This window comes from Acetobacter pasteurianus subsp. pasteurianus LMG 1262 = NBRC 106471 (assembly GCF_000285275.1).
In the GTDB taxonomy this organism is placed as follows: domain Bacteria; phylum Pseudomonadota; class Alphaproteobacteria; order Acetobacterales; family Acetobacteraceae; genus Acetobacter; species Acetobacter pasteurianus.
In genome coordinates this window covers 1-57,671 of sequence record NZ_CADO01000026.1, presented here as the reverse complement: position 1 = coordinate 57,671, position 57,671 = coordinate 1, and the positions used below count along the sequence as shown (strand labels likewise).

Below are 57,671 nucleotides of genomic sequence, written 5' to 3'. Positions count from 1 at the left end.
GTGCCGGGGGCTATCATTTCGGCAATCAGCCGCTGGTCAAGACGCATCAGGCAAGCCCCGCATGTTCGGCCACACCACACAAAAAGCCACGCACCGTGCGGTCAAAATCCGGTTCTTCCAGCAAGAAAGCATCGTGCCCTTTGTCTGTCTCGATTTCTACAAACGAGACATTGGCCGCAGCCCGGTTGAGCGCACGCACCAATGTGCGGGCCGCCGATGTGGGGAACAACCAGTCGGACGAGAACGACACCACACAAAACCGCACTGGCGTACCGGCAAAAGCGTGTGTGAGTTCCCCATCATGATCTGCGGCAATATCAAACCAATCCATCGCGCGGGTGATGGTGAGGTAGGAGTTGGCATCAAACCGGCGTACAAAGGTGGAGCCCTGATAACGCAGGTAAGATTCCACCTCGAAAATATCGCTGAACATGGAAACAGGGCCTTCTGGCCCCTGCCCGCCAACAGGCCCGCGCCGCATACGGCGACCGAATTTGCGCGTTAAGGCTTCTTCCGAAAGGTAGGTGATATGGCCCATCATACGGGCCACAGCCAAACCACGGGCAGGCACAACATCATCCGCCCAATAGCGGCCACCGCGCCAGTCCGGGTCTGCAATAATGGCCTGCCGCCCGACCTCGTTAAACGCAATGTTCTGGGCGGAATGGAAAGGTGCCGTGGCAATGGGCATGGCAGCCAGCATCATCTGCGGGTAGGTAACTGTCCATTCCAGCACCTGCATGCCACCCATGGAACCACCGATAACGGCAAACAGCTTTTCTATACCCAGTGCCTGCACAAGCTTGTGCTGCGCGCGCACCATATCCCGAATGGTAATGGGCGGAAACGCCGTGCCCCAAAGCTCTACGCCATCACCTTCCCCATCCGTGCGGGTGGAGCGTGGGCCGGTGCTGCCCATACACCCCCCCAAAACATTGGAGCAGATAACAAAAAACCTGTTGGTATCAATGGGCTTTCCCGGCCCTACCATGCGGCTCCACCAGCCGGGCTTGCCCGTAAGCGGGTGTTCCTCTGCCACGTACTGGTCCCCCGTAAAGGCGTGGCAGATCAGTATGGCGTTATCCCGCTTTTCTGAAAGCGTGCCATAGGTGCGGTAGGCAATATCAACAGGGGCAAGCGTAACGCCGCAATCCAGCCCCAGCCCTTCGGCAAACCGGACATGCTGCTGTTCACCAATGGCCAAGGGTGTTGTGCTGTTCATAAAAACGCCGAATGCTCCAAACAATCCTCTCCGGCATACGGACGTTTACAGGACAAGGCAAGTCCGGTTTCCAACGGCCCTGCCCTGTTACGCCCGATGTGCTGGAAAGTTCCGCCCGGTCCTGTTTCAGTGTTCCATTTTAAGCGCGGCCAGGAAGGCGCTTTGCGGAATTTCCACCTTACCAAACTGCCGCATGCGCTTTTTACCTTCCTTCTGTTTTTCCAGAAGTTTGCGCTTACGGGAGATATCACCACCATAACACTTGGCCGTTACATCCTTGGAGAGTGCGCCAATGGTTTCACGCGCAATCACCTTGCTGCCAATGGCGGCCTGAATGGCGATCTTGAACAACTGGCGGGGGATAAGATCCTTCAAGCGCGCGCAAATGGAACGCCCGCGAGATTCCGCCGCCGTGCGGTGCGCAATGAAGGACAGCGCATCCACTGGTTCCTGATTGACCAGAATGGAAATACGCACGAGGTCACTCTCCTCATACCCATCCATCTGATAATCGAAGCTGGCATACCCGCGGGTGAGAGATTTCAGGCGGTCATAGAAATCAAACACCACTTCGTTCAGCGGCAGGCGGTACACAGCCATGGCACGGCTGCCCACATAGGTCAGATCCACCTGCACGCCGCGCCGCTCTGTGCACAGTGTCAGCACCGCGCCCAGATATTCATCCGGCACCATGATGGTGGCTTTAATCCACGGTTCCTCAATGGTTTCAATCAGGGAGGAATCGGGCATGTCCGCCGGGTTGTGCAGTTCCTCACGCTCACCATTGGTGCGAGTGATTTTGTACACAACGGAAGGTGCGGTTGCGATCAGATCCAGATCGAACTCGCGCGAGAGACGTTCCTGAATAATTTCCAGATGCAGCAGACCGAGGAAGCCACAACGGAAACCAAAGCCAAGGGCTGCGGAGGTTTCGGCCTCATAGTGGAAGGAGGCATCGTTCAGGCGCAGCTTGGCAAGGCTGTCACGCAGTTTTTCAAAGTCATCGGCCACAACGGGGTACAGGCCACACCACACCACGGGGATGGAGGGTTTGAACCCGGGCAGCGGCTTTTCTGCCGGGCGGCGATCATCCGTAATGGTGTCACCCACATTACAGTCCGCCACGGTTTTGATAGCCGCGTTAATAAAGCCCATTTCACCCGGGCCAAGGCTTTCAACGCTGGTCATGCGTGGGGCAAACACACCCACCTGATCCACCTGATGCACCGCGCCGGAGGACATCATGCGCACCTTCATGCCGCGCTTGAGCCGCCCTTCCTTAATACGCACCAGCACGATCACACCCAAATACGGGTCGTACCAGCTATCAATCAGCATGGCCTGCAGGGGCTTTTCCGCATCACCCGTTGGGGGTGGCAGGCGGGTCACCACAGCTTCCAGCACACCTTCAATATTCAGGCCGGTTTTGGCGGAAATTTCCACCGCATCATCGGCCGGAATGCCAATAACTTCTTCAATCTGAGCCTTTACGCGCTTGGGTTCTGCGGCTGGCAGATCCACCTTGTTGAGCACGGGCACAATTTCATGGTTGGCATCAATGGCCTGATACACGTTGGCCAGTGTTTGCGCTTCCACCCCCTGAGAGGCATCCACCACCAGCAGAGAACCCTCACACGCCGCCAGAGACCGGCTGACTTCGTAAGCGAAGTCCACGTGTCCGGGGGTGTCCATCAGGTTCAGCACATAGGTGTTGCCATCCTTGGCCGGATAGGTCAGCCGGACGGTTTGCGCCTTAATGGTAATGCCACGCTCACGCTCCAGATCCATGTTGTCCAGAACCTGATTGGTCATTTCACGCGCGGTCAGGGCACCGCACGCCTGAATCAGGCGGTCAGCCAGAGTGGATTTTCCATGATCGATATGTGCGATGATGGAAAAATTGCGGATGAGCGAAAGGGGTGTATCGGTCATGCTGCTCCTTTAAGCGAAACGGAAAGAAAAGTCAGCCGCTTCCGCACGGGCTTGGGCCATTATCAGGTAAATTTTTTCCCTATTGCGCACACTGCCGCATTTGGCACCAGTCCGCAGCCTGTTTTTTAGCCCGATATCAGCACAATACGGTGCAGCCATACGCCTGCCGCCGCCTGCGGCACAGGTTGCAGGGCGCTGCGCCCAAAGGGCTGAATGGCCAGCACGGGTTTTTCCTGCAAAATACCTACCACGGGGGCTTGGCCCGGGCGTATCAGCACCACGCGGTCTGCCCCACGCGGGTGCAATGCGGGGTGCACCACCAAGGAACACCCTAGCCGCAAGATGGGTTCCATACCTTCCGTATCCACCCGCAACATATAGGCCGAAGATGACGGCAGGCTGAAAAATGTTTCTTCCTGCTCCCACAGCCCTCCGGCGGGCAGACCTGCCCAGTCCAGCACCCCTTCCTGATTCAGCCAGGAAAGCGGCAGGCTGCGCATAAAACATGGTACCGGAGCTTCCGCCTCGTCTGGTTGTTCATACCCCCAGATATGGCCCTCAAACTGCGCAAGGGAAACACGCAGCACATCCAACGCACGCAGCAGGCTTGGCAGCGCAGGCCAGCGCCACACACCCTGACCGGTATGGCGGCGCGAGGGATTAAAAGTAGTGGCATCCAGCCCCGCTGCCCGCGCCAAGCCAGAAGGCGTAAGCCCCCGCTCCTGCGCCAGTGTGTCCAGCGCGTGCCATATACGCTCTGCCGGTATCATGATTTTTTGGTGTGGAGTTCTTCCTGCTTCAGCACTTCGCTGGCGTGGCGGGCCGTGCCTTCATCCGTAATAAAAAAACGCCCCTGCCCGTTCTGCCGCGCAAGGCCCTTACCTGCCAGACGTGTCAGGCAGGGGTCATCCTTCATGCCCGTTGGGCGGCCAACCTCACCGGCAAGGCAAAGCCTGTGCAGGGCGGCGCGGCAACATGTTTCTAGGTAGGGTTCGTTCCACATCAATGCAGGATCACGCATCCCGCACGCGGCGGCAAGAGGATGTTTTCACACACGGCACTTCTCCCAAACGCAAAGCGGGCACACGCATGATACGTGTGCCCGCCAAAGCCTGCCCAAACTAGGGTGGCGTTAGTGTTTTGCCTGCGCATCTGGCAGCGCATAGGCCACCACGTAATCCCCCAGTTTGGTGCCGAAGGAGCCATGCCCGCCATCTACCGAGAGCACATATTGGTGGCCGTTCTGCTCATACGTCATGGGGGTGGATTGCCCCCCTGCGGGCAGACGGTCCTGCCAGAGCTGCTGGCCTGTCGTGACATCATAGGCGCGGATATACAGGTCCAGCGTAGATGTCAGGAACGCCACACCACCAGCAGTAATAATAGGCCCACCCAAAGAAGGCACCCCAACACGGAAGGCCAGCGGCACGGGGGAACTATCCCGCGTGGTGCCGTTGCGGTGCTTCCACAAAATTGTGTTGGTACGTAAATCCAGCCCTGCCACATAGCCCCAGCCCGGCTGCTTGCACGGAATACCAATGGGGGACAGGAACGGGTGCAAATCTACCCCAAACGGTGTGCCGTATTGTGGCTGCAAACCAGCCTCTCCGCCAGAAGGACCAGCATTGTGTGGCGGCTGCGCCGGGTTGTTCGGCCCACGCGGTACTAGGCGAGAAACAAACGGCACGGCAATGGGGTTGGTAAATGCCACCTCACGCACCGGGTCCACCGCCAGACCGCCCCATTCAAACATGCCCAGATTACCGGGGAACACCAGCGTGCCCTGCGTAGAAGGCGGCGTAAACGGCCCTTCATACCGCAGGCGTTTGAACATGATGCGGCAGGCCAGTTGGTCCAACATGGTCGCGCCCCACATATCCGCATCCGTCAGGTTGTTTTTGGGACGGAATGTGAGGGCCGAGAATGGCTGAGTGAGAGAAAGGTGATCCCCCGGTGCAGCCCCCTGTGGCACAGGCATTTCTGGCGCAGGCACCAGCAAATGGCCGTTGCGCCGGTCCAACACAAAGATGTTGCCTGTTTTGGCTGGCGCATACAGCGCTGGCACTACGGACCCATCACCCTGCTTGATATCCACAAGGCTGGGTTGGGACGGCACATCCATGTCCCACAGATCATGGTGCACTGTCTGGTAAAACCACACCTTGCGCCCGGTATCGGCATCCAGCGCCAGAATACCAGAAGCATAGCGTTCCTGATCCGGCGTGCGGTGGCCGCCCCAGATATCCGGCGTGGCCACACCTGTTGGAATGTAAATCTGATTCAGCCGTGCATCATAAGCCGAGGTGATCCATGAATTGGGAGAATTGGCCACATAATGATGCGTGGCGGAGGGCAGTTCGTTCGGGTTTGGGTTGCCCGGATCAAACGCCCATACCAGCTTGCCGCTATACAGATCATACCCGCGTGTCACTCCTGAAGGTTCGTGCGTGGAATAGTTATCCGTCACCGCGCCAGAAATAATGGCCACCTTGGAGGTAATGACTGGCGGAGATGTGGGCTCATAAAACCCCGGCGTGCGCATGGGCATGCCATCTGTCAGATCCACTGCACCATCACGCCCAAAACCACGGCACAAAGCACCGGTATCAGCATTCAGGGCAAACAGGCGGCCATCATTGGTGGGCAAGAAGATACGGTGTGCGCACTCATCCGCCACGGCAACATCGTGGGCCTGTTCTTCCGCCACCGGGGTTTCAGCGTAGGACACGCCGCGGCATGTCATGTGCTGATAGGAGGCGTTGTAGGTAATTTTGGGGTCAAAATGCCAGCGCTCATGCCCGGTGGCGGCGTCTATCGCAAACAGGATCTGATGCGGTGAGCACAGATACAGCGTATCGCGCACCTTTATGGGCGTGGCTTCATCTGTAATTTCGTCCGGATCATCCGCGCGCTTCAGGTCATGCGTACGGAACACCCATGCCACTTTCAGATCATGCACATTGCTGGCATTGATCTGTGCAAGTGGGGAGTATCTGTCCCCCGCCTGCGTGCGGCCATATGCGGGCCAGTCTGCCGCAGGCACCTCTGCATTATCCCCCGGCAATGGGGCGGATGAAGCCTGCACATTCGCGCGGGGCAACACACCGGCAATATCCTGCGGATCCTGCGTAAGGGCGTAACCATATACACCAGCCCCCACCACAACACCGACCAGCAACGGCGCACTGTTCCAGCGCGAAGACGGCAACAGGCGAGAAGACACAAAAGGCAACACAAGCCACAGGCCCAGCGGCAGCAGCACATCACCACGCGGGGCCAGGGCCCAGAAATCAAACCCGGCTTCCCCCACAGACCACACGAGTGTGGCCGCAACCAGTACCGCGTAAAGCCACAGGGCCTCGCGCCGCCGCTGCCACAGCAACACTGCCGTGGCCAGCAGCACAACACCGCACACCACGTAAAAGCAGGAGCCGCCCAACAGGGCCAGCCAGAGGCCTCCGCCCGCAAGAAAAACGCCCAATATTGCAAAAACTGCTGCGGTAATCCGCAATACAATATCTGGCCGGTGACTATTCGTTTGTATCATGTTGCCTGTTTTCTGCCCTGCACACGTTCACATCCCAATTTTTCTGCACAAGAAAAACCGTTTCAGAATAATCAATACAACAGCGGGGCATTGCAGCCCAAGAAAATACTGTAAAAGACACAAAAAACCGCCTGCATTTTCATAAAACACAGGCGGTTACAGAAGTTTTCACTTCAATACCTTGGAGCTTGATACTTGGCCGTATCAGTCCAGCTTGAAGCGTACGGTAAACACATGGCCTTTAACACCATCTGCAACATTGTTACCCGAAAGGGCAAAACGCACCTGCTGCAAATATGTTAGCGCACTTTTTGTAAAATTTGCGCCGCCCATGGTTTTAAGCACCACACAGTTGGTAGGAGCACCTGCCGCAGTAATATCGCACCGCGCCAGCACACGGCCTTCCAGATTTTTGTTTTCTTCCGCTGCCGGGTAAACGGGGGCTGCATTGTTGATACGGTTAAGCCGCACGGTTTTATCTACGGCAGACATGGCGTTGATAACGGCGTATTCGTCCTTATCTTCCGTTGTGTGGCGCCAGTTATACAGGGTTTCCAGACTTTTGGATAAACCCTCTGTGCCGTAATGCAGCGTATAAGGTGCCTGACCCGGCACGTTGACTTTCACGCTCAGCTGGGGCGCTTTTGCAAGCTCCTGCAATGTGGCAATTGGCAAAAAGATGCCGAACAATTTTTGCGGCGTATCTTTGGCAAACACCAAGGGGAAATTATAGTGGTGCCTGTCTGGCGTATCTGCCTGTAACTGTGCAGAAACCCCCTCGGTTGAGCGGGTTTTGGGCCACTGTAAGCCTATTAAAAACTGGCTGTATGTTAGGGAATTCAAGGACAAAGCAGTGGTATCTGCCAAATCCGCCCCTGTAAGAACATACATGCTCATCACCATAAGGCCATTGCTTTGCCCATCAGCCGTAAACAGCGGCTGTGTGGATGCCTGGGCTGGGCGAGAGTAAATAAAGCACGCCTGTAACGGCTTGGCGTTTTTCAGGCTTTTGGCAATATAATCCTTATCATCCTGCTGAAGCGGCAGTTGCACAGCCAGCTTGCTAATATCCTGCGCACAGTAAACCTCCCCCCATGAAGGGGACAGGGAGGTGACATTCAGCAAGGAAGGCTTATCGGCCGAAAGCACAGGATTTCCCGCGCCAGAAGCCGTTGCAGATGCCGGGGGCTGCGGCTGCGCAATAGCGTGCGGCGCAGTGGCAACATGCCCACCGGGCACAGAGCCAGAGGTTGCACACCCTGCCAGACACAACAGCCCAAACGCAGAAAAAATACGTGTTTTCAATACCATTCAGCAATCCAATACAAAAAAGCGCGGCCCCCGAAGGAACCGCGCCTTTTATTTCCGATATCTTCCCTAAAGGAAAAGAAAATCAGACGGAGTAGTACATTTCGAATTCAACCGGGTGCGGTGTGTGTTCGAAACGGTACACATCATCCCATTTCAGGGTGATGTAGCTTTCGATCTGGTCTTTGGTGAACACGCCACCAGCCAGCAGGAACTCATGATCCGCAGCCAGAGCTTCCAGAGCTTCACGCAGGGAGCCGGCAACTGTCGGGATCTGCTTCAGTTCTTCTGGCGGCAGGTCATACAGATCCTTGTCCATGGCATCGCCCGGGTGGATCTTGTTCTTGATGCCGTCCATACCAGCCATCAGCATGGCAGCGAATGCCAGATACGGGTTGGCTGTGGGGTCCGGGAAGCGTACTTCAACGCGCTTGGCTTTCGGGCTTGTTGCGTACGGAATACGGCAGGAAGCAGAACGGTTGCGAGCAGAATATGCCAGCAGCACAGGTGCTTCAAAGCCCGGAATCAGGCGCTTGTAGGAGTTGGTGGACGGGTTGGTGAAGGCGTTCAGTGCCTTGGCGTGCTTGATAATGCCGCCAATGTAATACAGGGCCGTGTCGGACAGGTCTGCATAACCATTGCCAGCAAATGTGGGCTTGCCGTCTTTCCAGATGGACTGGTGAACGTGCATGCCGGAGCCGTTATCACCATAGATGGGCTTTGGCATGAATGTTGCGGTCTTGCCGTAGGAATTGGCAACATTGTGCACACAGTACTTATAGATCTGCATGAAGTCTGCTGCGCGTACCAGCGTTTCAAACTTGGTGCCAAGTTCGTGCTGAGACTGCGCCACTTCATGGTGGTGCTTTTCAATAGCCAGACCCATTTCGCCCATGGCTGCCAGCATTTCTGCGCGCAGATCGCTTTCGCTATCCACTGGCGGCACGGGGAAGTAACCACCCTTCACACCCGGACGGTGGCCCATGTTGCCTTCAGGATATTCCTTCAGGGATGCATCGGGGCCTTCAATGCTGTCGAGCTGGTACTTGCCGTAGTTCGGGCCAGTGCCAAACAGCACGTTGTCGAAAATGAAGAATTCAGCTTCCGGACCAAAGAACGCCGTATCACCCAGACCGGAGGACTTGAGGTACTGCTCAGCCAGCTTGGCGGTGGAGCGCGGGTCGCGGTTGTAAGGCTGCCCGGTGGAAGGTTCGATAATATCGCAGAACAGGATCAGCTGCGGACGAGCAGAGAAAGGGTCCATCACTGCGGATGTCGGATCCGGCAGCAGAACCATGTCGCTTTCGTTAATGGCTTTCCACCCGCCGATGGAGGACCCATCAAACATGAAGCCATCGGTAAAGCTATCTTCCTCGATGGTGCTGACATACTGGCATGTGTGATGCCACTTGCCCTTTGGGTCTGTAAAACGCAGATCCACCAGTTCCACAGAGTGTTCCTGAATCAGATCAAAAACCTTGGCAATTGCAGCAGCCTTGCTGTCACCCGCCGGAGCTGTTTTCTTTACCATGCTCTCTTCACCTAAGCTTTGTCAGCATGCCGCACTTTGCGGGCACGCGGTCTGCGGGAATAATGTACGCGCACGTTCGCGCCCCATACTTACGCATGGAGCGTGTTAGATTGCGTCTTCCCCTCGTTCCCCGGTACGGATTCGCACCACGTCATCCACCGGACTCACGAAAATCTTGCCATCACCAATGCGGCCTGTGCGGGCCGCAGCGGAAATGGCTTCTACCGCCCGCTCCACCATGGAAGCAGGGCAAACAACTTCAATCTTCATCTTGGGCAGGAAATCAACAATGTATTCCGCGCCGCGATAAAGCTCCGTATGCCCCTTCTGCCGCCCGAAACCCTTGGCTTCGATCACGGTAATACCCTGCAACCCAAGCTCATGGAGGGCTTCTTTTACCTCATCCAGCTTGAAGGGCTTGATTATGGCCTCGATCTTCTTCATCGCGCGTCGTCAACACACCATTGTTGTGCCCGTAATTTTGGGCCTGTCCGTTCATGATGCCACCCTGCCCCTATAGGCAGAATGCACCTCATACCGTTACACTTGCACGGCTTGCCCGTGCGGGCAATCAGGCAGATGCAAATTTGTATCGATAAAGCACCAAATCAACTGTTTACGCCAAATGTTTCGGTATCGCGTCTTATTCGCCTCTTTCCGCCAGCGGGGCAAGGAACTTTGTAATGACAAAATTGCTTAACAGGCAGATTGCCAACCAGCCTGTCACTATTTTCACGCTTATGTCCGAGCTGGCGCGCAAGCATAACGCCATCAATCTTGGGCAGGGTTTTCCTGATACGGAAGGCCCGCAGGACATGGTGCAACTGGCCGCAGATGCCCTGCTGGATGGGCGCAACCAGTATGCGCCCCTTACAGGCCTGCCAGAACTGCGCGCCGCCGTTGCAGATGCCTCTGCCCGATTCCAGAACATTCCCGTTGATGCCGAATCGGAAGTGGTTGTCACCTCCGGCGCGACTGAGGCCCTAGCCGCATCCTTCATGGCGCTGATAGAACCGGGTGATGAGGTGGTGCTGATAGAACCGCTTTACGATACCTACCTGCCGGTTGTGCGCCAGCTTGGGGGCATCCCCCGCCTTGTGCGGCTGGAAGCACCAGATTGGGAGCTCCCGCGTGAGGCCCTGAAGAACGCCTTTGGCCCCCGCACCAAGGCCATTGTGCTGAACACCCCCATGAACCCCACCGGCAAAGTGTTCACCGCCGAGGAACTGGCCTTCATTGCCGACCTCATGCGCCAGCACGATACCTACGCCATTTGCGATGAGGTGTATGAACACCTTGTATTTGGTGCGCCGCACCTCTCGCTCATGGCTTTGCCGGATATGCGTGAACGCTGCATCCGTATTGGCAGCGCAGGCAAAAGCTTTTCCTTTACCGGGTGGAAAGTGGGTTACGTTACCGCCCCTGCCCCGCTGGCAGCCGTTGTGGCCAAGGCGCACCAGAACCTTGTATTTGCCACAGCCCCCAACCTGCAACGCGCCGTGGCCTTTGGGCTGAACAAGGATACCGCCTACTTCACCCAACTGGCGCAGGAGATGGATACAAAACGCCAGATTCTTTCTGCCGGGCTGGCGCGTGTGGGCTTTGGTGTGTTGCCCTGCCAAGGCAGCTACTTTGTGATGGCGGATATTACCCCGCTGGCAAACGGGCTGGATGACATGGCTTTCAGCCGCCTGCTGACAGAGCAGGCCGGTGTGACCACCATTCCCGCATCTGCCTTTTATGATGCGCAAAGCGGCACGCCCCCGCGCAACCTGATTCGCTTTGCCTTTTGCAAGCGTGAGGAAGTGCTGATTGAGGCTGTGGCCCGTCTGGAACAGTGGGAAAGCCGCCAGAGCTGATTTTTCTACATAAAAACGCCAGAAGTGATTGACGAACGATGCAGTTTTCTCTAAACGTCCGCTTGCTGTGTGGCGGACGTAGCTCAGCTGGTAGAGCGCCGGTTTGTGGTACCGGTGGTCGCGGGTTCAAGTCCCGTCGTTCGCCCCAGCATATTCCCCTAAAATTCAAAATACATTCTGCACGGTCCCCATACTGCGTGCACACCACATAGCTTATGTCTGCGCCTGCGCGACTACCCTGCAGGCTTGCATCTGCTGCAACCGGTTGAAGGCGCTGCACCACATTCTGCACGTAAGTAGTCCTGAGCTTCGTGCAGACTATCAAAGCAGTGCTTAGAATAAACCACTGTCCGCCCTTTATGCTGCTGCACAGACATGCACCCAGACCGATGCGCCACAATATACTTTGGATTCAGACGCCCCGGACTTGAGTTTATAAAAATCCCGGATGGATGCGCCCTTTGCCAATCCTGAAAACGCTGCTCGTCTTCTTCTTTGTAAAATGCAGCATATGTCATCAGTGGCTTTTCCCCTGCGATAAAAACCCGAACAAAAAAGCCGGTCAGACCAAACTGACCGGCTTTTGCCAAAACACTCTTAAGCGTTATCCTGCATGAACTGGCGCAGGTCTTGCTCGGAAACCGCGCCATCGTGTTCCAGCAGCGCATCTTTGCCGCCTACATGGTGTGGCATCACCATTAGAGGGGTGCCTTCATCCATGAAGCGTATCCGCAGGTCATTCCAGCGCGGTGCAACAAAACGCGCGTAAGCCTGTGCCAGCGCGCATTGGTCAATACACCAGTTGGTTGGGTTTTCCGGGCTGTATGTCCGCTGCACATAATTGTGCAGATACCGCCCGATCTGCGGCAGAAGCTCCGTTTCCCCAAAATAGGACAGGCCCGCACCAAAGCCCCACGGTTCTCCGGCTATCTGCTTGCCTTCATGGTTGTACGCATACAGCCGGAACCCGTAATCCGAACCGGATGTGAGCTCCTGCCACAAGGCCGGGAAATCCTGCGGGAAGTAACCATCGCAATCTGCTGTCAGCACCGGGCAGTGCCACTGGCCCACAATATGCGGCAGCATAAGGTAGCGGATGCAGGTATAGGTGGCCTCGTTCGCATGGTTCAGTTGCCCGTGCGTGAAGGACACATCCATCCCCCGGTCTTTTTCCGAGAAAAAGGCCACCAGATCCTGCATCAGGGTCAACTGTTCATCCGTGGGCCGATCCACACCCAAGCATAGGCGGAAACGCCCGTGTTCCGGCTGCGCCTGACACGCCCGCATCAAAGACATCACAAGCTTGGGCACAAAGCGGAAATACGCACTATCGCACCCAAAAACCAGACAGGCATCTGGCGCATCAGCCTCGGTCCGATCAGGCGCTACGCTGGAATGCCAGTTCCAGCCCGCAATGCCCAACTGGTCTATTACCTGTTGTTCATGCAGGTTGTATGCCGCGGCTTCCGGCAACCATGTATAAACACCGCAATTATAATCAATGGCCTTGATGCCGGAATCTCTGGAAAGCTTACGGGCCGTAACATAATGCGGGTCTGCGCTGGCGCGGTCCTGATTGAGCCATGCGTAATGGCCAGCCACAACCTGGTTCCAGTATTGCGCCCTGTTCTGGGCCTGATCAGCCTGCGCCAGTTGCAGCCGTTCTTCCTGCGTGCAGGCAGAAGCCACTTGCTCAAACTGGTAAGAATAGGCCTGCCGCACATCTTCTGCCCTCAGCATAGAGGCCGGCAAAGGCACCATCAAAAAATTAAAGGCGGGGTCAAACTCTTCTGTATCCGGCAGCTCTTTCAAGGCAGCGGGCAGCAAAAGCAGCGCGGCCTCCCCCTGCGCTGTCCGCTGCACCAGATGTGTGAGCTGTTCGGGTATGGGGGCCTCACCAAACCGGCCTTTCAGGGCCAGATTGGCCAATTCCGCGGCCTGCTGGGCCTCCCCTTCCCGCAACGCCAGAATGGCGGAAAAGAAGTATAAATCTGGCCGAAAATCCTGCAACGCAGCGCACAATACCGCAGTGCGCGCCAAGCCGAATTGCCCAACCTTGGCGCAATCTTTTGCCAGCTCCAGCAAACAGCCAGAATCTTCGGGGGCCACAAGCAAACGTTGGCGGGCGGCCTGCGCGGCCTGCACAAACGGGCTATCCCCCATTGCCTTCATCTGGGCAGATAGCGCTGCCATAAAGGTTTTCTGCACCGCCACGGGGCTGGGCTGGAGCACGCTTTCCTGCTCACGCCCATCAGAAACAACAATGGCATCGCCTTTTTCACGCAGGAAAAGGGTGCGCAGGTCCCACTTATGCTCACCAAGCTGGAGGGAGTGGTTTAAAAACAAAACCTGCTCAGCCTGCTGTTGTCCGGCAATAAGCCATTTGCCCTGCGCCAAACGCACAAGCAGAGGCACATGCTGGCTCAACACCGGTGCAAACAATTCCCACGTGAGAACATGCTGCATCCATGTCAGTTCACCTTCCGGATGGGCGCACAAAAAGTTTGTGCCATCCCCCAGCGTCACCAGCCCTCTGTTATCACCATCTTCCACAACGCTTACGGCAATATCTGCAAACCCTTGCAGATTATTGCCTGCGGGATTCAGCTGAACCACGTTCCACTGCGGAGAAACGGCTTGCGCAACCGGAATTCCCGTAAGGTAGAAATCACGATGTGCCAGAATGTGCCCGTGAAGTGATATAAAAGAAAACATGCCTCAGCTTACCCCGGCTGCCCGTTCCATATGCGGAATCATGGTTGTGGCTGACACGTGCATACAGGCGGCCAGCCATTTTTCCTTAATGATGCACATGGTTAGCATAACATCTCCCGCGCGGGCACCTCTTGACCGAGATGGGATGATCCACCAGCCCAAACCCTGACATGTTTGTGATAACAGGGCCCATCCCGCACAAAACAAAGATTTTTGCCCGCGCGTAAGCCCTATTGCGCCCAATAGGGCCTGTTCTGTCCTGATCGTGAACAGCGCAGTGTTGCATCCCCGCTTATGGTCTCAATTCGCGCACTGCATGATGCCTATGCGTATTCCGCATCTGCGCGCAACGAATGCAAGACACTCTTCGAATCGGATGCAGTATTATGGCTAAAATCAAGGTCAAGAACCCGGTGGTAGAAATGGACGGGGATGAAATGACCCGTATCATCTGGCACTTCATTCGTGAGCGCCTGATTCTGCCCTATCTGGATATTGACCTGAAATATTACGATCTGGGCATAGAAAACCGCGATGCCACGGATGACAAGGTGACCGTAGAAGCCGCAGAAGCCACCAAACGCTACGGCGTGGCTGTAAAATGCGCCACCATCACCCCCGATGAAGCACGGGTGAAGGAATTTGGGCTGAAAAAGATGTGGCGTTCACCCAACGGCACCATCCGCAACATTCTGGATGGCACCATCTTTCGTGAACCCATCATCTGTTCCAACGTGCCACGCCTTGTGCCGCACTGGACAAAGCCCATCGTGATTGGTCGCCATGCCTATGGGGATATCTACCGCGCTGCGGAAACCAAGATCCCCGGCCCCGGCAAGGTGACGCTCAACTACATTCCCGAAGATGGCGGCGAACCCATTACGCTGGATGTGCATGACTTCAAAGGCCCCGGCGTGGCGCTGGGCATGCACAACACCCGCGCATCCATCGAAGGCTTTGCCCGTGCCTCCCTCTCCTACGGGCGGGACCGCAAGCTGCCGGTGTATCTGTCCACCAAGAACACCATCCTGAAAGCCTATGATGGCATGTTCAAGGATGTGTTTCAGGAGGTGTACGAAAAGGAATTCAAGGCCGAGTTTGAAAAGCTGGGTCTGACCTACGAACACCGCCTGATTGATGACATGGTGGCCTGCGCCCTTAAATGGCCGGGTGGCTACGTATGGGCCTGCAAAAACTACGATGGTGATGTGGAAAGTGACATTGTGGCGCAGGGCTTTGGCAGCCTTGGGTTGATGACATCCGTGCTGCTCAGCCCCAAAGGCGATGTGGTGGAAGCCGAAGCCGCGCATGGCACCGTCACCCGCCATTACCGTGAGCACCAGAAAGGCAAGCCCACCAGCACCAACCCCATTGCCTCCATTTTTGCATGGACACGTGGGCTGGCTTATCGCGGCCGCTTTGATGATACGCCAGACGTTGTGCACTTTGCCAACACGCTGGAAAAAGTGTGCGTAGATACCGTTGAAGGCGGGCAGATGACCAAGGATCTGGCGCTACTGGTGGGCAACGGCACCAAATGGCTGGACACGCAGCCCTTCCTTGATGTGCTGGATGAAAAACTCAAGCAGGCCTTGACCAAAGGCTGATTTTTCTGCCGCACGTCTTTTGACCTGAACAACACCAGCACACCCCGGAGCAAATTTCTGCTTCGGGGTGTTGCTTATTCTAGGCCATTGCGCACCGGCCCGTGCTGGCGCAAAACAGAAACTGTATTTTAATGTAACCAGATAAGGGAGCATCACGCCACGCCATGACTGATACGCCAGCAGAAACAGACGTAGCCATAATTGGCGCTGGCCCAGCCGGGCTTTTTGCCGCTTTTCAGTGCGCCATGCTGCGGCTGAACTGTGTGCTGATTGATGTGCTGCCAGAAGTGGGCGGCCAATGTGCGGCCCTGTATCCGGAAAAGCCGATTTACGATATTCCCGCCTGCCCCGCCGTAGAAGGCGCGCAGCTTATTGCCCGGCTGGAAGAACAGATTGCCCCTTTCAACATCCCGCGCCTGCTCAAGCACCGGGTGGAAAGCCTTGAAGGCCACCGGGGCAACTTTACGCTGGGCACCAACCAGGGCACCACGCTGAAAGCCAAGGCCATTATTATTGCCGCCGGTGCCGGTGCCTTTGGCCCCAACCGCCCACCGCTGGAAGGTTTGGAAGCGTTTGAAGATACCGGGGCCGTGCAATACTACGTGCGCCGCAAAGCCGATTTTGCAGGCCGCCGTATTGTGATTGCCGGTGGCGGCGATTCCGCGCTGGATTGGGCTCTTTCCCTGAAAGACAATGCAGAAAAGCTGTACCTCGTGCATCGGCGTGACAGGTTCCGTGGTGCGCCAGAAAGCCTGCGCCAGTTGGATGAAGCCGTAGCCGCCGGGCAGATTGAAAAGGTTGTGCCTTATCAGCTCCACGCCCTGCACGGCCAGAACGGTGCGCTGGAAGGCGTGGAAGTGGCTGATCTGGATGGGGCAACCCGTATGCTGGAAGCCGATGTGCTGCTGCCTTTCTTTGGGCTGGCAACAGATCTGGGGCCCGTAGCGCGGTGGGGTATGGATACCATGCGCTCCACCATTCCCGTCACCCCTTCAAGCTGTGAAACCAGCCTGCCGGGCGTGTTTGCCGTAGGCGATGTGGCCACCTACCCCGGCAAGCTCAAGCTGATTCTGCAAGGGTTTAGCGAAGCCGCCATGGCCGCTCACGCCATTTACCCCATTGTGAACCCGGATCAGGCGCTGCACTTTGAATATTCCACCAGTAAAGGTGTGCCCGCCTAAACCCCACGCCATCATGGCGGCATGGCTCCAAGCGGGCGCTACATGCCGCCATTTTTTATAAACGCACTTTTGTTGCGCAATGGGTTGGGCGGGGGCTGCTTTGCTGGCGCATAGCTCCATACAACGTGCGCCATGCCAGTTTTCTTACGGGTTCTGGCGCGGTTGGCTGCGGCAAGCTATGGTGCGTGCCTGATCCATTGACCTTGTGAGTAAGGATAAAACCGTGCAAGTCATCATTCTCGGCGCTGGCGTTATCGGGGTGACATCGGCCTGGTACCTGGCCAGCCTTGGGCATGAAGTCACGGTTATAGACCGCCAGCCCGCCCCAGCACTTGAAACATCGTTTGCCAATGCGGGGCAGGTTTCCCCCGGATATTCCACACCTTGGGCTTCTCCCGGCCTGCCGCTTCAGGCCGCAAAGTGGATGCTGCACCCCAAAACCAGCCCGCTGGTTATTCGCAAACGGTTTGATCTGGCCATGTTGCGCTGGATGGAACAGCTTTTAAAAAACTGTAACGCCCATGCGTATGACATCAACAAATCCCGCATGTTGCGCATTGCTGAATACAGCCGCGATTGTCTGGATGCCCTGCGAGCTGAAACCGGCATTACGTATGATGACAGGCAGCGCGGGCTGATCCAGCTTTTCCGCACCAACAAGCAGATAGATACCGCCCAGCACGATATGCGCCTACTGGCAGAAGCCAACATTCCGCACCAGCTTTTGGCGGTGGATCAGGTTCTGGAGCACGAACCCGGCCTAGCCCATGCCAAGCATCTGCTCACAGGTGGGCTGTATTTGCCCAATGATGAATCGGGCGATGCACATATTTTCACCCAAAGGCTGGCCCGTATGGCAGAAGCCAAGGGTGTAAAGTTTGTATATGACACCACCATTCTGGGGCTGGATGCCGCGGCGGACGAAATTATGTCTGTGCGCACCAGTGCCGGGCACTTCCGGGGTGATGCCTATATTGTGGCCATGGGCAGCTATAGCCCGCTGCTACTGCGCCCATTGCGCGTGCATCTGCCGGTTTACCCCGTAAAAGGCTATTCCCTCACCCTGCCCCTTACGGATGAAACCCACGCCCCCACATCCACCGTGAATGATACATCCTACAAGCTGGCCATTACGCGGCTTGGCAACCGGATCCGCGTGGGTGGCACGGCGGAACTGACAGGTTACAGCCAGAAGCTGAGCCCAGACCGGCGTGAAACGCTGGAACTTTCTTTTTCAGAACTGTTTGGCGGGGGAGACCTTACCGCCGCAACATACTGGACAGGCCTGCGCCCCTGCACGCCAGATGGCACACCCGTTATTGGCCCTGTGCCCGCCTTTACAAACCTGTGGCTGAACACTGGCCACGGTACGCTGGGCTGGACAATGGCCTGTGGTTCTGGCCGCCTGATTGCAGACCTTGTGCACGGCAAAAAGCCCGATATTCCGGCGTTGGATCTTTCCATCAGCCGCTATAACTAAGCTGGCCCAGAGCTTATGCCCGCTGTGGCGCAAAACCATGGCGGCAAGCTACACACGCACACTCTTGCCGTTATAGACACACCCGCCTGCTATACCGCTGATCTAACCTGTTTATAAAAAACAGTGCTGTGCATCAGGCACAAAAAAGGCCGCGGTGGCAAAACCACCAGCGGCCTTTTTGTATTCCGCAGCTTTACGCCACAGCAGGCAGGAAGCACCGCGCCTGTAACGCAGTGCCCCTTTCTGCCGGGTTATTACTGAGCAGATTCGGAAGAAGAGTCAGAAGCCGGAGCTGCGGACTTCTTCTTGCCGTGGTGTTTGCCACCTTTGTGCTTGCCTTTGTGCTTGCCCTTATGCGCAGCAGCACCTTTGCTTTCTTCCGTGCGACCAGCTTCTTCAGCAGCCGGGCCAGCGCCTTCTGGGGCCTGAGCACCAGCTTCTGGGCCACTAGCAGCGGGAGGAGCAGGAGGTGCAGCTTCCTGAGCGAAGGAAGGAGCAGCAGCGCCCAGCAGGGCAACGGTGGACAGAGCCGCAAGCAGACGACGAGAAATCATAGAATGTCTCCAAAAACCTGTGGTCCACTCCGCCTCATGCAGGACAACCCTGCATCCAGCACATAGACCGGTTTATGCATTGCTTATTATCACGGCAAAAGCACAGCGTCTTGAGCTAAAATTTGTGCAATCTTTGCACATATCATCACCCAGTCACTTGACAGCCGTAAACCAGCCATATTGGCATTGGCAAAACCTAAAAAACCGCCCGCTAACAGGCGGTTTTCATAGGAAAAAGCGCTTTGAACGCTCTGTATGTGACAAAATGGTGTAACTGAAAAAAATATCTCTACACCACAAACGCGCCACACTTACAGGCTGCCCAAAATGCCAGGCAGCCCACAAGTTACAGAGAATCAGTCTGCCTTTTTGCCGCGCTTCTTGCGTTCGTTCGGGTCCAGATACCGCTTACGCAGGCGGATGGCAGATGGGGTAACTTCCACCAGCTCATCATCTTCAATGTAAGCAATAGCCTGTTCCAGAGACATACGGCGCGGCGGGGTCAGCAGCAGGGCTTCGTCCTTACCGGCGGCACGCATGTTGGTCAGCTTCTTTTCACGGATCGGGTTTACTTCCAGATCATTCTCACGGGAATGCTCACCGATGATCATGCCCTGATAAACTGTTTCACCCGCATCCACGAACAGCGTGCCACGATCCTGCAGGGAGAACAGGGAGTACTGCGTGGTAGCCCCGTTTTCTGCAGAGATCAGAGACCCGTTGCGGCGGCCTTCCACGGTGCCAGCATAAGGCCCGTAGTGGGAGAACAGACGGTTCATGATACCCGTGCCACGCGTGTCGGTCAGGAATTCACCGTGATAGCCGATCAGCCCGCGAGACGGGATGACGAATGTCAGGCGCACCTTGTCACCGCCGGAGGGGCGCATGTCCTGCATCTGGCCTTTGCGGAGGGACATCTTTTCCACCACAACGCCGGAATAGGGTTCGTCCACATCAATGGTAACTTCTTCGTAAGGCTCTTCGCGCTCACCCGTTTCTTCATTGGTGCGGAACAGCACGCGCGGGCGACCGATTGTCAGCTCAAAGCCTTCACGGCGCATGGTTTCAATCAGCACACCAAGCTGAAGTTCACCACGGCCAGCCACTTCAAACGCTTCGCTTTCCGGGCTGTCTGTCACGCGAATAGCAATGTTGCTTTCGATTTCCTTGAACAGACGGTCACGGATCTGGCGAGACGTTACCTTCTTGCCTTCACGGCCACCCAGCGGGCCATCGTTCAGGCGGAAGGTCATGGACAGTGTCGGCGGATCAACCGGAATGGCTTCCAGCGGGGCTTCCACTTCCGGGGCAGCAATGGTGTCTGGAATGGTGGCTTCAGACAAACCGGCCACGGCCACAATGTCACCAGCTTCCACTTCTTCCACACCCACGCGGTCCAGACCACGGAAGGAAAGCAGCTTGGTCAGGCGGCCTGTTTCCACCACGGAACCATCGGCCCGCAGCACCTTAACAGGCATGTTCACCTTGGCGCGGCCCTGTTCCACACGGCCTGTCAGCACGCGGCCCAGAAAGTTGTCACTTTCCAGAATGGTGGCTGTCATGGCGAAGGGCTTGTCTTTGTCCAGATTCGGAGCGGGCACATGGCGCAGGATCAGCTCGAACATCGGGCTCAGGTCCTTGCGGGCGCCGTCCAGCGTTTCATCTGCCCAGCCCTGACGGCCAGAAGCAAACAGCATCGGGAAGTCAAGCTGTTCATCATTTGCGCCAAGGGCTGCAAACAGATCGAAAATTTCGTTGTGCACTTCATCGGGGCGGGCATCGCCACGGTCAATCTTGTTCACAACCACAATTGGCTTCAGGCCGCGGGCCAGTGCCTTGCCAACCACAAACTTGGTCTGCGGCAGCGCACCTTCGGCGGAGTCCACCAGCACAATGGCGCCATCCACCATGCTCAGAATACGTTCCACTTCCCCGCCAAAGTCGGCGTGTCCGGGTGTATCAATAATGTTGATACGGGTATCTTTCCAGACAACGGAAGTGCACTTGGCAAGAATGGTAATGCCACGTTCGCGTTCCAGATCGTTGCTGTCCATTGCGCGTTCGGCAACGTGCTGGTTTTCGCGGAACGAACCCGACTGCTTGAGCAGTTCGTCAACCAGAGTCGTCTTGCCGTGGTCAACGTGGGCAATGATGGCGATATTGCGGATATCCATGTAAAGGCCTGATATTCCCTGCGGGCCACGCCACCGCTTTCTGCCTGAAAGGGTGGAGAATGGCTTTGCTGATGTTTGCTTGGGCAGACAAATAGCCGCCCGCGCGCAGGAATGCACGCAAAATCCTCACCAGTGCGTATCATGGCTGCCACCGGGGGTGGCCACATACGGGCCGCACGGCTTGCATTTACCCCCTTATGGTGGTGTGCTCGGCACCTTGGAACACATTATATTGAAAGGGTTTTTAGCATGGATATTCAGGCCATAGATCAAACCTACAACCAGTTTCAGGCACAGGCCCAACAATCTGCCACCGCGCTGCAAACGCTGTGCGCCAAAATGCAAACCGCCGCCGATGGCGGAGATATGCAGGCCCGTGAATGGCTGCTGGACCTGAAGGAACTGGCCCTTTCCCTGCGTGATGAGCAATCTCAGGTTATCAACCTGCTTCAGGCTTTGCACACGGCTCTTGCCACACAGATGCAGCAGAATGTGGCCCCGCCGCAGCCCTCCGCCCTTAGCTCCGTTAAGCCGGAAGTGGAAAACGTGCTGGACGATGTCATCAACTCCGGCTTTGCGCATTCTCTGGCATCTGGCGCGGGGTTTGGCATTGGCAACACGCTTATCAACAAACTGTTCTAAATACGCGCACGCCTGAGGGCGTGAAGGCTGGCTCCGGCGCACGCAACCGGCTACAAGCCAGCCTATGCTGCTTCACTCTCCTGCGCGTTCTGCTGTAAGCGCCGCCCCTACCCTTTCCCTTACCGTTGTAGGGCTGATGTTCGGGCTGGTTATGGGGCTGGGTGCGCCCCTGTTTACGCTGGAAATGGTGGATCTGGGGTTTGGCACGGGCATGATTGCCGCCAACACCATGATGCACGCTGTGGGCTCACTGGCCATTGCGCCGTTTATCCCGCGCATCAGCATGGCTTTGGGGCCCAAGCGGGCTGTAACTCTGGCTTTGCTCACGGGCGCTGCCACGCTAGCCCTTTTTCCGCTGCTGCCCTCCATCTGGGTGTGGTTTGGCTTGCGCACCGTGCTGGGGGCTGCGTGCGAGATTATTCTGGTGCTTTCTGAAAGCTGGCTGAACCAGATTACGCCAGACCACGCCAGAGGCCGCGTGATGGGGCTTTACAGCACGCTGCTTTCCATTGGCATTGCCGCAGGCCCCGCCTTGCTTACTGTTACAGGCCGCACCAGCGCCCTGCCCTTTGCCTGCGCCAGTGTTGCCCTATTAGTTACCACCGGGCTTGTGGCTGCGCCGTGGTTACCACACCCGCAGCTTACGCCCCCGCAGCGCCCCAGCCTGCTGCGCTATCTGCCTCTGGCCCCCATTGTTATTGCCGCCACATTGCTGATTGCCATGCTGGATTCGGCCGCCACCTCTTTTCTGGCGCTGTATGCCATGCACTCCGGGTGGTCAGAACACGCGGCTACGCTGTTGCTCAGCATCATGCTGCTGGGGGCTACGGCGTTTCAGATTCCCATTGGCTGGATAGGAGACCGCACAAGCCGCCGCTGGCTTTTAGTCTCATTGGCAGGGTTGGCTGCTGGGGGCGCGTTGCTGTGGCCGGTGGCTATCCATCATCCCGGTTTGGCCCATGTGCTGCTGTTTGCGTGGGATGGCGTGTTTGCCAGTATTTACACAGTGGCCATGTCTGTTGTGGGAGACCGCTATAAGGGCGGAGACCTGATAGCCATTTACACCCTCAGCTCCCTTGCATGGAGTGCAGGTGCGTTTGCAGGGCCTGCGCTGGCTGCCAGCTCCATGGCGGCAGCGCCAGATGGCTTGGCATGGTTTGCCGCCATTACCTGCGCGCTATTTGGCCTGCTGCCCCTGTTCCTGAAAAAAAGCGCCTAAACGCTGCCTTCTCAGGCCGGGGCCGCGCCTTGGGTGTTCACCTGCAAACGGTAGAGTGAATCCCCCGCGCACATAAATAGCCAATCGCGCTTGGGGCCACCAAATGTGAGGTTGGAAACACTCTGCGGCAGGCGAATGCGGCCAATAAGGTGCCCTTCGGGGTTGAACACAAACACCCCGCACAGCCCCACCGGCCCGCTGACACCGCACCAGATATTGCCGTGCACATCGGCCTTCATGCCATCCGGCCCCATCTGCACGCCTTCAAACCGCATGTTGGTGAACAGGCGCGGGTTGGAAAGCGGCAGTTCCTCCTTGTGCAGATCAAACACATGCACGGCCTGATCTCCATCATGCCCATGCCCGCCCGGCTGCTTGCCGGATGAAATAACATAAAGCCGCGAGAAATCGGGCGAGAAGCACAGCCCGTTGGGGTTGGGCAACTGCGCCTGCGTGAGCACCACATCCAGATGGCCTGCCGCATCTACACGGAAGGTATGGTCTGCCTGCCGGCGCGAACCACCCAGCGTGCCAATAAGTTCTTCCCCTATTTTCCAGCGGATATGCCCATCCGGGTTGGCCTCACCGCCCGGCATGTCGGCATGGCCTTCGGCCACGTTGTCTCCATACCCCGGATCGGTAAACCAGATGCTGCCATCCGGGTGGGCTATCACATCATTGGGGGAGTTGAGGGAATGGCCTTCAAACTTGTCGGCCACCACATGGGCGGAACCATCGTGCTCCCACCGGATCACGCGGCGCAGAAAGTGCTCGCACGTAATCTGGCGGCCCTGATAATCAAACGTGTTGCCATTGGCGTGGTAGGATTCCGGGCGAAAAACCGTCACCTCCCCCGTTTCCCACAAATAGCGATACTGCCGACTTGCCACTACATCACTAAACAGCAGATACCGCCCTTGGGATGACCACGCAGGCCCTTCCAGCCATGTGCCTTTATCCCACACACGATGCAGGGCGGCGTTGCCGTACAGCAGATCGCGGAAGGAGCGATCTATCACCAGCACATCCGGGTCTGGCGTATAAACGGGTGGGGCGTTTACCCCCCATTGGCGCGGCGGATTGGTGGTAACATCGGGCGGGCGCACGGTATCGGGTAGAACTTCATCCGCCCCACGGGCCAGCACCGGGGCTGCCACGGTTGCAGAAAGCGCGGTTATGCCTTTCAGCATTGCACGTCTTGCCAGCCTGCTACGTGGGGGTGCCATTGAGCCTCCTGCGTTTACCGGGCAATTTCTGCCATATGGAGCGGGTGCATACTGCCTTGGCCCTGCACTGTCACCCCTTTGGCTGTGGCAACCCCTTTGCGCAAGGGCATGGGGCCATTGCAAACCCTCTGCCCTGCACGGTTTTCAGCCAATACGCGCCACGCGCAAAAGGTTGGTGGAACCACTTACGCCAAAGGGCACACCGGCGGCTATCACCACAGAATCACCTTCTGCCCCTATGCCTGCCCGGTTCACCACATCCAGCGCGGCCTCCACCACATCTTCCACCGTGGTTGTGGGTTTGTGCGGCGCGCTTACAAATGCCCGCACACCCCATACCAGCGCCATGCGCCGGGCAGATGTATGTGTGGGTGTAATGCCCAGAATGGGGCATGTGGGCCGTTCACGCGCAATGCGCAGCGCCGTGGGGCCGCGGTGCGTATAAGCCACAATGGCCGGAGCCTTGAGCGTATCCGCCACCTGCTGCACGGCGCTGGCAATGGCATCGGCCACGTAATCTTCCGGGGCCAGACGGGCTGCGGCCATATGGGCCTGCCAGCCGGCATCTTCTTCCACCCGCCACAAAATGCGGTTCATAATCCGCACAGCCTCACGCGGATATTTGCCTGCTGCGGATTCGGCAGAAAGCATTACGGCATCTGCACCATCAAACACGGCGGTTGCCACATCCGATGCCTCGGCCCGTGTGGGAGTTGGAGCAGAAATCATGCTTTCCAGCATCTGGGTGGCCACCACAACGGGTTTGCCCAGCCTGCGGGCAGCGCGAATAATGCGTTTTTGCACCAGCGGCACGGTTTCGGGCGGCAGTTCAACGCCCAAATCTCCACGCGCCACCATAACAGCATCAGACAGTTCCAGAATGGCGTCCAGATTTTCAACCGCCTGCGGTTTTTCCAGCTTGGTCAGCACGGCGGCGCGTTCACCCACCAGCGCACGGGCCTGTGCCACATCCTCGGCCCGCTGCACAAAGGAAAGGGCCACGTAATCCACCCCCAGATCCAGCGCAAAGGCCAGATCCTTGCGGTCTTTTTCTGTCAGGGCGGGAATGGGCAGCGCCACATCCGGCACGTTCACGCCTTTATGGTCAGAAAGCGGGCCACCTACATCCACCCGCGTTTCTATCCAGTCTGGCCCTACTTTTTCCACCACAACGGCCAGCTTGCCATCATCCATCAGCAGGCGGCTGCCGGGGCGCACGGCACTGATAATTTCCGGGTGCGGCAGGTTTACGCGGTGCTCATCCCCCGGCACGTCAGACAGATCAAACCGAAAGGTGGCACCCGGCTGCAAGATAATGCGGCCTGCGGCAAAGCGGCCCACGCGCAGCTTTGGCCCCTGCATATCGGCCAGAATGCCAATGGGTGTGCCCAGTTCTTCTTCCAACCGCCGCACAATGGCGTGGCGGGCGGCGTGATCTTCATGCGTGCCGTGGGAGAAATTGAAGCGGAACACATCCGCCCCGGCCAAGGCCAGATCGCGGATGGTTGCATAATCTGAAGAAGCCGGACCGAGTGTGGCCACAATTTTAGTACGGCAGGTTTGCGCCTGTTCTGCGCCCGAACCCTGTTGTGTGGATTCAGCCATATCTGTTTCTCCTTCTAGTCCGCTGGGGTCTTTCAGGAGGGGTTGACGGCCTCATCAGCATCCACACCCCAGATCGCCTTGCGTGGCACCCAGCCATTATACTGTTTAACGGAAACCCTGCACCAGGCAGAGCCTGCCGCACATTCCTTAACAGAGCCTACAGCACCCGGTTTCAGCACCGCTACAACAGGGGCATCATCACTGGCACTTGCGCGGAGCATAACGGCACCTGCAATGCTTTTGGCATCATCCAGCGTGGGCACTGTTTCTACAACGCGCGTATCCATGTGGCCGGATGCGGGAATTTTCTCACCATTCTTGTCCAGCTTGGGCGCTATGGGGGCATCATCCCCCGGTGGTTCACCCGGCACCAGAAAATCCCGCCCGCCCGCAAGGGTGGCCTGCTGCATCCAGCCCTTCTGGCCCGTGGGGTCTTCTACCAGACGCCACACATCAAATTCACGCTCGATCCGCACCGGCATACCGCGGCGATGATACACCCAGATAATGGGGAAACGCTGCCCCGGCCCGGCACGCATGTTCACTTCATCCGCCCGCAATGCCGCATAACGTGGCAGCGGCAGGCCCGTTACGGTGCCCTTTGGCGGTTCTGGCGCGGCATCTGCCGGAGGTGTGGCCGGATTTGCGGCATCTGCTGCGGCAGTGCCCGCGGCAACTGCACCTGCCCCCGCTGCGGCCCCAGCGGCAGCCGTGGCTACGGGGTGATGCTTGGCGGCTGCGGTGTGCGTGGCCTCATGCCCTGCAGCATGGTGCTTTTTATGATGCTTGCTCTTTTTGGCATGCTCGGCCTTGGCCTCTGCACTGTCTGACTTTGCCGTGTCCGACTTGGCGGAAGCCTTTTTGCCCACCTTGGCAGAAGCACCTTCATGCGTGGCCCCGGCATGATGCGCATGGTGGCTGTGCGCCGAGGTTTTTTTCTGCTCTGCCGCATTGGCAGAAACCGTGGGAACACTGGCAAAAGCCACGGCACAGCCTGCCGCACAGGCAAGCAGGTGAAGCCGGAAAATGGAAGAGCGTGTGAACATCATGCCTGCATCCCTGCCAAGAGAGACGCGCCGGGGCAAGAGGCATCACACCTTATCCCGCGCGTGGAGACAGATAAGGGTGCACGCCCTGCCCTGCCAAAGCCGCGGCAAATCTAAGCCAAACCTTGCGTTCCCGCCAGACATGCCCCGCACACGCAGCCTATGCCCAACACATCCCGCCTGCATAGCCTTTGGGGGAAAGGCCCGTATTCTCCGCTGCTTGAAGGTGCTGCATGCGTAACTGCAACAGGAGTCGCAGCGCATACGTGTTTGTGGCGGCTTACCCGGCGGAAGGTGCAGCCTGTTGTTGGGGTGTGTGAGCGTGTTCCGCCCCCATGCCGCCGCATACGGGGCAGTTAGGGTCTGCCTCCAACATAATGGTGGTAAAGCGCGTGCGCAGGGCATCCCACATCAGCAAACGCCCCGCCATGCTTTCTCCTATATTCAAAAGCTCCTTCAGGGCCTCGGTGGCCTGCAAGGTGCCCATCACACCCGTTACGGCACCAAACACTCCAGCCTCACCACAGCTTAGGCCAGAGGCTTCACCATCGGTTTGGGGGTAAAGGCAGTGGTAACACGGCCCACCGCGCCACGGGCGAAAGGTGGAAAGTTGGCCCTCAAACCGCTGCACGGCGGCGGAAACCAGCACCTTGCGGGTTTTTACGCAGGCGGCGTTCACCACATAGCGGGTGGCAAAGTTATCGCACCCATCACACACCAGATCGTACTGGCTTATCAGCCCTTCTGCGGATGCGGCATCCAGCCGCTGGGGGTGTGTTTCCACGACAATACCGGGGTTGAGGGCTTCCAGCGTAGCACGGGCGGAATCTATCTTCCTGCGCCCCACATCGGCCGTGGCGTGCAGGATTTGGCGCTGAAGGTTGGAAAGCTCCACCACATCATCATCCACCAGCCCGATGCGCCCCACACCGGCTGCGGCCAGATACAGTGCCGTGGGGGAACCCAAGCCCCCCGCACCAATAATCAGCACGGAAGCCCCTTTCAGCGCCATCTGCCCGATTCCGCCAACCTCGGGCAAAAGAATGTGGCGGGAATAGCGCTGGATCTCGTCTTCAGAAAACTGCGAAATCATGGTGGGGCGTCCTGAAAAAAGTAAAAAAGGCAGTGAACCGATCGGTCAGAATGGCGTTAAACAGCCATCATGCTTCGTGTTGTGGCAGAAATCACGTTTTTGTAATAACACCCAAAACATGACATGTTAGTGTGCATCAGAGGTATGCTTCTGTTATAGTAACCTGCAAAATCAACATAAGAGGAATGCAAACATGATATCCCTTCCTCAGTTTGGGCAGCCTGCCCGAGCAGCCAGTCTGACCCCGCGCCAGACCGCGCGGGGGATATGTGTTGCCTCAGCCGCAGCAGCGCTGGGTGTGTATCTGGCTTCCCCTTTTGTAACGCTGTGGAGTGTGGGTTCCGCCCTGCACTCCCACGATATGACGGCCCTTGGCCAGGTCATCAACTGGGGGGCGCTGGATGCCTCCATCAAGCACCAGACGCTTAATGGCCTGCACCTTATACCTGCCTCGGACGATCTGCCCGAGTTTGGTGAATCCTTTGCCGCCACGGCTGTTTCCAATGCGGTGGATACCACGGTCACGCAAAACAATCTGGGCATGCTGGTCGATCAGGCCATTCCGGCGGCGGTGCCGGTCAGCCAGCCCAATATTTCCTTCGCCTCTCTGGCGGCCCATGCTTCCGTAAGGTTTGCACGGCTTGATCAGTTTGTAGCGGAAGTACCCCTGCCGGGGCATGAGCGCGAAACGCCCCTGCGCATTGAAATGCGGATACAGGGCTGGCGCTGGAAAATTACCAATGTGGAATTCCCCACTGCGCGGGCTCCAGTGCTTCAGGCTTCTGCGGCGCCGTCCAACGCCTGAACTCTAACCCGCCTTCTCCCTAGCGCATGTGGGTGGCCCTTATAAAAAAGGCCACCCACCCGCAGGCGGCAACATAATTGCCAGCCTACGCATGAAGTGGCCTTGCAACCCTGTGCGCCAGATTTATTTGGCGGCGGGCAGGTCTTCCTCCAGCACCACAATGTTTACGGCGTAGGACACATCACCATCTTCATCATCACGATGGATGGTGCCGATCACTTCACCATCTGCTGCCAGTTCAACAGACATACCTGCACGAGGTGCGGGGTTGATGGTCAGCTTTTCGGAACCCAGCAGCCTGCGCAGAGCTGTCTGGAGCCGGGAGATTTCTGAAGGAGATATGGAACCGCTCATGTCATTCTTTTCCTGCTGGCATAACTTTGCGCCAAAATAAGACAAGCCGCGCAGGCATGGGCCACCCCGCCCAAAATGGTGGAGCGACCGGGCACTGGCGCGGCCGCCTTTCCGATCTGTGGCCCCGCTATAGGACAACCACCCACGCTGCCGCAACCTTTCCGCAGCATTGCCCTGCCAGCGCCACTTTCTGCAGTGCATGTAACCCACAGGTTAGAGGAGGATCTGCCATTGCGTTTCTTGCGTGCTCTTGTGCCGGTGCTTTCTGCCTGCGTGCCGGTGGGGATGTGCCTTTTTGCCCTGCAACATGCTCCGCTGCCAGAACGGCAGCCAGAACGCACCACCCATATTCTGAACATGGTGGAACATGATGGCGCAGCCCAGACGGCGCAAGCCCTCTCTCGCCAGAAAGGGTGGGCGGATGTGCAGCACGCCGTAGCCTCTGGCCAGCCCGATGCCGCGCGGCTTGTGCCTGCACTTTTGCCCGCAGCAGATTCGCGCACAACGCGCACGCTTTATAAAACCATGCAGGCCGCCCTGCCCAAGCACCCGGCTATTGTGCTGGCCGCCACCAAACACGGTGGCCCCGTGCAGGCCGATGTGCAGGCTGTGTGCTCCCCCATAGGTATGAGCCACGCATGGCGCCAACAGGCCCGCCAAGCTGTGGCCCATGTGCATGATGTTCATCTGTCTGACCGCGCGCAGCGGTGCCTGAACAGGCTGGATGGCTGAACACTTTTTTGTTGATTTTTTAAAACAGTTTTTATGAAACCCTGAAGCTGGCACAAAAAACCAAGAAATACTGCCAGTTTCAGCCGGTTTATACGCGCCTGTTCAGCCCAAAACGCTGCACAGAGAAGAAATGCACCACACGCAATTTAGATATGATCTGAGCGCGTGAAGTGGTAACATCCAAATATTAGATATTCATTATTAGAATATCTCTCAAAAAAAAATAACAAGAAGCGAATCCCGGCCCATGACCGCATACCCCGGATTTTCTCGTCCCGGACAGGCCATTGCCGCCGTTTACTGTCCGGCTTTTTCTCCTCCTGCCTTGCCTGCCCGCACCCCTGTTTATTGGCCCGCCTTTGGCCTGCACATTCTGCTTGCAGCTTCTGCAGCCGGGTGTGCCGTGTGGCTTGCCCCATCTGCACACGCGGCGGAAACAGCACCTAATGCTGCACATCTGCATTATCCGCACACATCTGTTCCTGTGCGCAGGGTTCCTGCAACAACCGTTGTACCCGCCAAGGAAGCCCCGGCAGAAGTGACATCCTCTGCCGCGCCCGCAGCCAAACCGGGGTTTTGGGATAATGAGCGCCTGCTGCCCCCGCTCACCAGCCGACCAGAAGCGTATGGTCAGCCGCAGTCTCTGGAACTCGCCCCCCTGCCTACGGCCCTGCTGCATCAAGGCCCGTGGGGCGTATTTAACGCCAATACCGGAGCCGCCGCAGGGTTTGGCACCGTGGGGTATTATGCTGTTTCACGCTGGGCGGAGGATTGGTCCAGCCTGCGGGATAAGCGCAACCGTCTGGATGCCATGGATGCGCTCAAATACATTCCCTTCAATCAGGAAGGCGATATTTACCTGTCCTTCAGCGGCAACTTCCGCCAGCACAACTTTTACGATCAGCGCGCAGGGTTTGGCACCACCAAAAAAGACCCGGCCTACCGCAACAATTTCCGCTGGAATCTGGGCGCAGACCTGCACTTGGGCGAACACGTCCGCCTGTATGGGGAGCTGATGAGCGGGCAGGCCGCAGGTGTAAACTACTATGGCTATGCCGGGGGCCGCTGGCGCAGCAAACTGGATGCCCAGCAGGCATTTGTAGAAGTACGCGGCAAGGTGCTGGGCGCCACCGTAGGCGGCATGGCCGGGCGCATGACCTTTTTGGATGCACCCCCCTATTTTACGGCAGGAAGCGTGTATCCCACTTTGCCGTATTCATGGAACGGCCTGCGCGGCTATGCCTTCTGGAAGAACTTTCGGGTAGATGGCTTTTACCTGACCCTCACAGATAACAGCCCGCCTATTGCCTTCCATGATACCGTGGGCTGGAGGTCTCGCCTGTTTGGGGCCTACACATCTTACGCGCTGCCCAAGTTCTCGTTTCTGGGCAAAAGCAGCCAGGTGTTTGTAGATAGCTTTTACTACGGCATCATTCTGGCCAGCAGCGCCCTGCCCACCGCAGCAGGCGGCAGCATTGCGGGTTCTACCCACCGTGATACGCCGGGCATGCGCGTATGGGGTAACGCCGGGCCTGTTGAATTTTCTGTTGGCGGCATGTGGCAGGGCGGAGAATTCCGCGCTGCCAAAAGCGGCCCTACGCGGCCTGTTTCTGCCTATTCCGTCAACGCCACACTCTCATGGCGCTTTGCCAAATGGGCGGGGCATCCGGCTGTGGGCATTCAGGTGGATGATGTCTCTGGTGGCAACATGAACAAAAGCCAGACCAGCAGTTGGGGCAGCTTTCTTTCACCTTACGTGCCCAGCGCCTACTACCTGGATATCAGCACCTATATCGGGCAATCCAACATCATAGATGTAGGGCCTATTGCCACGGTTTCCCCCACCCCCAACACCACCTTGCTGATGAAGGTGCCCGTGGTGTGGCGCAACAGCAAACAGGATGCCATTTATGCCAGCGGCACGGCTTTTTATAACCTGCGCCCACATGGGGCCTATACAGCCACCATGCCGCAGGCCAGCTTTACGTGGCGTGCCACGCGCCACATTACGCTAAGCATTGATGGCGAATATATTTTTGCCTCCAAAACCATGATCAACGCGGGCGCATCCTCCGGCGCGTTCGTGCAGAGCAACTTGGAACTTACGTTCTAACACCCGCCTTCTGTGCCCCATAAGGGCACTGCGGTACAGACAAACTGCCCCGTCCATCGTAATGCTTGCAGCATATACAAACCAGACGGGGCAGCCCCACGCGCCACGCATGTCCTGAACATGCACCCATCGGGCCGCCTTGCCAGACCAAGCAGCAGCCCGAGGCCCCAGCATGACGCCATCCCCCACCCGCCGAGAACTCACCCTGCGCGGGCTTATACTGGGCGCGCTTATCACCATCGTTTTTACAGCTTCCAACGTGTATCTGGGCCTGCGTATCGGGCTTACGTTTGCCTCCTCCATTCCGGCAGCGGTTATTTCCATGGCGGTGCTGCGGATGCTGGGTGGTGGCTCCATTCTGGAAAACAACATGGTGCAAAGTCAGGCCTCGGCAGCGGGCACGCTTTCATGCGTGTTTGCCACTTTTCCGGGGCTGGTGATGGCGGGGTATTGGCAGAACTTTCCGTTCTGGCAAACGGCGGGGCTTTCCCTCGCCGGGGGCATATTGGGCGTGCTGTTTACCATCCCGCTGCGGCGTGCGCTGGTAACGGAAAGCAGCCTGCCTTACCCAGAGGGCGTGGCTGCGGCAGAAATTCTGCGCGCCGGGGCAGAAAAAGGCCATAGCCAAGGGCTGCGCGCCCTTATTGGCAGCGGCGTTATTGCCACGCTTTTCTCATTCGCCAGTGCCGGGCTGCGGCTTTTGGCAGATACACTTACTCTTACGGCCTCGGCCGGGGCAGCGGTGTTTCAGTTTTCCGGCGGGCTTTCCCTTGCACTGGTTGGCGCAGGCTATCTGGTGGGGTTGGCAGGCGGGCTGGCCATGCTGCTGGGCTGCATTTTGGCGTGGGGTATGGGTGTGCCGTGGCTTACGGCCCATTTGCCCAACCCGCAACATCTGGCCCCTGCCGCCTTTGCGCATGATGTGTGGCTGCACAAGGTGCGCTTTATTGGGGCGGGTGCCATTGCTGTGGCATCTCTCTGGACATTGGTGGAGCTTATGCCGCCTGTGCTGCGTGGCCTGCGCGCCATGTTTGCAGGCCGTGGCCAAACGCTGGTACCCGATGCCGAGCGCGATATGTCTGGCCGCAGCATGGGGCTGTTGCTGCTGCTTTCTGCCGCCATGCTGGCCGGGCTGTTTGCGTATTTTCTGGCCCCTGTTGCGGTAGGGTTCTGGCCTGTTGTGGCCGCTGCCGTGCTGTTTTGCATTGTGTTCGGTTTTATTATGGCCGCTGCCTGCGGCTATATGGCGGGCATTGTGGGCTCATCCTCCTCCCCCATATCGGGCATTATCATTATTGGCGCTGTGCTTTCCGCCCTGATGATTTTGGCGCTGGAAGCCTTGGGCCTTGCCCCCACCAGCATGATGGCAGAAGGGCAAAAGCTGGCCACGGCTTTTACCATTTTAGTGCTTTCGGCCATTACCGCCACGGTAGCTATTTCCAACGACAACTTGCAGGATCTTAAAACCGGGCAGCTTGTTGGGGCCTCACCGTGGAAGCAGGAAGTGGCGCTGATTGTAGGCTGCGTGGTGGGCGCTGCGGTTATTCCGCCCGTGCTGAACCTGCTTTATCAGGCTTATGGTTTTGCTGGCACCATGCCCCGCCCGGGCATGGACCCCACACATGCGCTTTCTGCCCCACAGCCCGCGCTGATAGCCATGATTGCCAATGGCATTTTCACGCACTCGCTGGATTGGAGCATGCTCTCAATCGGCATGGTGCTGGGGGCTGTTCTGGTGGGGGTGGATCAGCTTTTGCGCCGCCGCCATATGGCATTGCCGCCTTTGGGTGTGGCGGTTGGGCTGTATCTGCCAGCCTCTGTCAGCATTACGCTGGCTTTTGGGGCCATTCTGGGCTGGGGGCTAAAGCACCATATCAAAACCCGCAGGGCGCAAACCGCGCAGGATGCACCTGCTTCCAACGCCGCCATTGGCACCATGCTGGCCTCCGGCTTTATTGTGGGTGAAAGCCTGACAGGCGTGGCGCTGGCCGTGCTTTCTGGTGCGCTGGGGCAGGATGATGCCCTCTCCATCGCACAATATGTGCCCCAAAGCTTGCCGCCTGTGTTGGGCGTTGCGGCTTTTGGGGCTGCGTGCTGGTGGTTTGCCCGCAAAACCCTGCAAGCCGAAGCACTGGGCCGTTAAACTCTGCCCGCGCAAAATGTGTGGCTTTGTCTGGAACACCGCACATAAGCACCCTTCAAGATATACCTTGGGCAAAGATGGATGTCTGGATCAGGCGTTTTCCTCATTCCGCCCACGCCCAAAACCCAGCCCCAGCAGGGCCACCCCAAACACCAGCCCTGCCCACCCCCACACCATGCCGGGTGGGGTGAAGGAAAAGCGAATATCCGCCTGCCCGCTTGGCAAAGTGATACGCTGGAACAGGTTTTCTTCATACCCAAGGGCAGCCTCCTGCCCGTTTATGCGCACGTGCCAGCCGGGCAGCATGAGTTCGTGCCGGATAAGCGTGGCAGGCGTGCGGCAGTTTGTGCGCAGTGCGGTGCGAGAAAGCGGCTGGATCTCGCAGTTCTCGGGCGCCTCAAAATACGGGGCGGGATGCGGTAGGCGGTACAGATCATTCGCCGCACTGCTGTAAAGCAGTTGCAGACGTTTTTCGGCTGGTGCCTCCTGCTGGCCCGGCAGTTCCATACCGTGTGGCACCACGGCCAACGCTACGCCCAAACGTTCCAGCACCTCCGGCCTCTGGCCCAGCACATCCTGCAAAAAGAAGTGCCCATTTGGGGTGTTGGGCGTAATGCCATCAAACGTCACGGGGTTGAGGTTCGGGCCAAAATCATGCTGCAAACGGGCAATCCACGCCGCAGGCATGGGCACGCCGTTGTGGTTGATGGAGGCCAACCCAAAATACGCGCCATAATTGGGGGCCAACCCGCCGAGGGAAACAAACTTGTTCAGCCCGATCTGGGCCTTCATGGTGTTTATCAGCGTGGCATCTATGGGCAACACGCTGCGGGTAGATAACAGCGGCACACAAAACAGAAAAAGCGCTTCTGCCACCACGGCACTTGCCAGAACTGTCACCCGCCACCGCGCCAGAATGGGCAGCAGCAACGCGGCAAGGCACAACGCCACCAACACACCACCGGCCAGCATGGAACCAAACGCATAAAAGCGCGAAGATACCGGCCCCTGCGTAAAGCCCCATAAATCCGCCCGTGCGGGGGCGTTCCAGCGCCATACGGCATAGGTGGCCAGCAGCAGAACGCCTCCGGCGCACAGTGCGGGCCATGCTGTTGCCAACCAGCTTTTGGTGCGTTGTTTGGCACCCTCCGCGCCTGACCGAATAGCGACATTGCGGCACACATCATCCAGCCCGAAGGCGGCCAGAAGAAGAAGCGCCATTTCCTCCATCGGGTAGCAAAAGCGATGGAAAAACGTCAGCGCTATGCCGGGTATCATATCCACAAGCTGGGCTATGCCGGGCAGATTGGCCTGCTTGCCCACACACGCCACAAAATAGGCCGCCAGCAATATGCGCGCGGCCCGCTCCCTTCGCCCCCACAGGCCCAGAATGGCCAAAAATGGCAGCAAAACGCCCCAGTATCCGCCCACACTCCACCATGCCTCATACCGAGAGGCCGGGCCGTAAAAGATGGGGCCATTGATGTAGGGAAACAGCGCCATAGCCCAACACGTTATGGGCTGGGTGATGGAAATACCCGCTGCGTGGTCTCCCACCCACGCATGAGGCAGATAGGTGGCAAACGCCACAAGCTGCGGGGCTGCCAGAAGCAGGGCCGTGCAGCCCCCAACCGCAATGGCGGCGGCAAACGGTGCGCGCGCCTCCGCAGGCTGTTGCGCCAACCGCAAAAGTGCCCAGCACAATACCAGCGTGCCTTGCAAAAACGCGGTTTCGGGAAAGCTGGAAAGCACCATGCCGCCCAAGCCAAGGGCCAGAATGCTCCAGTTACGCACACCGGCCCAGCCGCGTGCTGTGCCGCGCAAGACCTCCACCCCCAGCAGGGCCAGCGGCAAAAAGGCCAGCGGCTGGCTTGGCCCATCCGATGCCCATGCAAACGTGCCGTTAAACGCCCACAGCACAGCCCCCACCAACACCACGCGCGCATCTATCCCCAGTTTGCGCAGCAGGGCGTACATGCAAAAACCTGCCAGAATTTGCAGCGTAATTTTAAGAAACAGCAGACCACCGGGCAGGCCCAGAAGCAGCACAAAAGGCAGAAAGAACGCGCCGGGCTGATACTCCCCCGCAAGCGGCATGCCCACACCGCTATACGGGTTCCACCACGGCAAAATACCATGCCGCCAGTCTGCCGCGGCCAAGTGCCCCAGTGCCTGCACAATCACGCCCGCGCAGCCATCTATCCACCCCGGCAGGCCGGGCAGAATACCGCCTTCCAGCCAGTTGCGCCGTGTTTGCGTACCTGCCGAAAGCACGGAAATGGGGTCTGACGTTGCCCCCCCCCACAGGGCCGGGCCAAGCAGTTCTGGCAGATGCACCAGCACAGGCAGCAGCACCAGCACAACCACGTGCCACACGGGCCAATGTGCACAAAACCGATGGCGGGCAGAAAAAGAAAAAGCGGGCATATGCCCGCCTTAGCAAAGGGGAGGCCGTATTCCTACACAATACGCCCCCTTGTATGTGCGTTAGTGCTGCAAAAAGACCGGCACATCCGGGTGGCCCAGAATGTAATCCGTAGCACTGCCCATAAGCCGGTTATACAGCATGTTGTGCTGATACCCGCCTATCACCAGCAGATCCGCCCGCCGGGCATCGACCTCATCCAGAATGGATTGTGCAGCCTTGCTGGCATCATCACTTGGTTTTAGCTCCACCCGTTCGGGCGTAATGCCGGGCAGGATATCCATGGGCATGGGGGAATCCGGCGTTTGCAGCACATCCACCTGCTTGGCCTGCGCCAGCAGCACACGAGCAGAGGCAAACGCCTTCCGGCAGCCATCTGTATCCTTCCATGCCATCAGAATATGGTCTCCACTTGGGCGGTCCCAAAATGGCGGCACAAACAGAACGGGGCGGCCTGTCTGAAAAATGGCTGAACGGGTGGCCAGTTTTTTCTGGTCACTATCCCGGCTATCGGGAAAGTTCATAATCAGCAGATCAGCATCCTTGCCATAACCGCTGATAATTCTGTCCACCGTAATTTCGGGGTCCAGCCAGTTTACTTCCACCTTGTTCAGCCGCTCTGCGCCAGAACCATATTCCTCCGCCAGCCAGCGATGGAAAATTGTGTGCAGGCTATCGGCCCATTCACGCTGGTTTTCACGCAGCACGGCGGCACTTTCATCCGTCAGGCCCATATTGCCCAGCACCTGCGTGGGTGGCTCCCGCGCGGCCAGAACATCCATACGGTTGCCATTTACGCGGGCCAGAAACTGTGCCGCCATATTAAGCAGCACTTCCGCCTGATCCTGCTGGCTGAGAATAACAAGACATCTCTGCATTGCCTGCGCTCTCCCTTTCTTATCTGTGGCGTGTCACCACGCACACCTATGGTGGGCCAGCGCCAGAAAGCATCCGCACCAAACGTGCCTGCCGGCTGAAGGGTTGCCCATCCCCCCAACTGTGCCACGCCTGCCCTCTCTCTGGAAGGTGAAGAAAAAACATGCCGCCCCCTCTCGCATTTCGGGGCAAAGCGCGGCACAACCGCAAGAATTACACCAGCCCTTACGCAAGAAAAGGATACGGCCACCGTGTTGCTGAACGTGATTGAACGCGGCCCCGATGCCCCCTCTACCCTGCCGCCGGTTGTGCTGTTGCACGGGCTGTTTGGCCGCGCGCGCAATCTGGGTTTTGTGCAACGTAAGCTGGCCGCCACCCGCCAGACACTGGCAATGGATTTACGCAACCACGGCAACAGCCCCCACGGCCCCATGAGCTACCCCGCCATGGCGGAGGATGTGCTGGAAACCATGCACCATTATGGCATGCAAAAAGCCATGGTGCTGGGCCATTCCATGGGTGGCAAAACTGCCATGATGCTCTCACTCATTCACCCACAGGCCGTGCAAAGCCTGCTGGTGGTGGATATTGCCCCCGGCCAGGGCGGCTTTGCCCGCATGGACCTGCCACCGGGGCTGGATAAGCTGGCCTTTCCCCCGCATCTGGACCTGCGCAGCGCGGATGAGCTGTTGCGCCCACTTATTGCCAATGATGCCGTGCGGCAGTTGATGATCCAGAACATCCGCATGGGGGATAACCCCGGCTGGGCCATTGGCATGCACGATATTCTGGCTGGCATGCCCGCCATGATGGGCTGGCCCACCCTGCCCGCCAGCGCGCAGTATAGCGGCCCCACACTGTTTATTCGGGGGGAAACATCACCCTATATTCAGCCCACCAATTACCCGCAAATGCGCCACCTGTTCCCGCATTATCGGCTGGAAACCATTAACGGCGCAGGCCATTGGGTGCATGCAGATGCCCCGCGCCGGTTTATGGAACTGGTGGAAGAATTTGCCACCCAGACAGAAAACGCCACCACGGCCTAACGGCACACAGCACGCACTGCCGCCAGTTTTTAGCGTGGCGGCAGCGTTACGGGCTTGCCCGCCATATCCAGCGCCACGGCCTCGGCAATGCGAATGCCATCCATGGAGGCGGAAAGAATACCGCCCGCATAACCAGCCCCTTCACCCGCCGGATACAGGCCCGGCGTGTTGATGGACTGCCCGACCTCATTCCGCGGAATACGCAAGGGTGAGGACGTACGAGTTTCAACCCCCGTCATCACCGCATCTTCCATGGCAAAACCGTGGATCTTGCGGTCAAACTTTGGCAGGGCCTCACGCAGGGCTTCCACCACAAAATCCGGCAGACATTTTGAAAGATCACTTGGGGTGACGCCCGGTTTGTAAGATGGCACCACATCCCCCAACGTGGTGGAGGGGCGGCCTGCCAGAAAATCTCCTACACGCTGGGCGGGGGCGCGGTAATCCTTGCCCCCCAGTTCAAACGCCTTGCGCTCCCACTGGCGCTGGAAGGCCATGCCTGCCAGCGGGTCATCGGGGTAATCCACACCGGGGCGCAGTTCCACCACAATGCCGGAATTGGCGTTACGCTCGGCGCGGGAATACTGGCTCATGCCGTTGGTAACCACCTGCCCTTCTTCCGAGGTTGCCGCCACCACGGTACCGCCGGGGCACATGCAAAAGGAATACACGCCCCGCCCGTTGCTGGCATGGTGCACCAGCCGATATTCCGCCGCACCCAGCAGCTCATTACCCGCACTGGGGCCAAACTGCGCCACGTCTATAACAGATTGCGGGTGCTCTATGCGCACCCCAATGGAAAATGGCTTGGCCTGCATGGCCACATCTTCGGCCTGCAACATGGCAAACGTATCACGCGCACTGTGGCCCACGGCCAGAATAACGTGGTCGGAGTCTATAACCTCCCCATCAGCCGTGCGCACACCTTCTACCGCGCGGGTTTGCGGGTTGAGCACCAGCCCATCCACACGGGTTTGAAAACGGTATTCCCCACCAGCTTCCTCTACCTCGCGCCGGATGTGCTCCACCATGGAAACAAGGCGGAACGTGCCAATATGCGGGTGGGCCAGATACAGAATATCCTCCGGCGCGCCAGCCTTTACAAACTCCTCCAGCACCTTGCGGCCCAAAAAGCGCGGGTCTTTTACCTGGCTGTACAGCTTGCCGTCAGAAAAGGTTCCGGCTCCGCCTTCACCAAACTGCACGTTGCTTTCTGGCGTCAGTTCAGAGCGGCGCCACAGGGCAAACGTATCCACCGTGCGCTCACGCACCACCTTGCCGCGTTCCAGCAGCAGCGGGCGCAGGCCCATGCGGGCCAGCACAAGGGCGGCCATAAACCCGCACGGCCCGGCACCTATAACAATAGGGCGCTTGTATCCAGGCTTTGCCGCCAGTTCCGCCCCATTGGTAATGGGGGGCACCCACTCCATGTTGGGGGAAGGCTGCACGTGGTTATCCTTGGGGTGGGCTGCACGATAACGCGCCAGCACGGCGGCCTCGTCCTTCACGGTGCAATCCACGGCATAAACCAGCTTGATAGCCACGCGCTTGCGGGCATCGTGCCCGCGTTTGAACACGCTATAATGCTCCAGCGCATCTGGGCTGATATTCAGCCGCTCACAAATGGCCTGTGCCAGTGCCTGTGGCGAATGGTCGAGCGGAAGCCGTAATTCGGTCAGTCGGAGCATGCGCTGTGCCCTTACCTTTCAAGCAGCCGTGAAAAAAATCTGCTCTTTCCCTAGGCCGCTCCGCCGTGTGGCGCAATATTGGCTTGGTGGGTCACAAAAAAGATGTTGCCCTTCCATGCCTTTCTTAGCAGACATAAATAAGACAGACCGGGTTGGTCCTGTTAGCTTGCACCCTCCCCGGCTATTCGTGTCCCATTCATTCAGGAATGTGCCTTTCCATGCCTTCGCCGCACGATCATACGCCACCTTCCCAGCCTGCGGGTTCTGCCTGTGGTCATGCGCACCACACGCCGGGCCAGACAGACGGGCACAGCCATGCAGAAGAATCCTGCACCGCAGGGCATGATCACGCAGCAGATGCCCACACCCATACGCATGCGTGCAGCGCGGAAGATCATGACCACGCCCATGATGCGCATGGTGATGATCACGCCGGGCATGACCATGCAGCAGGCACAAGCTGCGGGCACAGCCACGGTTTTGGGCACGCCCATGTGCATACCCCTTCCTCCTTCGGCAAGGCGTTTGCCATAGGTATTGCGGCCAACAGCCTTTATCTGGTGGCCGAGGCGCTGTGGGGCTTTTTCTCACACTCGCTGGCATTGCTGGCCGATGCGGGGCACAATCTTTCCGATGTGCTGGCACTGGCCGCGGCATGGATGGCGCAGCATCTTTCCCAACGCTCACCCTCTTTGCGGTTTACGTATGGGTTGCGCCGGTCTTCCATTCTGGCGGCACTGGCCAATGCGCTGGTGCTCATGTTGGTAACGGGCGGCGTGGCGTGGGAGGCCATAACCCGGCTGTTTGACCCCGCCCCCGTAGCTGGCAAAACCATGATGATTGTGGCCGCCCTTGGCATTGTGGTGAACGGCGCCACCGCCCTGCTTTTTGCCTCCGGGCAGAAGGGAGACCTCAACATTCGCGCGGCCTTCATGCACCTTATGGCAGATGCCGTTACCTCCCTTGCCGTGGTGATAGCGGGCGGGCTGGTGTTGCTGACAGGCCTGAACTGGATAGACCCCGCCATAAGCCTTGCCATTTCCGTTGTGGTGGTGGCCAGCACGTGGTCCCTGCTGCGGGATTCGCTGGATATGGCGCTGGATGCCGTGCCCCGCACGGTGGATGCCGGGGCCGTGGAGGGCTTCTTGCGCACGCTGCCCGGTGTGGCGGATTTGCATGATCTGCACATCTGGCCCATCAGCACCACGGAAACCGCGCTGACGGTGCATCTGGTGCGCACCTCCGCCCCCGTAGCAGACAATGATACCGCCCTGCTGGAAAAAGCCGCCGCCGCCCTGCGTGAACGGTTTGGCATTGTGCACCCCACCTTGCAGATAGAAGCCGCAGATTACGCCCCCTCCTGCGCCTTAACAGACCCACATACTGTCTGATACGCCAGCCCGCGCCCCCGCGCATTTTACGCCGCCACGCCAGCCAGAGTTGTTTTTTACGTGCCAGAACTTCCCCTTCCCTCCAGCAATCGCGGGATTGCTGTTGTCAGCCTTGGTGTCAGCTTTGTTGCTCTGGGGCTGAAATATGCTGCCTATGCCACCAGCGGCAGCATTGCCCTGTATGCCGATGCGCTAGAAACCATCATTAACGTGGTAGCCGCCGCCGGAGGGCTGTGGGCGCTCAGCGTGGCCGAACTGCCCGCAGATACCAACCACCCCTACGGCCACCACAAGGCGGAATATCTTTCTGCCGTGGCAGAAGGCGCGTTGGTGGTGGTGACAGCTTTTGTAATTGGCGATGAAGCCGTGCATGGCTGGCTGCACCCCAACCCACCCAAGGCCCCGTGGCTTGGCCTGGGGCTGAACGCATTGGCCACCATGGTGAATCTGGCATGGGGGCTTATCATGCTGCGGGTGGGACAAAAGCGCCGCTCCCCCGCATTGGTGGCAGGCGGGCAGCATGTGCTCTCCGATGTATGGACAGGCGTTGCCCTTGTGGTGGGTGTTACGCTTATTCCACTTACCGGCTGGGTGCGGCTGGATGCCATTCTGGCAGGGCTTTTGGCTATAAACGTGCTGCGCGTGGGCTGGGAAGTGATGCGCGAATCTGTTGCCGGGCTGATGGATGAAGCACCCGAACCCGAAACAATGGATGAAATTCGCGCCATTATTGCCGCCAACGGCAAAGGGGCAATTGAGGCGCACGATATCCGCACCCGCATTGTGGGGGCTGTAACGTTTTTGGAGTTCCATCTGGTTGTGCCCGGCACCATGAGTGTAAACACCGCGCATGATATCTGTGACCGCATAGAGGCCGCCCTGCGCGCCAGCATGGGCAGCACGCTGGTGCATATTCATGTTGAGCCAGACACGCACGCCAAGCGCGAGGGCATTGTGTTCTGGAAAGGCCCGGCAGAAGCCTGCCCCGCACCCGATGCCCTGCCCGATACTGGAGCCCACGCATAATAAAAGCGGTGCTTGCCATAAATATTCGGCAATAAAGAACATCGCCTCTTTCATGTTGTGCATGAAATGCTACACTCGGCTGCATCCTTTTTTCCTGCCCTTTATGCCTTTACGGATGCCGCCCATGCCCGCCAGCGTGTTCCCCACGACTGAATCCCTTCGTCATTTGCGAGAACATGCCAAAGCGGGCACCGTAAACTGGCGCAGAAAATTTATTTACTGGTCTGGCGCCATTATGGTGGGTGTGGTGGCCGTAGGCTTTGCCACGCTGGCCGATGCCGCCGCCCATGTGCGCGACCACATTTTAAAAATAAGCCCGCTGCTGATGCTGCTGGTTACCCCCGGTGGGCTGGCGCTTTCTACGTGGCTGACGCGCACATGGTTTAGGGGCGCACAGGGCAGCGGTATTCCGCAGGCCATTGCGTGCATGCACCTCAACAACATTACCATTGTTGATAAAGTGCTCTCTCTGCGCATTGCCTTTGCCAAAATCCTGCTGACATGCCTTGGCCTGCTTTCTGGCGCCTCTATTGGCCGAGAAGGGCCAACCGTGCAGGTGGGTGCTTCCATCATGCACACGGTGGGGCATTACATGGGCATTACAGACCTCACCCGCCAACGTGCGCTGATTAAAGCCGGAGGGGCCGCAGGTGTGGCCGCCGCCTTTAACACTCCGCTGGCTGGTATTGTGTTTGGTATTGAGGAACTGGCCCATTCCTTCGAGCAACGCACCAGCGGCACCATGCTGACCTGTGTGGTCATCTCTGGTGTTACGGCTATCGCCCTTGTGGGCAACTATACTTATTTCGGGCACACCTATTCCTCCGTGCCGGTGGGCACAAGCTGGCTGGCCGTGCTGGCCTGCGGCATTATCGGCGGGCTGTGTGGGGGTGGGTTTTCTGCCCTTTTGGTGCGCATGTCTCGCGGTATTTCGGGGGCTTTTGGCATATTCATTACGCGCCACCCGGTGGCATTTGCCGCCCTGTGCGGGCTGGTGCTGGCCTTTATCGGGCTGATTTCTGGCGGCATGACATACGGCACAGGCTACGTGCAGGCGCGTGACATCATTATGGGGTCTGACCAGTATCCGGCCTCATTTTTTGTGCTGAAACTGCTGGCCACCATTGTATCCTACTGTTCGGGCATTCCCGGCGGACTGTTTGCGCCCTCGCTTTCCGTTGGGGCGGGCATGGGCGGCTGGGCACCGTGGCCTATTTTGCCGCGGTTACGCAGTCTCCCCTCACCGCCACGGTGATTGTGATGGAGATGTGCGATAACCAGCAGATCACCCTTGCCCTGCTGGCCAGCGCCTTTCTGGCCTTTGGTGTATCCCGCACCCTGTGCAGCCATGCCTTGTATGGTGCGCTGGCCGTGCGTTTTGTGCGCACCACTGCCCCCAAACAAAGCAGCGCATCCGTGGTAACGGCCACAGATACCGCACGCCGCGCCTCATCCTCAAAGCAGAGCTGATGTGCCTCTGGGCTTGGGTTCTGGCCTAGAGCGCTCTGGCACCCTATATGTTGCAACAGTTGTTTGTACTGGAAAGGTTCATTCCCGATGTCCGACGCATCTTCAGCGCCTGCAAGCGCCGCCGCGGCTGATACCCGCATACCGGTTACCGTGCTGACCGGCTTTTTGGGCGCGGGCAAAACCACGCTGCTCAACCACATTCTCACAGCCGAACACGGCCGCAAATACGCCGTGGTGATTAACGAGTTTGGCGAACTGGGCGTGGATAACGATCTGGTTGTGGATGCAGATGAAGAAGTGTTCGAAATGAACAATGGCTGCATCTGCTGCACCGTGCGCGGAGACCTGATCCGTATTTTGAACGGGCTGATGAAACGCCGCGGCAAGTTTGATGGCATTATTGTAGAAACCACCGGCCTGGCAGACCCCGCCCCCGTGGCCCAGACCTTTTTTGCCGATGAAGACGTGCGCGCAAAAACCAAGCTGGATGCCGTGGTAACGGTGGTGGATGCCAGCAACTTCCTGACCACACTGAAGGACAGCCCCGAAGCGCACGAACAGGTTGCTTTTGCGGATGTAATTATCCTGAACAAGACAGACCTTGTAGATGCCGCCGAGCTAAAGGCGGTGGAAGATGCCATCCGCAAGATTAACGCCGTAGCGCCCATCTACCCCGCCAAAAAAGGCAACGTGAAGCTGACCGACGTGATGGACCGTGGCGGGTTTGATCTGGAACGCGTTTTGGAGAACACCCCGGATTTTCTGGAACACACGCCAGAACACCACCATGAAGGGGATATCACCAGCGTTTCCCTTACCGTCAAGCAGCCGCTGGATGCCGGGCGCTTTCAGGCATGGATTGGCGCATTGTTGCAGGAAAAGGGCGGCGATATCCTGCGCACCAAGGGCATTCTGGATTTTGCAGGCCAGCCCGATCGCTTTGCCTTTCAGGCCGTGCACATGATGGCAGATGGAGACAACATCGGCCCGTGGAAGAAAGATGAACCGCGTGAAAGCCGCCTTGTGTTCATTGGTCGCAACCTTAACCGGCCCCAGCTGCGCCGCGGGCTTGAAAGCTGCATTGCCGCATGAGCACCGAGACACAAACCCTGCGCGGCCTTATTGAAAAACGTGGTGCACACATCAAGGTGGAAGGTGAAATTACCGCCTGCGCCGCCACGCGGGATAACAGCCGCTTTGCCTTTACCACCGGTGAAGGTGATGTGGTGGTGGTGCACCGTGAAGACCAGCTTACGCCGGAGGCATGGAACACCTATGCCGTGCATGATGGCCCTGCCCTTTCCCTTTCTGCCGATACGCTGCCCGATTGCTTTTTAACGGGTGGTGATGATGGCCGCCTGTGCCGCCTTGATCCATCTGGCGAGATTGAGGAACTGGGCAAGGGCCGCCGCTGGGTGGAGCATATTGCCACCTATGTAGATGCCAAATCTGCCGTGATTGCCGCCGCTGCTGGCAAGAATGTGGAACTGCGCGATGCCACGGGCCGCACCGTAACCCGCACGCTGGAACACCCCACCACCGTGGGCGGCATTGTGTTTGACCCCAAAGGCAAGCGCATTGCGGTTTCGCACTACAATGGTGTTTCCGTGTGGTTCACCCAATCCAAGGATGGCAAGCCCCGCCAGTTGGAATGGAAAGGCAGCCACCTTGATATTGCCATGCACCCGGCGGGTGATGCCGTAGTAACCGCCATGCAGGATAATGACCTGCACGGCTGGCGGCTGGCCGATGGCCACAACATGCGCATGAGCGGCTACCCCACCAAGGTGCGCTCGCTCTCCTTTTCCAAAAACGGCAAATGGCTGGCCACCAGCGGGGCTGACATCGTTGTGATGTGGCCGTTCTTTGGGGGTGGCCCCATGGGCAAACCGCCCATGGAACTGCCGGGCGCAGGCGGTGCGCTGTGCACCCGCGTGGCTTTTCACCCAGAGCAGGAGGTTGTGGCCGCTGGCTTTGCGGATGGTACCGTTGTAATGATGGAACCATCTACCCAGCGGGTTTTGCCCGTATCACTGGGCAAGGCGGGGGCCATTACGGCGCTGGCCTATAGCCCAGATGGCTGCACGCTGGGTTTTGGCACCGAGGAAGGTGTAATTGGTGTGGTGGATTTAGCCGCTTCCTGATTACGCTAGCTTCGGTCATCAAAACGGCGCGTACCACGGTAGAACACAATAAACGGGTGCGTGAGATCAACAAGTAGTGGATTGCACGGCACTCCTCCGCACCGCATGGTGCGGAGCAAGGGGGATATTGTGGGATGAGTGATCGGTTTCGGGTGGTTATTGTTGGCGGCGGTGTTGCAGGCATGGCTATTGCAACGCGGCTGGGCAACAGCCTTGGGCGCTCCGGCAAGTTGGATATTACGTTGGTGGACAAGGGCTTCAGCCATGTGTGGAAGCCCATGTTGCACTGCTTTGCCGCGGGCACGGCCAAAAACGAGAATGACCGCATCACCTTTATCTCCCACGCTGCGGCGCATGGGTTCCGCTTTTGCTATGGTGAAATTGCCGGGATAGACCGCGCCGCCAAGCGCCTGAAGCTGGCCCCGCTGGAAGAAGAAGACCACGAGGTGCTGCTGGATGAGCGGTATCTGGATTACGATGTGCTGATTTTTGCCATTGGCAGCCGCGCGAACGATTTTGGCACACCGGGCGTGGTGGAAAACTGCATCTTCCTGGACAACATTGTAGAAGCCAATAACTTTAACGAGCGCTTCCGCCATGCGGTTATTCAGGCCTATGGCCGGGGTTCTCCGCTGGATATTGCCATTGTGGGCGGTGGCGCCACGGGCGTGCAGCTTGCGGCAGAACTGCACAAGGCGCTGGATATTGGCTCCCTTTACAACTTCACGCCTGTTACGCCGGAAATGCGCGTCACATTGCTGGAAGCCGGGCCGCGTATTCTGCCTGCCTTCCCCGAAAACGTGTCTGCCGCCGCGCAAAAGCAGCTTGAAGCGCTCAAGATCAAAGTGCTCACCAGCACAATGGTGAGCGGTGCGGACGAGCACGGCTTTATGCTTAAAGATGGCACCCGTGTGGATGCGCAGTTCCGCGTTTGGGCGGCTGGCGTAAAAGCCCCGGATGTGACGCGCCAGATGGATGGTTTGGAATGTGGGCGTGGTGGCCAGTTTTTGGTGCGCCCCAATTTGCAGACCACGCTGGATGACAGCATTTTTGCTGTGGGCGATTGCGCCTTTATTAGCGATAGCCCGCTTGCCCCCACCGCACAGGTGGCCCGCCAGCAGGCACATCATCTGGCACGCTATCTGCCGGGCTTTATCTTTAACAAAAAGCCCGTGCCCGCCTTTAAGTTCAAAAACCGTGGGGCCATTGTGGCTTTGGGGGATTACAACGGCTGGGGCGCTTTTGCAGATGGCAAAACCTTCGGCGGCGGCTTTATGCACGGCCTCAGCGCACGGCTTGGCCATATGGCGCTGTACCGGCAACATCAGTTTGAACTGTACGGGCCATTCCGCGGCATGATTGCCTGCTTTACGGATTGGCTGGATGGCTTTGTGCGCCCACCCGTGCGGATGGACTAAGCTAAAACTTAACACCGCCCATAAATACGCGGTTTATAAAAAAGCATTCCCGCACCGGCCTGTTTAAAACATCAGCCAGTGCGGGAACCTGATAACGCAAACCTGCCACACAGGGGCGGCCCACCCGTATAAGAGCCAGACCAGACAGGTTCACCGCATCCTGCCTGCCCCCTGTATTTTTAAAGCGCCTGCTTTGTGTGTTGGATAAACCCCACAATGCGGGCCTTTATGCACCCTGCCGTGCCAACAGCTTTTCTATCCGGCTATCTGATTAGTCCAGATACTTAGCCTTGCCTTCATTCAGCAGAGTAATGAAGGAATCACTTGTCATTTCCTCCACCTTGCCTGCGCTATCTTTCAACCGCACCTTGCTGTCACCATCATTGATAACACCCAGCATTTCGTATTTGGTGCTGTCGATCTGTACCGTTTTATTTTTCGTGCTCATCAATCTATCTTTCATGGCGGGGTTAAACCCCCCGCCTGTTTTTTCAGCCTGCCTTAATGGCAATCTGGCGTTCTGCCGGTTTGGCTTCCGCTTTCTTGGGCATGGTTACTGTCAGCACACCGTTTTTGATGGTGGCAGAAATTTTATCCACGTCCACATCTTCAGGAATGGCAAAGGAATCTTCAAAAGCGGCAAACTGGCGGCCTGCAACGTGGTGCTTTGTGCCTTCTTCCAGTTCTGGCTTTTTCTTTTCGCCACTAATGGTCAGCAGCCCGTTGGCTGTGCCCAGCTTGATGTCATTTTCAGAACAGCCCGGCACTTCCGTGGCAACCACGTAGGCACTGGCGTTTTCTGTAATATCGGTGGCGCCCAAGCGGCTTGTGGCTGCTGCGGCCCCTTCTGGTGTTTTAAAATCTTCAAACAAACGGCTCATCTGCCGCTGCAGAACAGAAAACGGATCTGCCACCCGTACAGTGCCAACAGGAACGCGCACAACTGGGGAGCGGCCCGTATTCACATAACTGGTCATTTTATCCTCCTTGTTCTGGCACAAGGGCCCGGCACGCGGCACCCTTGTGATCACGCTTAGGAGTATCACCGCTTTCTGATCGCCCCTCCCTTGATCCAGATCAATTTTACATACCCTGATTCAGCGTGCCGGAAATGCGTGCATGTCATAACATCGCTTCCCATATCTAAAGAACAATGCAGCGTTTTTAACAAACAATATGCAGATGCCCTCTACACTTTACGTATAGAAGGCACCTGCATGATCGGGCATATTGGGGAGAGTTTGGGGGTTAGGCTGTAGCGTCCATCCGGGCCATGCTCAGCGCGGCTTCGGGGTCTTTTACAAACACGGCAATGGCTTTGTTGACATCTGTTGCACACTCAAGCTGCGGCAGATGGCCTGTTTCTTCATACACTGTTACGGGAATGACATCTGGCAGGCCGGATGCGTTGGAAACAGAAAGAATTTCATCTTCCTTGCCCCAGAAAATCTGGGTGGGTGTTTCCGCCCCAGCTAGCACCGGGCGCAGATCATCCGCCTGATGCCCGTTGGGAAAGCACGCCTTGGCAATAACGTGCAGGGCATCACGCGCGCCATCCAGCCTGCGGGCGCGCAGCACGGCATCCACCATCTTCCGGCCCACAAGGGCTTTGTTATGCACCAGCATTTGCAAAACAGCTTTCATATCGCGGCTGCTTTCACTATCCACAAACGCGCTGATGAAATCTGAATTCACATCCTTGCCCAACCCGGCGGGGGCCAGAAGGTTCAGGCTGGCAACCTGATCGGGGTGGTCTCGCAGCAGGATCAGCGCAATGCCGCCCCCCAGAGAATGGCCCACCACATGGGCTTTTTCTATTTTAAGGGTTTTCAGCAATTCGCTCACCACACCGGCCAAAAACGCCAGCGTGCCTGTGCCCACGTTTTTGGAGGAAGCCCCATGCCCCGGCAGGTCAAACGCAATCACGCGCCTGTCTGCGGCCAAGGCATCCTGCGTGAGCAGCCAGTTGCTGATATCTCCGCCAAAACCGTGCACCAGCACAATGGGCGTGCCCGTATGTGTGCCCACATCACGCACATTCAGCGTGTGTTCCCCCACTGTTACCGGCTTGGGTTCCCCGGCGTTGGCATCCTGCGTGGCGGCGGCATCCTGCGGGTTTTCGGCATGAAAGTTCTTGATAAAGGCTTCAATATCCACATCTGGCGTTTCGGCATCGGCCAACACGCCAATCAGCGCGCCTACGGGTAGGGTTTCCCCCGCCTCTGCCACCTGTTTGCGCAGCACACCTGCGGCGGGGCTTTCATAACTGCTGGTAATTTTGGTGGTTTCAATATCCGCCAGTTCATCACCCTGCTGCACGCTCTGGCCAACTGGCACCGTCCATGATGCCAGCTTGCCTTCTGTCATGGCCAAACCGAACTTGGGCATGGTGAGGGCTGTAATGGTGTTGGGCATGGCTTATGCAACCTTCTGTTTCTGGCTGGAAGTAATGGAGCGCACCGCAGCTGCAATTTTATTTGCATCCGGCATGTACAGCTTTTCCAACGGGGTGGAAAACGGCACCGGCGTATGCGGTGGCACCACGCGGCGGATAGGTGCCTTGAGGCTGAAAAACGCTTTTTCCGCCACAAGGGCAGAAATATCGCACGCCATGTTGCAGCGCGGGCTGGCTTCATCCACCACCACAAGGCGGCCGGTTTCGGATACGGATTCCAAAATGGTTTCCTCATCCAGCGGGGATGTGGTGCGTGGGTCTATTACCGTGCAGCCAATGCCCTGCTTTTCCAGCTCATCCGCTGCGGCGTTGGCCATGCTCACCATGCGGCCAATGGCCACAATGGTGACATCTTCGCCTTCGCGCGTAACGTTCGCTTCACCAAACGGAATGGTGTAGGCCTCATCGGGCACATCTTCCTCATCATCATACATCACCTTGTTTTCAAGGAAGATCACGGGGTCATCATCCCGGATGGCTTCTATCAGCAGGCCCTTGGCCTCGTACGGTGATGACGGGATAACAACCTTAAGCCCCGGAATATGCGTAAACAGCGGGTAAAGCGCCTGGCTGTGCTGGGCCGCCGCACTAAACCCTCCGCCATACATGGCCCGGATAACCAGCGGCGTGGTGGCCTTGCCGCCAAACATGTAGCGGAACTTCGCCGCCTGATTCATGATCTGGTCCAGACAACAGCCCACAAAATCTACAAACATCAGCTCGGCCACGGGGCGCAGGCCGGTGGCGGCCGCACCTGCCGCGGCACCAATGTAGGAGGCCTCGGAAATGGGCGTGTCCAGCACGCGGTCATCTCCAAACTCTTCCCACAGCCCTTTGGTCACACCCAGCACACCGCCCCAGGCATCTGTAATGCCCGCAGTGCCGCCACGGCCCCCGGCAATATCTTCCCCCATCAGAATCACCCGTGGGTCACGCCGCATTTCCTGCCGCAGGGCTTCGTTAATGGCCTGTCTGAAACTTTTCTTACCCATTGTTCTGGTTCCCGTTTGCCTGTGTGACTGAAAAACTGGTGGAGGGGTTAGTAACGCGCATACACATCGGCCATCAGGTCCTTGTCCTGCGGCCATGGTGCCTGCTTGGCGGTTACAACCGCGCTTTCCACCTCATCTGCCACGGCGGCGTCTATTTCATCCATATCGCCTTCGGGCAGCAGGTTTTCCGCCACCGCGCGGGCGCGAAACTTTTTGAGGCAATCATGATCTTTCTTTTGCTCGGCCACTTCTCCGGCCTTGCGGTAGGTCATGGCATCGCCTTCAAAGTGCCCATACCAGCGGCTGAGATGCACATGCAGCATCACCGGCCCTTCGCCAGAGCGTGCGTGATCTATGGCGGCACGGGCTGTTTCATACACATCAAAAAAGTCATCCCCTTCGCAGGAGAAATACGGCAGACCAAACCCGGCGGCCCTGTCCTTTTGCGTGCCTGCACAGGCATAGGCTGCGCCTGTGGCCTCGCCATATCCGTTGTCTTCCACCACAAACACGGCGGGCAGATGCCATACGGAGGCAAGGTTCATGCTTTCCAGCGTGGTGCCCTCGTTAGAGGCTCCATCACCAAAAAACGCTACGGCCACACCGTTATCCTTAAGCGTTTTGTGCGAAAGTGCTGCCCCGCAAATAAGCGGTGGCCCGCCACCCACAATGCCATTGGCCCCCAGCATGCCCTTGGAAAGATCCGCAATATGCATGGACCCTCCCTTGCCCCGGCACACGCCGGTATGGCGGCCATAAATTTCGGCCATCATGCCGCCCACTTCCACGCCCTTGGCAATGCAGTGCCCGTGGCCACGGTGGGTGCTGGCAATGGTATCGTTATTTGTAAGGTTGGCGCACACCCCAACGGCCGAGGCTTCCTCGCCGCAATAAAGATGCACAAAGCCGGGAATTTCTCCTGTGGCAAATTCCACGTGCAGGCGTTCTTCAAAAACACGAATGGTACGCATGCTCCGATACGCACGCAGCAGGGCTTCTCTTGAAATCTGAACCGACATGTTCTGCCTGACCTTTCCATACATCTGCACAGCGTTACACGGGTGCCAACGTAGGGAAGAAAGGCGGCGTTCCGGCCTATAGGGGCTAATCTATGTTCTTAACGCATATGTGATATTACTATTTCAATATAATAACGTGTTTTCAGGCAGTTAGCCTCACGCTTTTGCGAACAGTTCTCAATGTTTGTCATGAAAGCGTCACGCACAATGGTCCGGCAAGGGGCTAAAGGACTGCTCATCCTGTTTGGAGGAGAAGCAGACAATGTGTGCTGAACCAGTTACTGCAATGCAGCCCGATGCACATAAGCCCAAGTGGCGTGAAGCCGTGCGTGAGCGCTGGCGCACCACTTTGCTCTATGTGTGGGAACGTAACGGCACCCCGCACCCGTATGCAGCCCTGCCGCATACCGCACGCCGCAAGGTGTGCGCAGGTGCACGCCCTGCTACAGCGGCCCATGTGGCCGGCAAGCCGGCCCACGCCGTCTGAACCCTGACAGCAGGACGGGAAAAGGTCTGCTTTTCCCCTATAGAGTGAAATTGACAGTCAGGAAAAATCCATGTCCGGCACGTTGCTGAGTCCGGCTGCCGCACCACGCCCCAACATGAAGGGAGGCACCAATCAGGCCTTCCGCATGTTCTTTCTGGGCGTGGTCGCGGCAGCTCTTGTTTTTGTAGGGTATAGTGTTCTGGCAGACCTGCGGTCTGCTGGTGAAAACGGCATGGCCATTGGGGCCTTTGCACTGCTGGCTCTGGCGCTTTTGATTGCGCTGGGCTTTGAATTTGTAAACGGCTTTCATGATACGGCAAACGCCGTGGCCACCGTTATTTACACCAACAGCCTGCCCCCGCTGGTGGCGGTTGTGTGGTCTGGCATGTGGAACCTTGCTGGCGTTCTGGTTTCATCCGGGGCGGTGGCGTACAGTGTTGTTACACTTCTGCCAGTAGAGCTTATCCTGCAGGTTGGCAGCGGTGCCGGCCATGCCATGATTTTTGCCCTGCTGCTTTCCGCCATTATCTGGAACCTGGCCACATGGGCCTTTGGCATTCCCAACAGCTCCTCCCACGCTCTGGTGGGGTCCATTCTGGGCGTTGGTTTTGCCAACCAGCTGATGTCTCCTGCCGGTAGCGCCCTGTATGGGGTGGACTGGTCTCAGGTGCGCAAGGTGTTTTCCGCCCTGCTGTTCTCCCCCGTTTGCGGCTTTGTGCTGGCTGCGGGCATGTTGATCCTGATGCGTGTGGTTATCCGCAATGCGGCCCTGTATCGCGCGCCAGAGGGTGATGCCCCGCCGCCGCTGTGGATCCGTGGTTTGCTGGTGGGCACCTGCACGGGTGTTTCCTTCTTCCACGGCAGTAACGATGGGCAGAAGGGCATGGGCCTTATCATGCTTATCCTTATTGGTGCGGCCCCCACGGCGTATGCGCTTAACCGCGCCATTCCAGATGACATGATGCCCGCCTTTGTGCAGACCGCACAGCAGGCCGCCCATGTGTTTGAAGTGCACGGCTCCGCCGCGCCAAGCCTGCCAAGTGCAGAAGAAGCCCGCGCACAGGTAACAGATGCGCTGCGCACCAAAACAGTGGCCCGCCCGGAAATCTATTCCGCCCTTGGCGTGCTGTCTGATGATATTGCACAGTCTGTTAGCAACTATCACTCCCTGCAGGCCATTCCGGCTGCTGCTGTGCCAAACGTGCGCACAGACATGTATCTGGTGGCAGAAGCCGTGCGCAACATGGGCAAGGTTTCCGGCTTTACGGGTGATGAAAGTGCCGAGCTAAGCAAGTTCATGGGCCAGCTTAACGCAGGCACACGCTTTATTCCCACATGGGTTAAAATTGCCGTGGCGCTGGCTCTGGGCCTTGGCACCATGGTGGGCTGGAAGCGCATTGTTGTCACCGTTGGTGAAAAAATTGGCAAAACCCATCTGACCTACGCACAGGGTGCTGCGGCAGAACTGGTGGCCATGGGCACCATTGGCCTGGCAGAACGCTATGGCCTGCCGGTTTCCACCACGCACATCCTTTCCAGCGGTGTGGCTGGCACCATGGTTGCCGGTGGCGGTGGCCTGCAATGGGCCACCCTGCGCGCCATGGCCATGGCGTGGGTGACAACCCTGCCCGCCGCCATGCTGATCAGCGGCGTGCTTTACTTCATCTTCCGCCACATCTTCTAATAAATCAGAGCGGGGCACCCCAAAGTGCCCCGCTCTTTGCTTGAGGGCCTTGGATATGACAGATCAGGCAACAGATACCCTTCGCGCTGCAGAACATGAACGTGAGCGGATGCGCCAGGAAATTATTGATGACCTGGACGAAGAAATAGAACTGGAATTGCAGGAAGACGGGCTGGACGGCAGCATTTCCGAATCTGAAAACGCCTTCCGCCGTGAGTATTTTCGGGAACTGGTGCGCCTACAAACCGAACTGGTGAAGTTGCAGGATTGGGTGCAGGCCACCGGCCAGCGCATTGTGGTGCTGTTTGAAGGGCGCGATGCCGCAGGCAAGGGCGGCGTGATCAAACGCATTACCCAGCGGCTAAACCCCCGCATCTGCCGCGTGGCCGCCCTGCCCGCCCCAACAGACCGTGAAAAAACGCAGTGGTATTTCCAGCGCTATGTGGCGCACCTACCTGCCGCGGGTGAGATCGTGCTGTTTGACCGTAGCTGGTATAACCGCGCCGGTGTGGAACACGTGATGGGCTTTTGCACTGATGAAGAATACGAAGAATTCTTCCGCTCTGTGCCGGAGTTTGAGCGCATGCTGGTGCGCAGCGGCATCAAGCTGGTGAAATACTGGTTCTCCATCACCGATGATGAGCAGGAAGCCCGCTTCCGCGCCCGTATGGAAGACCGGCTGAAGCAGTGGAAGCTCAGCCCCATGGACCTTGAAAGCCGCCGCCGGTGGGAAGCCTACACAAAGGCCAAGGAAACCATGCTGGAAAAATCCAGCATCGAGGAAGCCCCGTGGTGGGTTGTGCAGGCCGTGGACAAAAAGCGCGCGCGCCTGAACTGCATTAACCACCTGCTCTCTCTGGTGCCTTACAAACCTGTGCCCCGCCCCGAAGTGGTGCTGCCCCCGCGCGTATATCACGCTGATTACGAACGCCAGCCCACACCAGACGCCATGATCGTGCCCGAAATCTACTAATCTGCGCGGGCAGGAACGTGTTGTGAGTTCACGGTTTTTATTAAATTGTGAACTCACATGTTCCGAGATTTTTTCTTGCTTTTACAAAAGAAAAACTAAATTTTTCGTGAAAAAATGTGGCTTTTCTTTGGTGTTGCAACAAAGCCACGCCAACACCACCAAAATAAATAAAAACGAACTCAAACAAACATAAATTCGTTTGTAATAAATACTTATAAAATAAATTTTATATTTATTTATTTTTCAAATATCAGCCAATAATAATAAATAACTTAACTTAAAAACTGTAAATATAAACAATTATATGTTTTATATTTATCTTCAACAAAAGAAAACAATTCCATAAAGTATATTTTATAAGAACATTATGTATTGTTTCTTTTGATATAACTAAAAATGCTTTCAGAATCCTGACGTGAGTCTATATGTTGCTAATTGCTTAACTTTTTTGAGGTGCTTTATGGCAACTGATACATGGACTGGCGCTGCCGGTGACGGAAACTGGAATACCGCAGGCAACTGGTCCGATGGTGTTCCGACATCAGATTCTGACGTGGTGATTGATACAGACACCACCAAGAATCAGGCCATTACTATTTCAGGATTTACAGAAATCGGTTCTCTTACCGTTTCTGGCGCAACAGGCCTTACCATTCAGGGTTCAGGTATCACTGATACTTTGTCAGTTGATAACAACGTCAGCTTGGATAACGATAGCGGCGGCGTGCTGTTTTCTTCCCTCATCGCAAATATCACCGGGAATGTAACAGGTAGTGGTGCTACGGTCATTATCAAGGAAGCTAGCGTCCAAGTAAATGGCGCTACTTATGAGCCAATAACCTCATTCTGGCCTGTGCGTGATAGCTCTATACCGAATACGCTTAGTTTGTATGGTGGGCAGAGGTCTGCCGGGACTGTCATTAATTTCTCAACTAACGATAGGATTTCATTCGGTGGGCGTGGTGATAACCAGATCGCTCTCGAATGGATTTCAACGGGTGACAATACGTACGAAGTTGTTAATAAGGCAGACCCAACCGACGTGCTCATTCAGTCCGTCACTCTGGTGGCTGGGGAAGATACAAGCCGGTTCACATATGATGATACATCAGGCACCATCAACTGCTTCCTTGCCGGCTCCCTGATTGAAACGCCAGAAGGCCTGCGCAAGATTGAAGATATGCAGGTTGGTGATGCCGTTTGCGTTTATGCAGATGGTAAAAAGGAAGTCAGCCACGTAACATGGGCAGGCCATGCCTCTGTGCAGGTCAACACCGCCCTGAAGCAGGATGAAGCCGCCTACCCCATCCGCATTCTGGCCAATGCTCTGGCAGACAACGTGCCCAGCACAGACCTGCTGATTACGCCCGAACACTGCCTGTTCTTTAACGGCAAGTTTGTGCCCGCGCGTATGCTGGTAAATGGTGGTTCCATTTTCTATGATACCTCCATTACATCTTACGAATACTACCACATTGAAACCGAGCAGCATGCCGTCATCATGGCAAATGGTGTGCTCACAGAAAGCTATCTGGATACGGGCAACCGTGCCTCCTTCCAGCAGTCTGGCACAGTTGTAAGCATTGGCCGCAGCACCCCCGCAAAAAGCTGGGCGCACGATGCCGCAGCCCCACTGTGCGTAGATCGCGCATTTGTGGAACCCCTGTTCCATGCGCTGAACTATCGCAAAAACAGCGTTGCCGGGTGCCACGCTGCCCCCGCAGTTGTTGAAACAACCACAAATCCGGATCTGCATCTGGTAACGCAGTCTGGCGCCATTGTGCACCCCATGCGCCGCACCACACACCAGTACAGCTTTATGCTGCCGCCCAACACGCAATCTGTGCGCATTGTCTCCCGCGCCAGCCGCCCGGCGGATGTGATTGGCCCGTTTGTGGATGACCGCCGTTACATGGGCGTTGCCATTGCAGACATTCACCTTCTGTCTGCCGATGACAAGCACATCATCACAGCCCATTTGCAGGCTGAAAAACCCGCGGGTTGGTACGCCACAGAACCCGCAGGCTGCGTATGGACAAATGGTAATGCCGTGCTGCCGCTGGATGGGTACCTCACCCACGGCAACATGGGCATGCTTTCCATGACCGTACAGGCCGGTGGCCCCTACATTGTGGAAGACCATAAAGAAGTAGAAACACAGGCACACTCTGCCTGATTTTCTACCGTATTAAGGTATGCAGGCCCTTGGCATAAGCTTGGGCCTGCCTGCTTTTAGCGGGTGCCTTTGGCCATGTGCTAGTTCAACACGTGGCCATTTGCCACTTTGGTTACAAAGTCATTACCAATCTGGGCCACGGCTTTTTCACTGGCCTGCACCATGGCGCGCTTGAGTGCGCCGCAGCTACCAGCCACCGTGTTGCTACCCTGCCCGGTAATGGGCACCACCTGCACGGGCTGGCCCTGTGCGTTCAACGCGGATTTCTTCTGTGGTTACCGTCCGTTATGCAAGAGTTTTCTGACCCATA

46 protein-coding genes, 1 tRNA gene and 1 pseudogene (1 of these 48 running past the window's edge) are annotated in these 57,671 nt (G+C 57.5%); 22 read left to right on the top strand and 26 right to left on the bottom strand.

Features of this window, described 5'->3' with window-relative positions; genetic code table 11:
* The 9 genes from metW to APA10_RS06590 all read right to left on the bottom strand — a co-directional run.
* Nucleotides 1–47, bottom strand: partial view of a methionine biosynthesis protein MetW gene (metW, locus tag APA10_RS06630; RefSeq protein WP_003622517.1) — the start only. It extends 559 nt beyond the left edge of the window; 47 of the gene's 606 nt are visible here — the first part of the coding sequence; its start codon is at nucleotides 45–47; its stop codon lies beyond the left edge, outside the window.
* A complete protein-coding gene (metX, locus tag APA10_RS06625) occupies nucleotides 47–1,222 on the bottom strand; it encodes a homoserine O-acetyltransferase MetX (protein WP_003622514.1) in 1,176 nt (391 codons plus the stop codon). Before metX ends, metW begins: the two co-directional genes overlap by 1 nt.
* 126 nt (nucleotides 1,223–1,348) lie before the next feature.
* Complete coding sequence (gene lepA / locus APA10_RS06620) at nucleotides 1,349–3,154, bottom strand: translation elongation factor 4 (protein ID WP_003629084.1); 1,806 nt, start codon at nucleotides 3,152–3,154, stop codon at nucleotides 1,349–1,351.
* Between the two features lie 125 nt (nucleotides 3,155–3,279).
* Nucleotides 3,280–3,924, bottom strand: coding sequence for a S24/S26 family peptidase (locus tag APA10_RS06615; protein ID WP_003629083.1), 645 nt, complete (start codon nucleotides 3,922–3,924; stop codon nucleotides 3,280–3,282).
* Entirely contained in the window at nucleotides 3,921–4,175 is a 255-nt protein-coding gene (locus tag APA10_RS06610) for a hypothetical protein (protein WP_080587123.1), read from the bottom strand. The genes APA10_RS06615 and APA10_RS06610 overlap by 4 nt, the downstream gene beginning before the upstream one ends.
* 111 nt (nucleotides 4,176–4,286) lie before the next feature.
* Nucleotides 4,287–6,701: a glucose/quinate/shikimate family membrane-bound PQQ-dependent dehydrogenase gene (locus APA10_RS06605; protein ID WP_003629076.1), complete on the bottom strand. Its 2,415-nt coding sequence runs from the start codon at nucleotides 6,699–6,701 to the stop codon at nucleotides 4,287–4,289.
* 204 nt (nucleotides 6,702–6,905) lie between these two features.
* Complete coding sequence (locus tag APA10_RS06600) at nucleotides 6,906–8,012, bottom strand: energy transducer TonB (protein ID WP_003629073.1); 1,107 nt, start codon at nucleotides 8,010–8,012, stop codon at nucleotides 6,906–6,908.
* A gap of 82 nt (nucleotides 8,013–8,094) precedes the next feature.
* The gene (glnA, locus tag APA10_RS06595; RefSeq protein WP_003622499.1) at nucleotides 8,095–9,540 is read right to left on the bottom strand and encodes a type I glutamate--ammonia ligase; all 1,446 of its coding nucleotides are present in this window, start codon (nucleotides 9,538–9,540) and stop codon (nucleotides 8,095–8,097) included.
* Between the two features lie 105 nt (nucleotides 9,541–9,645).
* A complete protein-coding gene (locus tag APA10_RS06590; RefSeq protein WP_003622497.1) occupies nucleotides 9,646–9,984 on the bottom strand; it encodes a P-II family nitrogen regulator in 339 nt (112 codons plus the stop codon).
* A 239-nt stretch (nucleotides 9,985–10,223) separates the two neighbouring features.
* On the opposite strand from APA10_RS06590, the gene APA10_RS06585 reads away from it, so the two are divergent.
* Both APA10_RS06585 and APA10_RS06580 read left to right on the top strand, forming a co-directional pair.
* Nucleotides 10,224–11,399, top strand: a complete 1,176-nt coding sequence (locus APA10_RS06585; protein ID WP_003629070.1) for an aminotransferase — start codon at nucleotides 10,224–10,226, stop codon at nucleotides 11,397–11,399.
* Nucleotides 11,400–11,471: 72 nt separating this feature from the next.
* Nucleotides 11,472–11,547 (top strand) — tRNA-His (locus APA10_RS06580).
* Between the two features lie 449 nt (nucleotides 11,548–11,996).
* Here APA10_RS06580 and APA10_RS06570 read toward each other — a convergent pair.
* On the bottom strand, nucleotides 11,997–14,114 hold the full coding sequence (locus APA10_RS06570; protein WP_003629067.1) for a hypothetical protein: 2,118 nt from the start codon (nucleotides 14,112–14,114) through the stop codon (nucleotides 11,997–11,999).
* Between the two features lie 386 nt (nucleotides 14,115–14,500).
* Between APA10_RS06570 and APA10_RS06560 the strand changes: the two genes are divergently transcribed.
* From APA10_RS06560 to APA10_RS06550, 3 genes are all read left to right on the top strand, one after another.
* Nucleotides 14,501–15,721: an NADP-dependent isocitrate dehydrogenase gene (locus APA10_RS06560; RefSeq protein ID WP_003629065.1), complete on the top strand. Its 1,221-nt coding sequence runs from the start codon at nucleotides 14,501–14,503 to the stop codon at nucleotides 15,719–15,721.
* Between the two features lie 164 nt (nucleotides 15,722–15,885).
* Entirely contained in the window at nucleotides 15,886–16,902 is a 1,017-nt protein-coding gene (locus APA10_RS06555; RefSeq protein WP_003622489.1) for an NAD(P)/FAD-dependent oxidoreductase, read from the top strand.
* 223 nt (nucleotides 16,903–17,125) lie between these two features.
* Nucleotides 17,126–18,382: a D-amino acid dehydrogenase gene (locus APA10_RS06550; protein ID WP_012812608.1), complete on the top strand. Its 1,257-nt coding sequence runs from the start codon at nucleotides 17,126–17,128 to the stop codon at nucleotides 18,380–18,382.
* Nucleotides 18,383–18,636: 254 nt separating this feature from the next.
* Here APA10_RS06550 and APA10_RS06545 read toward each other — a convergent pair whose 3' ends face one another.
* Nucleotides 18,637–18,936, bottom strand: coding sequence for a hypothetical protein (locus APA10_RS06545; protein WP_003629062.1), 300 nt, complete (start codon nucleotides 18,934–18,936; stop codon nucleotides 18,637–18,639).
* A gap of 356 nt (nucleotides 18,937–19,292) precedes the next feature.
* A complete protein-coding gene (typA, locus tag APA10_RS06540) occupies nucleotides 19,293–21,110 on the bottom strand; it encodes a translational GTPase TypA (protein WP_012812606.1) in 1,818 nt (605 codons plus the stop codon).
* Between the two features lie 141 nt (nucleotides 21,111–21,251).
* On the opposite strand from typA, the gene APA10_RS06535 reads away from it, so the two are divergent.
* Nucleotides 21,252–21,752, top strand: coding sequence for a hypothetical protein (locus APA10_RS06535; RefSeq protein WP_080587122.1), 501 nt, complete (start codon nucleotides 21,252–21,254; stop codon nucleotides 21,750–21,752).
* 64 nt (nucleotides 21,753–21,816) lie between these two features.
* Nucleotides 21,817–22,971: an MFS transporter gene (locus APA10_RS06530; RefSeq protein WP_003629056.1), complete on the top strand. Its 1,155-nt coding sequence runs from the start codon at nucleotides 21,817–21,819 to the stop codon at nucleotides 22,969–22,971.
* Between the two features lie 11 nt (nucleotides 22,972–22,982).
* Here the strand turns inward: APA10_RS06530 and APA10_RS06525 are convergent, their stop codons facing one another.
* From APA10_RS06525 to APA10_RS06510, 4 genes are all read right to left on the bottom strand, one after another.
* Nucleotides 22,983–24,197, bottom strand: a complete 1,215-nt coding sequence (locus APA10_RS06525; RefSeq protein ID WP_035365712.1) for an SMP-30/gluconolactonase/LRE family protein — start codon at nucleotides 24,195–24,197, stop codon at nucleotides 22,983–22,985.
* Nucleotides 24,198–24,341: 144 nt separating this feature from the next.
* Nucleotides 24,342–25,802, bottom strand: a complete 1,461-nt coding sequence (gene pyk, locus APA10_RS06520; protein WP_003622475.1) for a pyruvate kinase — start codon at nucleotides 25,800–25,802, stop codon at nucleotides 24,342–24,344.
* A gap of 32 nt (nucleotides 25,803–25,834) precedes the next feature.
* On the bottom strand, nucleotides 25,835–26,851 hold the full coding sequence (locus APA10_RS06515) for an SH3 domain-containing protein (protein ID WP_003629053.1): 1,017 nt from the start codon (nucleotides 26,849–26,851) through the stop codon (nucleotides 25,835–25,837).
* Nucleotides 26,852–27,128: 277 nt separating this feature from the next.
* Nucleotides 27,129–27,941: a HesA/MoeB/ThiF family protein gene (locus APA10_RS06510; RefSeq protein WP_003629051.1), complete on the bottom strand. Its 813-nt coding sequence runs from the start codon at nucleotides 27,939–27,941 to the stop codon at nucleotides 27,129–27,131.
* 193 nt (nucleotides 27,942–28,134) lie between these two features.
* Between APA10_RS06510 and APA10_RS06505 the strand changes: the two genes are divergently transcribed.
* On the top strand, nucleotides 28,135–28,746 hold the full coding sequence (locus tag APA10_RS06505; RefSeq protein WP_003629049.1) for a DUF2939 domain-containing protein: 612 nt from the start codon (nucleotides 28,135–28,137) through the stop codon (nucleotides 28,744–28,746).
* Between the two features lie 123 nt (nucleotides 28,747–28,869).
* On the opposite strand, the gene APA10_RS06500 is transcribed toward APA10_RS06505, so the two are convergent.
* Nucleotides 28,870–29,100 carry a DUF3126 family protein gene (locus APA10_RS06500; RefSeq protein WP_012812599.1) on the bottom strand — a complete coding sequence of 77 codons (231 nt, stop codon included), beginning with the start codon at nucleotides 29,098–29,100 and terminating at the stop codon, nucleotides 28,870–28,872.
* 75 nt (nucleotides 29,101–29,175) lie between these two features.
* On the opposite strand from APA10_RS06500, the gene APA10_RS06495 reads away from it, so the two are divergent.
* From APA10_RS06495 to APA10_RS06485, 3 genes are all read left to right on the top strand, one after another.
* A complete protein-coding gene (locus tag APA10_RS06495) occupies nucleotides 29,176–29,832 on the top strand; it encodes a hypothetical protein (RefSeq protein WP_174714298.1) in 657 nt (218 codons plus the stop codon).
* Nucleotides 29,833–30,079: 247 nt separating this feature from the next.
* Nucleotides 30,080–31,945 carry an alginate export family protein gene (locus tag APA10_RS06490; protein WP_003629046.1) on the top strand — a complete coding sequence of 622 codons (1,866 nt, stop codon included), beginning with the start codon at nucleotides 30,080–30,082 and terminating at the stop codon, nucleotides 31,943–31,945.
* Between the two features lie 172 nt (nucleotides 31,946–32,117).
* Nucleotides 32,118–34,088, top strand: coding sequence for an OPT family oligopeptide transporter (locus APA10_RS06485; protein ID WP_035367375.1), 1,971 nt, complete (start codon nucleotides 32,118–32,120; stop codon nucleotides 34,086–34,088).
* 90 nt (nucleotides 34,089–34,178) lie between these two features.
* Here the strand turns inward: APA10_RS06485 and APA10_RS06480 are convergent, their stop codons facing one another.
* Nucleotides 34,179–36,515 (bottom strand): hypothetical protein, encoded by a 2,337-nt coding sequence (locus tag APA10_RS06480; protein ID WP_003629043.1) that lies wholly within the window; start codon nucleotides 36,513–36,515, stop codon nucleotides 34,179–34,181.
* Nucleotides 36,516–36,575: 60 nt separating this feature from the next.
* The gene (locus APA10_RS06475; RefSeq protein ID WP_003629042.1) at nucleotides 36,576–37,391 is read right to left on the bottom strand and encodes a universal stress protein; all 816 of its coding nucleotides are present in this window, start codon (nucleotides 37,389–37,391) and stop codon (nucleotides 36,576–36,578) included.
* A 249-nt stretch (nucleotides 37,392–37,640) separates the two neighbouring features.
* Between APA10_RS06475 and APA10_RS06470 the strand changes: the two genes are divergently transcribed.
* On the top strand, nucleotides 37,641–38,438 hold the full coding sequence (locus tag APA10_RS06470; RefSeq protein ID WP_003629041.1) for an alpha/beta fold hydrolase: 798 nt from the start codon (nucleotides 37,641–37,643) through the stop codon (nucleotides 38,436–38,438).
* 29 nt (nucleotides 38,439–38,467) lie between these two features.
* Here APA10_RS06470 and APA10_RS06465 read toward each other — a convergent pair whose 3' ends face one another.
* Nucleotides 38,468–40,126 carry an NAD(P)/FAD-dependent oxidoreductase gene (locus APA10_RS06465; protein WP_003629040.1) on the bottom strand — a complete coding sequence of 553 codons (1,659 nt, stop codon included), beginning with the start codon at nucleotides 40,124–40,126 and terminating at the stop codon, nucleotides 38,468–38,470.
* Between the two features lie 206 nt (nucleotides 40,127–40,332).
* On the opposite strand from APA10_RS06465, the gene APA10_RS06460 reads away from it, so the two are divergent.
* From APA10_RS06460 to APA10_RS06435, 6 genes and pseudogenes are all read left to right on the top strand, one after another.
* Nucleotides 40,333–41,517 (top strand): cation diffusion facilitator family transporter, encoded by a 1,185-nt coding sequence (locus tag APA10_RS06460; protein ID WP_003629039.1) that lies wholly within the window; start codon nucleotides 40,333–40,335, stop codon nucleotides 41,515–41,517.
* Between the two features lie 60 nt (nucleotides 41,518–41,577).
* A complete protein-coding gene (locus tag APA10_RS06455; RefSeq protein WP_003629038.1) occupies nucleotides 41,578–42,543 on the top strand; it encodes a cation diffusion facilitator family transporter in 966 nt (321 codons plus the stop codon).
* 52 nt (nucleotides 42,544–42,595) lie between these two features.
* Nucleotides 42,596–44,013 (top strand): annotated as a pseudogene (locus APA10_RS06450) (chloride channel protein).
* Between the two features lie 87 nt (nucleotides 44,014–44,100).
* Nucleotides 44,101–45,105, top strand: a complete 1,005-nt coding sequence (locus APA10_RS06445; RefSeq protein ID WP_035365710.1) for a CobW family GTP-binding protein — start codon at nucleotides 44,101–44,103, stop codon at nucleotides 45,103–45,105.
* On the top strand, nucleotides 45,102–46,157 hold the full coding sequence (locus APA10_RS06440) for a WD40 repeat domain-containing protein (protein WP_003622438.1): 1,056 nt from the start codon (nucleotides 45,102–45,104) through the stop codon (nucleotides 46,155–46,157). Before APA10_RS06445 ends, APA10_RS06440 begins: the two co-directional genes overlap by 4 nt.
* A 134-nt stretch (nucleotides 46,158–46,291) precedes the next feature.
* Nucleotides 46,292–47,575 carry an NAD(P)/FAD-dependent oxidoreductase gene (locus tag APA10_RS06435; RefSeq protein ID WP_003622433.1) on the top strand — a complete coding sequence of 428 codons (1,284 nt, stop codon included), beginning with the start codon at nucleotides 46,292–46,294 and terminating at the stop codon, nucleotides 47,573–47,575.
* A 271-nt stretch (nucleotides 47,576–47,846) separates the two neighbouring features.
* On the opposite strand, the gene APA10_RS06425 is transcribed toward APA10_RS06435, so the two are convergent.
* The 5 genes from APA10_RS06425 to APA10_RS06405 all read right to left on the bottom strand — a co-directional run bounded on the left by APA10_RS06425 (nucleotide 47,847) and on the right by APA10_RS06405 (nucleotide 52,065).
* Nucleotides 47,847–48,038 (bottom strand): hypothetical protein, encoded by a 192-nt coding sequence (locus tag APA10_RS06425; protein WP_012812590.1) that lies wholly within the window; start codon nucleotides 48,036–48,038, stop codon nucleotides 47,847–47,849.
* Nucleotides 48,039–48,066: 28 nt separating this feature from the next.
* Nucleotides 48,067–48,621: an Hsp20/alpha crystallin family protein gene (locus APA10_RS06420; protein WP_012812589.1), complete on the bottom strand. Its 555-nt coding sequence runs from the start codon at nucleotides 48,619–48,621 to the stop codon at nucleotides 48,067–48,069.
* Between the two features lie 202 nt (nucleotides 48,622–48,823).
* Complete coding sequence (locus APA10_RS06415; RefSeq protein WP_003629031.1) at nucleotides 48,824–49,990, bottom strand: acetoin dehydrogenase dihydrolipoyllysine-residue acetyltransferase subunit; 1,167 nt, start codon at nucleotides 49,988–49,990, stop codon at nucleotides 48,824–48,826.
* 3 nt (nucleotides 49,991–49,993) lie between these two features.
* Nucleotides 49,994–51,022, bottom strand: coding sequence for an alpha-ketoacid dehydrogenase subunit beta (locus APA10_RS06410; RefSeq protein ID WP_003622424.1), 1,029 nt, complete (start codon nucleotides 51,020–51,022; stop codon nucleotides 49,994–49,996).
* Nucleotides 51,023–51,069: 47 nt separating this feature from the next.
* Nucleotides 51,070–52,065 (bottom strand): thiamine pyrophosphate-dependent dehydrogenase E1 component subunit alpha, encoded by a 996-nt coding sequence (locus APA10_RS06405; RefSeq protein ID WP_035365708.1) that lies wholly within the window; start codon nucleotides 52,063–52,065, stop codon nucleotides 51,070–51,072.
* A gap of 238 nt (nucleotides 52,066–52,303) precedes the next feature.
* On the opposite strand from APA10_RS06405, the gene APA10_RS06400 reads away from it, so the two are divergent.
* The 4 genes from APA10_RS06400 (at nucleotide 52,304) to APA10_RS06385 (ending at nucleotide 57,361) form a co-directional block, all read left to right on the top strand.
* A complete protein-coding gene (locus tag APA10_RS06400) occupies nucleotides 52,304–52,528 on the top strand; it encodes a hypothetical protein (protein WP_174714296.1) in 225 nt (74 codons plus the stop codon).
* Between the two features lie 70 nt (nucleotides 52,529–52,598).
* Nucleotides 52,599–54,212, top strand: a complete 1,614-nt coding sequence (locus tag APA10_RS06395; RefSeq protein WP_003629028.1) for an inorganic phosphate transporter — start codon at nucleotides 52,599–52,601, stop codon at nucleotides 54,210–54,212.
* 55 nt (nucleotides 54,213–54,267) lie between these two features.
* Nucleotides 54,268–55,185 carry a polyphosphate kinase 2 gene (gene ppk2 / locus APA10_RS06390; RefSeq protein WP_012812584.1) on the top strand — a complete coding sequence of 306 codons (918 nt, stop codon included), beginning with the start codon at nucleotides 54,268–54,270 and terminating at the stop codon, nucleotides 55,183–55,185.
* A gap of 415 nt (nucleotides 55,186–55,600) precedes the next feature.
* Nucleotides 55,601–57,361, top strand: a complete 1,761-nt coding sequence (locus APA10_RS06385; RefSeq protein ID WP_035365706.1) for a Hint domain-containing protein — start codon at nucleotides 55,601–55,603, stop codon at nucleotides 57,359–57,361.
* Nucleotides 57,362–57,441: 80 nt separating this feature from the next.
* On the opposite strand, the gene APA10_RS15115 is transcribed toward APA10_RS06385, so the two are convergent.
* Entirely contained in the window at nucleotides 57,442–57,618 is a 177-nt protein-coding gene (locus APA10_RS15115) for a hypothetical protein (protein WP_003629025.1), read from the bottom strand.
* Between the last annotated feature and the right edge of the window lie 53 nt (nucleotides 57,619–57,671).

What these genes read in the sequence shown, in the direction of transcription:
- APA10_RS06465 (WP_003629040.1), bottom strand. Translation starts at nt 40,126, where the DNA reads ATGCTCCGACTGACCGAATTACGGCTTCCGCTCGACCATTCGCCACAG.
- APA10_RS06480 (WP_003629043.1), bottom strand. Translation starts at nt 36,515, where the DNA reads ATGCCCGCTTTTTCTTTTTCTGCCCGCCATCGGTTTTGTGCACATTGG.
- APA10_RS06445 (WP_035365710.1), top strand. Translation starts at nt 44,101, where the DNA reads ATGTCCGACGCATCTTCAGCGCCTGCAAGCGCCGCCGCGGCTGATACC.
- APA10_RS06535 (WP_080587122.1), top strand. Translation starts at nt 21,252, where the DNA reads ATGGCTGCCACCGGGGGTGGCCACATACGGGCCGCACGGCTTGCATTT.
- APA10_RS06500 (WP_012812599.1), bottom strand. Translation starts at nt 29,100, where the DNA reads ATGAGCGGTTCCATATCTCCTTCAGAAATCTCCCGGCTCCAGACAGCT.
- lepA (WP_003629084.1), bottom strand. Translation starts at nt 3,154, where the DNA reads ATGACCGATACACCCCTTTCGCTCATCCGCAATTTTTCCATCATCGCA.
- APA10_RS06440 (WP_003622438.1), top strand. Translation starts at nt 45,102, where the DNA reads ATGAGCACCGAGACACAAACCCTGCGCGGCCTTATTGAAAAACGTGGT.
- APA10_RS06560 (WP_003629065.1), top strand. Translation starts at nt 14,501, where the DNA reads ATGGCTAAAATCAAGGTCAAGAACCCGGTGGTAGAAATGGACGGGGAT.
- APA10_RS06600 (WP_003629073.1), bottom strand. Translation starts at nt 8,012, where the DNA reads ATGGTATTGAAAACACGTATTTTTTCTGCGTTTGGGCTGTTGTGTCTG.
- APA10_RS06545 (WP_003629062.1), bottom strand. Translation starts at nt 18,936, where the DNA reads ATGATTTCTCGTCGTCTGCTTGCGGCTCTGTCCACCGTTGCCCTGCTG.
- APA10_RS06485 (WP_035367375.1), top strand. Translation starts at nt 32,118, where the DNA reads ATGACGCCATCCCCCACCCGCCGAGAACTCACCCTGCGCGGGCTTATA.
- APA10_RS06490 (WP_003629046.1), top strand. Translation starts at nt 30,080, where the DNA reads ATGACCGCATACCCCGGATTTTCTCGTCCCGGACAGGCCATTGCCGCC.
- APA10_RS06510 (WP_003629051.1), bottom strand. Translation starts at nt 27,941, where the DNA reads ATGATTTCGCAGTTTTCTGAAGACGAGATCCAGCGCTATTCCCGCCAC.
- APA10_RS06415 (WP_003629031.1), bottom strand. Translation starts at nt 49,990, where the DNA reads ATGCCCAACACCATTACAGCCCTCACCATGCCCAAGTTCGGTTTGGCC.
- APA10_RS06585 (WP_003629070.1), top strand. Translation starts at nt 10,224, where the DNA reads ATGACAAAATTGCTTAACAGGCAGATTGCCAACCAGCCTGTCACTATT.
- APA10_RS06525 (WP_035365712.1), bottom strand. Translation starts at nt 24,197, where the DNA reads ATGGCACCCCCACGTAGCAGGCTGGCAAGACGTGCAATGCTGAAAGGC.
- APA10_RS06610 (WP_080587123.1), bottom strand. Translation starts at nt 4,175, where the DNA reads ATGCGTGATCCTGCATTGATGTGGAACGAACCCTACCTAGAAACATGT.
- APA10_RS06405 (WP_035365708.1), bottom strand. Translation starts at nt 52,065, where the DNA reads ATGTATGGAAAGGTCAGGCAGAACATGTCGGTTCAGATTTCAAGAGAA.
- APA10_RS06615 (WP_003629083.1), bottom strand. Translation starts at nt 3,924, where the DNA reads ATGATACCGGCAGAGCGTATATGGCACGCGCTGGACACACTGGCGCAG.
- APA10_RS06555 (WP_003622489.1), top strand. Translation starts at nt 15,886, where the DNA reads ATGACTGATACGCCAGCAGAAACAGACGTAGCCATAATTGGCGCTGGC.
- pyk (WP_003622475.1), bottom strand. Translation starts at nt 25,802, where the DNA reads ATGGCTGAATCCACACAACAGGGTTCGGGCGCAGAACAGGCGCAAACC.
- APA10_RS06590 (WP_003622497.1), bottom strand. Translation starts at nt 9,984, where the DNA reads ATGAAGAAGATCGAGGCCATAATCAAGCCCTTCAAGCTGGATGAGGTA.
- APA10_RS06530 (WP_003629056.1), top strand. Translation starts at nt 21,817, where the DNA reads ATGCTGCTTCACTCTCCTGCGCGTTCTGCTGTAAGCGCCGCCCCTACC.
- APA10_RS06495 (WP_174714298.1), top strand. Translation starts at nt 29,176, where the DNA reads ATGGTGGAGCGACCGGGCACTGGCGCGGCCGCCTTTCCGATCTGTGGC.
- APA10_RS06460 (WP_003629039.1), top strand. Translation starts at nt 40,333, where the DNA reads ATGTGCCTTTCCATGCCTTCGCCGCACGATCATACGCCACCTTCCCAG.
- APA10_RS06410 (WP_003622424.1), bottom strand. Translation starts at nt 51,022, where the DNA reads ATGGGTAAGAAAAGTTTCAGACAGGCCATTAACGAAGCCCTGCGGCAG.
- APA10_RS06395 (WP_003629028.1), top strand. Translation starts at nt 52,599, where the DNA reads ATGTCCGGCACGTTGCTGAGTCCGGCTGCCGCACCACGCCCCAACATG.
- APA10_RS06505 (WP_003629049.1), top strand. Translation starts at nt 28,135, where the DNA reads ATGATATCCCTTCCTCAGTTTGGGCAGCCTGCCCGAGCAGCCAGTCTG.
- APA10_RS06605 (WP_003629076.1), bottom strand. Translation starts at nt 6,701, where the DNA reads ATGATACAAACGAATAGTCACCGGCCAGATATTGTATTGCGGATTACC.
- ppk2 (WP_012812584.1), top strand. Translation starts at nt 54,268, where the DNA reads ATGACAGATCAGGCAACAGATACCCTTCGCGCTGCAGAACATGAACGT.
- APA10_RS06400 (WP_174714296.1), top strand. Translation starts at nt 52,304, where the DNA reads ATGTGTGCTGAACCAGTTACTGCAATGCAGCCCGATGCACATAAGCCC.
- APA10_RS06515 (WP_003629053.1), bottom strand. Translation starts at nt 26,851, where the DNA reads ATGATGTTCACACGCTCTTCCATTTTCCGGCTTCACCTGCTTGCCTGT.
- APA10_RS06570 (WP_003629067.1), bottom strand. Translation starts at nt 14,114, where the DNA reads ATGTTTTCTTTTATATCACTTCACGGGCACATTCTGGCACATCGTGAT.
- typA (WP_012812606.1), bottom strand. Translation starts at nt 21,110, where the DNA reads ATGGATATCCGCAATATCGCCATCATTGCCCACGTTGACCACGGCAAG.
- APA10_RS06435 (WP_003622433.1), top strand. Translation starts at nt 46,292, where the DNA reads ATGAGTGATCGGTTTCGGGTGGTTATTGTTGGCGGCGGTGTTGCAGGC.
- glnA (WP_003622499.1), bottom strand. Translation starts at nt 9,540, where the DNA reads ATGGTAAAGAAAACAGCTCCGGCGGGTGACAGCAAGGCTGCTGCAATT.
- metX (WP_003622514.1), bottom strand. Translation starts at nt 1,222, where the DNA reads ATGAACAGCACAACACCCTTGGCCATTGGTGAACAGCAGCATGTCCGG.
- APA10_RS06425 (WP_012812590.1), bottom strand. Translation starts at nt 48,038, where the DNA reads ATGAAAGATAGATTGATGAGCACGAAAAATAAAACGGTACAGATCGAC.
- APA10_RS06475 (WP_003629042.1), bottom strand. Translation starts at nt 37,391, where the DNA reads ATGCAGAGATGTCTTGTTATTCTCAGCCAGCAGGATCAGGCGGAAGTG.